This is a genomic window from Alteromonas hispanica (assembly GCF_010500915.1).
GTDB lineage: Bacteria > Pseudomonadota > Gammaproteobacteria > Enterobacterales > Alteromonadaceae > Alteromonas > Alteromonas hispanica.
Genome location: NZ_JAAAWP010000003.1, coordinates 1 through 57,671 on the forward strand (window position 1 = coordinate 1; position 57,671 = coordinate 57,671).

Consider the following 57,671-nt stretch of genomic DNA (forward strand, 5'->3'; position numbering starts at 1 on the left):
ATAGGGCATTCATGGCGTTTAACCTTCATTTGTTTTTGGCGAAAGATCTGATCACCAAACGTCATGAATGTTCCCTTTATTTTTTATCTTACTGAATTTTAGTCATTATTTGTGGGGATACCTCAGGTTCTGACCCCATTTATTTTACTGTGGTAGAAACCGTGCTAGTCTGGCAATAAGAACTATTCTCAATGATTGGCCGTAACAGCCATTCCTATAGAAAATATGTAGTTAGCAAGTTTACCCTTACCCATGTTCAAGGAGACGACAATGAAAAAAGCAATTATGCTACTTACCGCCGTTGGAGCCGCTACCCTATTAAGCGCTTGTAGTGCAGAGCACGGCACTACTATGTGTACCACAGCACCGCAGTCTGAATGGCAAAATCAAGAGGCATTTCAAGCACAGCTGGTTGCTCAAGGTTATAAAATTAATGAGTTTAAAGTTACCGAGGGCAACTGCTACGAAATTTATGGTTTCAACAAAGACGAAAGCAAAGTAGAAATTTACTTTAACCCCGTCGATGGCAGCATTGTGAAAGAAGAAAGTCACTAACGTAAATACGTTGTACGACACCTTCAAAAGCGCCACAATGATGCATTGCGGCGCTTTTTACGTTTTAAAGAACAGATCATGACAGACCAAAACGAACATCCCAACACCAAGAGCAACGATATTACCATCTGGGATCGTATTGTACGGCTATGCCACTGGATGTTAGTGGCCTGTTTCGTAACCAACTACTTTATTGTCGAGCCTGGTCGCCTTTATCACGAAATAGCGGGTTATACTGCTGTGTCGTTTATTTTACTCCGCCTTATTTGGGGCTTCACTCGCCCAATCACTAACTATGCGAGCTTTCGTACCGTTAACCTTCATATTCGTGAATTCAAACAACATATTCAGCATTTAAAGCAACGTAATGTGCCCGCGCAACACGGTCATAATCCCTTTGGGTGGTTAATGATTTTTGCGGTCATTATTTTGTTTTTAGGGTTGGGCGTGACAGGCTTTATTATGGAGGAAGTAGACGCGTTTTTCGGAAACAGTACGTTGGAGTGGATCCACGGCACATTTGCTGATGTGTTATACGCCTGTGTGCTAATTCATGTAGCAGCAGTATTTTTTGTGCAGTACAAAGGCCGCGTTCAATTACTTCGTCCCATGCTCGTTGGAAAACGCAGAATAACAAAAAAGAATAACTAAAAAGAATAGCTAATAAAGTAGTGAACAAGAGACACCAAAACCAACCTTGATACGAAAGAATCTTAAAACAATAAAGCTCTTTAACTGTCTGCCGGACGTTTCGCCGCTCTCACAGCTTTAGGATGCATCAATGTTTCCAATTCATCGAGGTACGCAGCAATTTTCTGATGCTGTGCTTTATCGTTAGTCACCGCATTGTGCAGCCAATGATAGGCCTCTTCATAGTCATACGGGCTACCGTATCCGGCCAAAAATAACTCAACCAGCTGAATTTGAGCTTTTAAACTTTTAAGGGCTGCCGCTTCGCGCAAATACACAACAGCGCGCTCTTTGTCTTCTTGCACAAGGGTGCCATTTTTATAGTATCGGCCAAGTTGCTCTAAAGCAGCAGGTAAGCCTTGATTGGCGGCATCTTCCATGTAGCCAATGCCACGTGCAGGCGCCTCGTCAACACACACTCCCCACGCCAGCATATCACCCCATAAAAACTGATAAGCAGGCACTTTTAGCACATCAGCACGAGCTTCGATATCTTGAACTAGCTGGCAGCGGTCGGCTACAACTTTATCTAGGTGCGTATTCGCATTTATCATGTCTATCAGCGCATCTTGACTGTAAAGCTGAACAGCGCGAATTTCATCAATTGTCTCGCCTTCTAAAGCGAAGGCGTGAGTAGATAACCCTAGAAAAGACAGGGTGAAAATAAGTGCAGTAAAAAGACGTTGTTTCATAGTGACAGATTCTAACAATGCAAAACCAAGCGTATTTACGTTATCGTCCGTGGGCCAAATATCTTAACAATATCTTGATAAGAACAATACGTCGTTCAATGAGCACACCCACAAGCAGTTGCATAGGTGCGCCTTAATTACGCGTTAAAGATAGAACTAATGACCGCCCTTCTGCGCACACAGGGCCGACTGAATATGACGAGCGTGATCGGCTACATCAATGCCTAAATCGGTAAGATAACCGCCGTCTGGCAATGTAATGAGACCTTTTGAATATAATCTGGAAGCGGCGTTAACCATAGATTGACTTGCGTCGTGGTGAATTTTTAGACCTTGTAGCAGGCTATTGTCTGGGAATTTAAGTAACAGATTTAACTCGTCGAGCATGTCCTGATCGAATGTTGTCATGAAGCCACCTTAGGCAAAGGATTGAAAGTTATAGCGCTTTATCGCTTTATCGCTTTAGTAGTTATAGCGCTATTTCCTATATCACACACAATTAATTGCGCTGTCCAGATCATTTTCTCGAAATTAAACCTTTAATCTTCGAATTCATGCCGTGAACTGATCGGACTTTATCTCGAAATAGTATACTCTTGCCATAACATAAGTTCGTGGATGCACCAGCCCTAATGAAGTATAAAGATTTACGCGACTTTATTCGCCAGCTAGAGAGTAAAGGTGAATTGGTTCGCATTAGTCAGCCAATTGATACCGACCTTGAAATGACCGAAATTGCCGATCGCACATTACGTGCTGGCGGCCCGGCGCTACTGTTCGAGAACCCTAAAAATCACTCCATGCCAGTGTTAGCAAATTTATTTGGCACGCCTCAGCGTGTGGCCATGGGTATGGGGCAAGACTCAGTAGAAGCATTAAGAGAAGTGGGTAAGCTTTTAGCCTATTTGAAAGAGCCAGAACCACCAAAGGGCTTAAAAGATTTATGGCAAAAGCTGCCGGTTTTTAAGCAAGTTTTGAACATGCCGGCCAAAGTTGTCAAAAAGGCTCCCTGTCAGGAAGTAGTGTTAACCGGCGATGACGTAGACTTGTCAAAAATTCCGGTACAGCGATGCTGGCCCGGTGATGCAGCACCACTAGTGACTTGGGGACTTAGCGTTACCCGTGGACCACACAAAAAGCGTCAAAACCTAGGTATTTACCGTCAGCAGGTTATTGCTAAAAACAAGCTGATTATGCGCTGGCTTTCACATCGCGGCGGAGCACTGGATTTTCGTGAATGGTGTCAGACACACCCCGGCGAACCTTATCCAGTGTCGGTGGCGCTAGGCGCAGATCCGGCTACGATATTAGGCGCAGTAACGCCTGTTCCCGATACATTGTCAGAATATGCCTTTGCAGGCTTGTTACGCGGCGACAAAACTGAGGTCGTTTCCTCAATAAGTAACGATTTGCAGGTGCCTGCCAGCGCCGAAATAGTGTTAGAAGGCTATATCGCGCAAGACGAAATGGCTCCGGAAGGCCCCTATGGCGATCATACTGGTTACTATAACGAAGTTGACGAATTTCCAGTATTTACCGTAACGCATATCACTCATAGAAAAGATCCTATTTACCATTCAACCTACACTGGTCGTCCACCCGACGAACCAGCCATATTAGGCGTAGCACTTAACGAAGTGTTTGTACCTATCTTGCAGAAGCAATTTCCGGAAATTGTCGATTTCTATCTGCCGCCTGAAGGGTGTTCCTACCGAATGGCAGTTGTTACTATGAAGAAGCAATACCCAGGTCACGCCAAGCGCGTTATGATGGGAGTGTGGTCATTTTTACGTCAGTTCATGTACACCAAGTTCGTTATTGTTTGCGACGACGATGTAAATGCTCGCGACTGGAATGATGTGATATGGGCTATTACCACGCGAATGGACCCTGCCCGCGATACCGTAATGATAGAAAACACGCCTATCGATTACTTGGATTTTGCCTCGCCGGTATCTGGTCTAGGTTCAAAAATGGGTATGGATGCGACCAATAAAATGCCCGGCGAGACCGACCGTGAATGGGGCGAACCCATTGTTATGGACGAAGCCGTTAAAAAGCGAATTGATGATATCTGGGATGAACTTGGTATTATGAAGTAACCAAATAGAGCGTTATTTAAGATAACGCTTCAGAGGCGACACGCTAAACCAAAAAGGGTAAGAAAAAATACATGCCACAAATTAAATGCAAGGTTGCAAGCATTACGCCTTTAACCGATGTAGTACAAAAAATTGAACTCACGTTGCCAGAAGCAGTAGCGTTTAAAGCAGGCCAGTACGCCATGGTTGTCATGGGCGAAAAAGACATGCGACCGTTTTCCATCGCCAATGCCGCTTACGACAATAACCGTATAGAACTGCACATCGGCGCCGAGCCAGGCAACAGCTATGCGGGTGACGTATTAGCCCGTATGCAAAGCGATGGTGAAATTACACTCAGCCTTGGCCATGGCGATGCGTACTTACAGAGCAATGGGCTTCCAATGGTACTTATTGCAGGCGGTACCGGTTTCTCGTACACCTACTCAATTTTAAAAGAGCACCTAAAAAGCGGCGACACCACGCCACTCACGCTTTACTGGGGTGGTAAACATGAAGAAGACCTTTACTTAGCCGACGAATTGAGTGAATTGGCCGCGGCTAACAACCATTTTACGTTTGTGCCCGTGGTAGAGTTTGCTAACGACGACTGGACCGGCAGAACGGGATGGGTTCACCATGCAGCCATGGCTGATCATGCCGACTTCTCTGGCGTTCAAGTTTACGTTGCTGGCCGATTCGAAATGGCAAAAGTAGTTCGTGACGATTTTACGCAGCGCGGTTTAAAGAAAGAGAATTTATTTGGCGATGCATTCGCGTTTATTTAGGCTGACCTGATAGGCGAATACCATGCCGTTGGATCTGAACTTTGCCGTTGTATCTGAGCTTTAGGGTTAATATCCGAAAATTCATTCTGCGTGTCGCTTCGTCACAGTCAGCAATAATCAGCTTGTAAATCTACACAACGCCAATAATTAGCGCCAATAATTACTTATTGGCGTTTTTTGTTTTCCCCACCCACCTTTTAAACCTGTTTTAGTTTTAACTGTTTTAGTTTTAACATTGCTCAGATGTGAACTTTTGCGATAAGCGACCGCATAGTAGGTTTACTCCAATTGTGACCCACCACCGTATTCGTTATGGTTAAGAAATAAACATTGGAGAAAATAATGATAAAAAACTACCCCAGTAAAATAAAAAACCTCACCGTATTTACCTCGGCACTAGCGATCAGCAGCCTCTTTCCCATCTCTGCCATAGCGCAAAGCGAACAAAAGCAGGCGCTTCACGATATTGCAAATAGCATTTCTGCCACCAATATTGAAAATGATATTACTACGCTGGTAAATTTTGGAACCCGCCATACCTTATCTGAAACAGAGTCTGATACTCGCGGTATCGGTGCGGCCCGCCGCTGGATAAAGTCAGAGTTTGAAAAAATTTCGGCAGAATGCGGCGGTTGTCTAGAGGTGTACTTTCAATCTAAAACCATTAGCGGTGAAAAGCGCATTCCTGAGCCGGTAGATGTAGTGAGTGTAATTGCTGTGCAGCGCGGTACTACCGACCCAGACCGTTACGTCATTATGTCTGGCGATATCGATTCTCGCGTATCTGACGTAATGGATTTCACCTCAGATTCTCCTGGTGCCAATGATAATGCATCTGGCGTAGCGGGCACACTAGAGGCGGCCCGTGTTCTATCTAAGTACAAGTTCAACGGCACCATTGTGTATGCGGCGTTAGCAGGCGAAGAGCAAGGGCTGTTCGGCGGACGCATCATGGCCAACCAAGCCAAAGAAGATGGCTGGCGCATTAAAGCGGTACTGAACAACGACATGATTGGCAATATTGAAGGCGTTAACGGTGTAATTAACAATACTACCGCCCGTATATTTGCCGAGGGCACAAGAGTGACCGAGACCGACGCTGAAGCAAGGCGCCGCCGCTTCACGGGCGGAGAGGTAGATTCACCAAGTAGAAATCTAGCTCGCTATATCGACAAAATAGCCGACCAATACATTGAAAACCTCGACACCATGGTAGTGTATAGATTAGACAGGTTCGGCCGTGGCGGTCATCATCGCCCGTTTAATGACTTGGGCTACCCAGGCATTCGAATTATGGAAACCAACGAAAATTATACCCGCCAGCATCAAGACTTACGTGAAGAAGATGGCATTAAATATGGCGACACGCTAGATGGGGTGAACTTTGATTATGCCGCTAAGCTTACGGGTTTAAACGCGGTTTCACTTGCCTCTATGGCATGGGCACCAAACCCACCGGCTAATGTTTCAATTAAGGGTGCGGTTCAACCTTCAACAACGTTAATGTGGGATGCCCTAGACGAAAAACAAAACCCGCAGTTGAAAGGCTATAAGGTATATTGGCGTCATACCGATGCTCCGCAGTGGGAGTACAGCAAGTTTGTTGGGAATGTGAACCAAGCCACACTAGATAACATTGTTATTGATAACTACTTCTTCGGTGTTGCCAGTGTCAACAATGATGGCGTGGAAAGCGTTGTGGTTTACCCTGGCCCTGCAGGTAGCTTCGGCGAATAATTGCCCTGCATCTATTACGCCGAGCATGAACTACGCCGAGCATGTGCTGTACTCGGCGTTTTTTCTGCTACTTATTAAAGCTCTATATGCTCTTCATAAGACAGTTCTGGCGCACACATTACCAGGGGTGTTAATTGTCATTAATATATCCTGTGTGGAATAAACCATATAACTACCCTAAAGTGTATAAAGAACTATAAATAATGCGTGAAGCATAAGCTTCACTAAATGTGTCACTGTGAGGAGAGAATTAACTTGCTTATAAAGCGTGTTAGTCGTTTTACGTTCACCGCCCTTGTTTGCTTTTTTAGCACCGCTCTATTTAGCGTGTCAGTAGTGTCTCAAACAAATTCGCTCACGCTTGCTGCAACTCCTTTTGAAACCTATGTTAACGACGATGGTGAGCCTGCCAGAATTAACGAGCTGGTTTTAGCTGCCTTTTCTCAAACCGAAACTGATGTAAAAGTAAAAGTCATGCGCCAAGCCTTTTTAGGCAGTTCTGTACGTTCAGGAAAAGTAGACGGTGAATACGCCTATGTCGATATGGGCCAAAGCTTGGGCAACGTATTAACATCAGAAGTGTTTTTACCTCTGTACCTCTATGCCGCAAGTAAGGATGCCGATGTTGAAAACATAAAGATTTTTCAGCATCTCAAGCGTAACCGTGTAGCGGTTGAAAATCGTTTTGCCAACACGCCTAACTTTAGACTGCTGAAAGATATAAAGTGGTCTAGAAATCCGTCGACATTTGATGCTTTTCGCCAACTCGCCGACGACAGAGCCCCATACCTGGTGACCTCAGAGTTATTAATACGAGAATTTAATACGCTACTTGCCAACGATAGCGAAGAAACACTGCACTTTTCTTCTCAACCGCTCATTAAAAGCGGGTTTCAACTGGCAATACGAGACGATGTTGCTAACGCAAAAGAGATTATTGCGAAATTTAATGCTGCTATCTCTGCTATGCAAAAAAGCGGAGAATACAACACACTGTTGGGCATTAGTTGGCTACGCAAAGACATCAATGACGATGGAATTGCAGACTATGTTGGTCACACCGACATTACCCGCGAAACCAGCTTACTTAAAACAGCCTATCGCCTTGATAACACACCCACGTCTGACAAAAGCCTGTTTGTCATTAACGGAGAGACCTTTTCTTCAAAAGCTCTAGCAGATGAAAAACTTTCTAGTGTAAGCGCTGAGGTAGAAGAGAGAATATCTCTACTCGACGCCACAACCTACGAAACCCTACTGCAGCGCTGGTAGTGCCAAAGAGGCTCTCGGCAAACAGGACCAACCTACATATACATTTCCAAAATGGTAAGCAACTCTTCGCCATCTACAGGCTTAGATACATAATTATTAAACCCGGCCTTAAGCGCTTTTACCCTATCCGACGTGTAGGCATATGCCGTTAACGCCACCGCATTAAGTGAAGATATCTGACTAAACTCGCTAGAGCGAATTTTGAGCATTAACCCTAAACCGTCCAACTCCGGCATGCCAATATCAGAAAGCAGTAAATCGAACGCCTCTGGCATTTCGTTTATTTCTTTCCATGCCAGCAGGCCGTTTTTGACAACATTCACCCTAGCCCCGTTTGATTCGAGGAAAAGCTTAATAAAATCGCGGGCATCTTTCTCATCTTCGGCCACTAAAATACGCAGGCCGTTTAAACGGTAAGACGGTGTTAATTCACTTATTTCGGTGTTTTTAGTTTCAATAATTTCATCAAACACATTTAACGGCGCAATAGGCAAAGATACAAAGAAAGTTGTGCCCGTATTAGGGCCATTGCTCTCTGCACGAATTTCTCCGCCGTGCATTTCTACCAAGCTCTTTACAATAGAAAGCCCAAGACCTAAGCCATTTTTGTTGTGCTCGTTCTTGCCTTGATAAAAGCGTTCAAAGACATGGGAGATCTGTTCTTGCGTCATGCCTTTGCCATTATCTTTTACCTTAAACAGGTAGTTAGAATGTTCACGCTTTCCTCGAATATGCACTGTTCCGCCCTTAGAGGTAAACTTAAGGGCATTACTCAATAGGTTGTTGATAACCTGCTTAATGCGTAAATTATCGCCTAAAATCTGCGTATGTTCGTCTTCGCAGTTGATCGATAGCTGAATATTCTTACTTGCGAACCCAGCTTCAAACGACTTGGCTACCTCGGAAATAGAATGAGTTATCTTTAAAGAATGAGTACTGAGCTTCATGGTGCCTGAAATTATGCGCGATAAATCAAGGATGTCGTTGATCAGTGCTGCCTGAGTAGACGCAGCCCGCTTAATAACCCCTAGCGCATCTTTCATTCTATCTACGTTGTCTAAATCCATTAGCGCTAAATCTGTCCAACCCACAATAGAATTGAGTGGTGAACGCAGTTCGTGAGAAATGCTGGCCAGAAACTGATCTTTAGCCTTATCAAGCTCTTCGAGCTTGTTGATTTGTTTATCAAGAGACGCTTTTAAACTCAAGGCATAAGGAATAAAGAGGTGATCGAACCCTTCAATAATTAACTTATCGTCTTCAGTCCAATCTACAGATTCATCTGCCACACTTTGTAAATACAGCTCGAAAGAATTTCGAGGCGTTAATGATTTAAGCTGATCCTGCTTAGCCGCGTCACGTCCGGCCCAGCGAATCGTTTTATCCCGCTGCTCTCTAAACCATACCGTGTAGTAACCTAACTTTGCCGACACGCAAGATATGTACATCCCGCGAATACCGTTGAGGTTGCAAGAATCTGTCACCTGTTCTGCTAAACGATTTAACGTAACCGACTGTTCTGAGTTTGGAATAGCAAACTTGTCTAGCAGCTTCATTAATGTGGATTCTGATGGCGTTTTTCCCACAAAGTAATTACTCGATGGTGTAACAACCGCCATGCCGCATGCATCAGCCACTTGCAGTAAGTCTTTTTCTTTTTGCTTTATTGCCTCAAGCGGGTTGGAGTAAGACGTTAGCTGATGAACAATGTTATTTAATGAACGCTGGCGATTTTGAAAATGCTCCTTTTTTTCGTGAAGCGTTTTAGTATGTAACTGCCATGCGTAAAGATGTCCTAATGATTCACACACTAAGCGCTTTTTCTGATCTACGTATATAGGCTTTTTACTATGACACGCTAACAAGCCCCACAGTTTGCCTTCAAACACTAGACTTACAGAAAAAGATGAGCGTACTCCCATATTTTTAAGATACGTAATGTGGGTAGGTGAAACTGAGCGCACCATTGACATTGAAAGGTCGAGGGGCGGCCGTTCAGAGTCTTCAATACGGGGCAAAAGTGGAATTACTGGCTCATCAACATCGAATACGCAGCGAACGCGATTCAGCAAATAAAGCTCTCTGGCCTGCTGTGGAATATCGGAGGCTGGAAATTTAAGCCCCTTAAAAGATTTACCCTCAGATTCCGTTGCCTCACCGATGACTTCACCGCAATGGTCTTCGTCGAATTGGTAAACCATAACGGCATCAAAACCAACATAGTCTTGAAAATATCGCGCTATGGCATCTGCCACATCGCCTATAGAGTCACTGTCATCCACATCGGGCAACAAAGCGCGTAAGTCCATATCCATGGGCACCCACTGCTGCGCAGCTTCGTAACTTAATTGCGGAGTGGGCTCTAATTCGATAACCAGTAAACCATTTGATTCGTACGCTACGCCACTTCCCTCTTTTTCCCAGTCCTCAAGCCACAGCGCATTTTCTGCGAACTGCCACTGGTAAGCATGACGCACCTTGCCGCCTTGTACCGATTCAAAGATGGTTTTAAAAGTGTGAGCTTCCGGATTGGGGATAGTAAAAAGCTCAGTAATAAGCGTTTCCCCGGGAACAATGTCTACTTTGAATAGTTCTCGAATATTACTGCTTACCACTTGAATGGTTTTATCTGCAGGATTGAGGGCAATCACATAACCGAAACTTTGAACACTTTCGATAAGATGGATGGGTTCGTCTTCACAATTCTTCGTTAATTGTGGTGAAGCTTGACTCATAGTGGAAACCTTTTTTCTGATACACCACTATCTAGCAAGAGATGAGGTGTCATTCAGGCGCAATGAGTAAGCCCCTGAAAGAATAACTAATCGGACATGTTAAAGGTTATGCCGCCAATAATCACTTTTTTGCGCCGCATTTAATATGGAATACCATGAAAGCACAAAATAATTGGATGAACTGACTGTTCAAACGGTGCGGTGCATTTATAAGAGCCTTTTACATAGTATCTACTATAGTTGACGGCTTTAGAAATAGGCAGGCAATAACGCTACCAAAACTTAATCCCAGTGTTATAAGAACAAATGCCTGAACAGCGTCCATCGATAGTATATCGCCCAAAAAGGTCACTAAATACGCGCCGGCAGCAGCACCAGACAAATGGAAAAAGCCTACTAATGCGGCTAAAAAGCCTGCTGAAGTGCCTGAAAAAACCAGCATAATGGTTACACTGCAAGGCATGGCTATACCAATAAAAGGCTCGCGGGGACATTTGCTTGGCGTTTTTTTGTGACATTGCCAATCTCATACCGAAGCTATCCAAAGTGCTGAAAACGTAATATATCCTACGCTACCGCTTTCATATTACAGTTTAAATGCGTTCCTCCAAAGCCAAGACCTAAGTGTCTTTATGAAATCATATTTAATGTTGAAAAAGATTGATCTGCATCAAATGGAGTATTAAACTTTCAGTAACTTCTGAAACTTCAATAGGCGCGAAAGAATGAAGATGACACCTCTTATTACATCAGCTGTTATGCACTTTGGTGAGATGGGAAGCCGCTGGGGCTTTAACAGAACAGTTGGTCAAATTTTGGCGCTTATTGTGCTAAACGATGAGCCCATTTCAGCACAGGAAATTGCTGATGCACTAAATATCTCTCGAGGAAACACCAGTATGGGGCTAAAAGAGCTTCAATCTTGGCGTTTGATTAAACAGCACCTTGTGCCAGGTGAGCGTAAAGAATTTTTCATTCCTGCTGGCGATATTTGGACGTTGGCAAATAGGGTGTTTGAAGAAAGGCGTAAGCGCGAAATAGACCCCACATTAAGCTTACTGCGCGATCTTTTACTCGATGAGCCTGCCAACGGCACAGAAGTTGGTGCGCAAGAAAAGCTAAGTGAAATACACGATTTATTGGAATCCATTACGGCATGGTCTGAGGAATTACAAAACCTTGGCCCTGAAAAATTAAACACGCTGATGAAACTCGGTTCAGGCGTTGGCCGTATGCTAGACCTTAAGGACAAGATTTTACCGGGTAAAAACAGTGTCAATTAGGGAGACCCTCCGTGGATGTATTCTTGCTGTCTCGTTTACAATTTGCTCTAAATATTAGTTTTCATATTTTATTTCCAACCATCACCATGGCTATGGGTTGGTTTCTTTTCTACTTTAAACTACGTTCAAACACCTCAGGCCATCCAGTGTGGATGCGTATGTACCGATTTTGGGTGCGGGTTTTTGCCCTGAGCTTTGCATTAGGCGTAGTCAGCGGCGTTACCATGTCTTTTCAGTTTGGGACTAACTGGCCCGGATTTATGGAAAAGGTGGGGAACGTGGCGGGCCCGTTACTGGGCTACGAAGTGCTTACGGCCTTTTTCTTAGAAGCCACGTTTTTGGGCATAATGCTATTTGGCATTCGCCGTGTGCCAAACTGGCTACATACTACTTCAACACTTATTGTGGCTCTTGGCACCACTACGTCTGCCTTTTGGATTTTAGCACTCAATAGCTGGATGCAAACACCGCAAGGTTTTGAGGTTGTCGATGGGGTGGTATACGCCACAAACTGGAAGGAGATTATCTTTAATCCATCTTTCCCCTACCGTTTTGTTCATATGATGCTAGCGTCTGGATTGACAGCCAGTTTTCTGATTGCAGGGCTCTCTGCTTACAGAATGCTAAAAGGCGATGACAAACTAGCGCCAAAACTAGCACTTAAAACCGCCACATACACTGCGGCAGTGCTTATCCCGCTGCAAATATTTGCAGGTGATATGCATGGATTGAACACACTTGAACATCAGCCGCAAAAAGTAGCTGCTATGGAAGGATTGTGGGAAACCACTGAAGGCGCTCCGCTACTGCTATTCGCCATTCCCGATGAGGAAAATAAGGAGAATCACTTTGAAATACCTATTCCGTATGCAGCAAGCCTTATTCTTACTCACGACTTGAAGGGTGAGCTGAAAGGCCTTAACGAGTTTGAGGGGGAACATCCACCTGTAGCACCTGTGTTTTACGGCTTTAGGGTAATGGTAGGCATGGGAATGCTCATGCTTGCAGTGTCTTGGCTAGGCAGTATTTATTTAATGCGAAACCGCGCGTTTCCGTTATGGCTAAAGCGCACGTTTGTGGGTATGGCGTTCAGCGGTTGGGTAGCCACCCTTGCGGGCTGGTATGTCACGGAAATTGGTCGCCAGCCTTATCTGGTAAGTGGTGTGCTAAAAACAGCGGATGCTGTCACTCAGCTACCACCAAGCAATGTGGCAATGTCGTTCACACTTTATGCGGTCATCTATACAGGGTTGCTTATTGCCTATATCAGTACGTTAATGCTGATGTGTCGTCGCGCCGTGGAGATTGAAGAAATCACCACAGAGGAACGAGAAGTCGCAAAGGCTAAAATCAAACCCAACAATACCAACCCGGTAGCGGTGTAAGGAGCTATGATGTTTGAAAATGTATCTCCACAAATGCTCGGCAACATATACGTGGGCCTGCTGGGGCTATCTATTCTGCTTTACGCCATATTAGATGGGTATGATTTAGGTGTAGGGGTATTAATTCCGCCGCGTACTGAAGCATTTAGAGACGATATGATCGCGTCTATTGGGCCCTACTGGGACGCAAACGAAACCTGGCTGGTATTGGCAGTAGGTTTGTTGCTGATTGCTTTTCCCGAGGCGCACAGCAAGGTGCTGCAAGCACTGTATCTTCCGGCAACATTTATGCTGCTTGGTCTAATTTTACGAGGTGTTGCCTTTGATTTTAGGGCGAAGGTAGTGCAGGTACAAAAGCGTAAGTGGGATTTAGTCTTTAAGTACGGTTCTTTACTTACCACTCTTGCACAAGGCTATATGCTGGGTATTTATGTTACTGGATTACGCACAGATATATGGGCACAGGCATTCGCGCTGCTGGCTGCACTAGGTGTAACTGCTGCTTACGCCTTTATTGGCTCTTGCTGGCTTATTCTTAAATCTGAAGGAGCGCTGCAAGAAAAAGCGTATTACTGGGCTAAACGTGGTTTGGGCATACTGGCGGCCGGCATAATTGCGGTAAGCATAGCCAATCTTACGCTTCATACAGAAATAAGAGAGCTATGGCTGTCGGCACCTTGGGGCATTATGCTATTTGCCATACCCGCTACCTGCTTTGCTCTGCTTGCGCTGTGCGGCGTGTTACTAAAAAAACTGCCTGAGGGCAACGGAAAAGGCGAGTGGCTACCGTTCTTTATCGCGCTATTAGTCTTTCTGCTGAGCTTTGCAGCTTTCGCTATAAGCTACTACCCGTTTATTATTCCAGGGCAAATGACCATATCGGATGCGTTAAGTGATGCAAGTTCGCTGCGGTTTTTACTGGTCGGCGTGGTAATTGTAGTGCCTGTAATTTTGGCCTACACCCTTATGGTGTATAAGATCTTTTCTGGGAAATCGCAGAAGTTATCGTATTACTAGGGCGTGTGAAAAGTGCAAAATGGGGAGCTATTAGCTCCCCATTTTTTTGCCGCTGTAGCACACTCTTTTTATATATGAGGGTGTTATAAATCGGGCTGTTACAAGTGAGTAAGCGGAACGGCAGTTGTATATTTAATCTGCTCCATTGCGAAACTCGATGTTACATCTGAAAAACCAATGCCGTTTACCAATCGCTTATAAAAATGATCAAAGCTCGCCATGTCGGTTACCAGCACTTTTAACAGGTAATCATACTCGCCCGACATTCGGTAACACTCAACGACTTCGTCGAAAGACGACGCATGGTTGGCAAAATTTGACAGCCATTTGCCATCGTGACTCCCTGCTTTTACCTGCACAAACACGGTCATGGTAAGGCCTAAAGTTTGCGCCTGTAACAATGCAACGCGACGAGAAATGATTCCGCTTGTTTCTAACTTTTGTATTCTGCGCCAGCACGGGGTTGAGGTTAGCCCAACTTGCTCCGCTATTTGCGCTACTGGCGTTTCTGCGTCTTGCTGTAAAATACTTAAAATAGTGCGGTCGACAGCGTCTATAGAGATATCTTTCATGGCTTTTACTTACAATCCTACTGCGTATTTACTGCTTATCGCCGCCCGCTTATAACCACCAAGGCTTGGAAAAATCGATATTTTCTTTGGCCAGTTCATACTGATAAGGCGGAGTAAAAGGCGACCAAAAGCCCTCTTGCAATGATTTATCAACTATTTCGAACTTTCCTGACTGCTCATATTCTTTGAGCACATTAAAGTATGCCTCTACCGGCATCTGCGGGTTCGATTGTCGAAAAACTACTTTGCCACCGAGTGCGTTATACATGTGCTTTTCTGTTAGGTAGATCATAACCTGGCGCTGTGCTATTTCATCGCTAGACGTCTTTCCACCCGAGGCACTGCCTGGGTTACTTGAGCTACTATTTGCGCTATCGCTATCATCAGCGGCCTGCTCTGGCTTGACTGTCGAGCTTGCGAATTTCTCTTTAAATTTTTCTACCAGAGCCTGGTCAACGGTAATAGTGTGCGTTGCAGCATAATCATCCAAAACACCTTCGATAATTTGCTCAGACAATTCAGTAAGACTGGCTAATGCCAGCATGCCGTTAAATTCACCGCGACTGCCAGCCTGCTTTTGCATAGTGGCCAGTACGTCCTCGCTTGGCGTAATGTCGTCCATAATTATTGGTTTACCGAAGAGCGTCGCCACCACTGTGGTGTCTTTATCTGCGCTTGATACGCTTTCAGCATTTTCTGTTGAAGTCGTCTGCGCAATACCTTGAACGCTAAATACAACTAATATTGATAAAGTAAGCGCACTTGCTACACGAATAAACATAGTGAATACCCTAATGACCGAGAGTAAAGAATAACTCTTTAAATGAGTGATTAGTAAAACACTTTACGCCACAACATAGCAACACATACTCGTTAATAGCGATATGTGCTAAGCATTAATTAGCGTTAATGGTCTTATAACTTTTATGGTTTTTGAGGTTCAGTTTAGCGATATTTTAAAAGTGCGATTTGGAAAGTGATTCTAATTTCCACGCTAACTGGTGGGGGGGCAAATAGACCGTGGTTTTATAAAGCAGGAAATTAAAAGGGATAGTGCGGGGGATGAAAGAAAAACGGCGGTCATTATGACCGCCGTTTTTGAATTTCTTAGATAGCTTGCACGTTAGCAGCTTGAAGACCTTTTTGACCTTCTTCAACTTCAAATTCTACGCGCTGACCTTCTGGAAGAGTTTTGTAACCTTCAGAGATAATTGCACGGAAATGAACGAAAACGTCCTTGCCGCCATTATCTTGAGTAAGAAAACCATAACCTTTATCAGCGTTAAACCACTTAACGGTGCCTGTAACTTTAGACATGTCGTATAGACCTCAAATATCGTAATAAATTGCGCAAAAAAGCGCGTGTAACTGTGTTTCTGTTGGTCTTTAAATTGGCGGAGCATTGAGGCTTACTTACGAATGGACTAACAACAAACACAAATTACAAGGTAACTCGAGCGTTATAACAGGTAGCAACATATAGCAAATAACACAAATCTCGTCTATTTAAAGACTTTGGCAAACAGCCAAAGCCACTATAACACTGTTGGGAACAATTAACATACTAATTAATTGCTTATTAACGACTTTCATAAAAACTTCATTATTGAAAAGCTGTTTTTCGCGTTTATTTACGGCTATTTCTCCATGAAAAAAACCAGAAAACAGTTCCGATCAATCCACTTATTGCAGGGAAATACCACGATATATCATAAATTGGTAATATTGCAGAGAGCAGTATAAAGGTACCACCAACCACCGAAAAGTGAGTGGTCTGAGTAGTTCGTTTTTGCTCTTCTAGCATTAAAGCACTGGCTTTTTGCTGCTGTAACGGCATGCGTTTTATATGCTGCAAGCTGTCGTACAACAAGTCTGGCATTTCAGGCAGTTTTTCCGACCAAAAAGGTAAGTTAGCTTTTACCTTACCCATCATGGCAGAAAACCCGATTTGTTCTTTCATCCAGTTTTCTAAAAATGGTTTCGCGGTTTTCCACAAATCAAGCTGAGGATATAGCTGCCTTCCTAGCCCTTCAACATAAAGCAACGTTTTTTGCAGCAGTACAAGCTGTGGCTGCACAACCATGTCGAAACGTCTTGCGGTGTTAAACAATTGCAGCAACACGTTGCCAAAAGAGATTTCCGCCAGTGGCTTTTGGAAAATAGGCTCGCATACCGTGCGGATAGCCATCTCAAACTCATCGATATTTGTGTCTTGCGGCACCCAACCCGAGTCTGCATGTAGTTGGGCTACCTTGCGATAGTCTCGATTAAAGAAAGCGATAAAGTTTTCGGCAAGATAGCGCTTATCTTCTTTATTGAGTGTGCCGACAATGCCAAAGTCGATAGCAATATACTTGGGGTTATCTGGATGTGAGGGAGAAACAAAAATGTTCCCCGGATGCATGTCTGCATGGAAAAAGCTATCGCGAAAAACCTGCGTAAAAAAGACCTCTACCCCTCGCTCGGCAAGCTTTTTAAGGTTGGTATTTTGCGATATCAAAGCATCTAAATTTGAAATAGGAATACCGTAAATACGTTCCATAACAAGCACATTGTGCCGGCAGTAATCGCTGTAAATGGTTGGAACGTAGAGCGCTTCCGAGCCCTCAAAATTTCTGCCTAATTGAATGCCGTTGGCAGACTCTCGCAACAGATCAAGCTCATCAACAATGGTCTTACGATATTCTACGACCACCTCAACAGGACGTAAGCGACGCCCGTCAGGAAGCCAACGCTGAATAATATTTGCAAAACTAAACAGCAGTTCCATATCCGCTACAATGGTGTCGCGAATATCCGGGCGCAGCACTTTAACCACTACATCTTCATTATTCGCCTTTAATTTTGCAGCATGTACTTGAGCAATGGATGCGGACGCAAGTGGCTCCTCTTCAAATTCACTGAACAGTTCACTTAGCGAAGTGAGCCCTAACGATGACTTAATAATGGCTTGTGCATCTTCAGACGGGAACGGCGGCACTTTATCTTGCAAACGTGCTAGTTCGTTCGCAATGGCCGGCGAAAGGAGATCTCGACGGGTAGACAGCATTTGGCCGAATTTTATAAATACTGGGCCTAAGCTTTGCAGCGCAAGCGTAATGCGCTCTCCCTGCGACTTACCTTTATGTTTATTGCGCACCCAAAAAATACTGTGGCGTAATAGTCTGGCATACCAAGGCAGCCACTTTGCCGGAATAAGCTCATCGAGACCATGCTCAAGCAGCACCCGGTTAATCTTGTATAGCCTTACAATTCGCATGCGAGTCTCTTATTTAAATCGTTCTTCTAAATCGCGTAACCTAGCGTCTAAGCGCTCGGTGCTGTCTCGCAGCGCACTGACTTCATCGCTGAAATGCATAACCGCCAATTTATGAGCGGCGATTTTTTTCTCTTCCACCATGGCATTGCCAACTACGCTGCGAGCATCCGTTAGCATAGACATCACTTTTTGATGCAGCGCCTTAATGCTTTCTACACTTTGGTGAGCGAATACATCGCTGGTTCTAACGGCAAGCAATTCTTCCACATCGATATCGAGGTTTTGAAACACGCCGCTTACCTGTTGCGCCACGCCAAGCTCACCCTCTAAATAAAGTGCCTTTTGTTGAATAAGACGAGTTAGCTGACTGGTTTCTCGCAGTTCAGGTAAGGTGTCTAGAGAAGTTTTGATACAGCAGTCTTTTGGGCCAAGTTGCGCCTTCACAGATTCAAAATCGTCGTGCTCAATTAGCACATCAACTCGGTCTGAAAATACCAACGTAATGCCAAAGGGCATGGGAGATAAGAACGCGATTAACCGCGAACCGTTGAGCTCTGCCAACCTTGACTCACTTTCACTATCTAGAGCCAATACCTTGTTGATAGATTGTTCTAGCGTGGCCGCAAAAAGTGCTGATGCTGGCATTAAAATTTATACCCACGATGCAGTGCAACAATGCCACCTGTTAAATTTTGATAATCACACTGTTCAAACCCTGCTTCTTCAAACATGCCTTTAAGGGTTTCTTGGTCTGGGTGCATACGAATACTCTCGGCTAAGTATTGATAGCTTTCTGCATCATTTGCTACGAGTTGCCCCATTTTTGGCAGCAAATGAAAAGAGTACATGTCGTATAACTTGCTAAGCTGCTCAGACGTGGGCTTGGAAAACTCTAAAACAAGCAGCCGTCCACCAGGCTTTAACACGCGAAAAATTGAGTTAAGCGCATTTTGCTTTTCAGTAACATTTCTAAGGCCAAATGCCATAGTCACTACATCGAAGTGATTATCTGGAAAAGGCAGCGCTTCGGCATCAGCCTGCACGTAATCGATGTTGCCAACGAGGCCGCGGTCGCGCAGCTTATCTCGCCCAACCTGCAGCATAGATAAATTAATATCGGCCAAGGTAACTCTGCCAGTGGGACCTACTAAGCGACTGAACTTCGCGGTAAGGTCACCAGTGCCGCCTGCAATATCAAGCACCTTATTTCCAGCGCGTACGCCTGAACAATCAATCGTGAACCTTTTCCACAAACGATGCACGCCCATAGACATTAAATCGTTCATCACATCGTATTTCGCGGCTACAGAATCGAATACGTTGGCAACTAAAGACGCCTTTTGCTCTTTCTCTACCTGCTTAAAACCGAAATGGGTGGTTTGTTCGTTTGATGACTCCACAGATGATGGTTCTACGGGCGTAGATGAAGCCTGATTGTCGCTCATGACATTCCTATTGCTAACTGTATTTCTTAAACCTGAAGTGTATAGGATTGTGGTGGCAAGCAAAAGCCTTAAACCACTCGTGAATTCGTGCCCCAACTAAATGCCACAACAGCACTTATCTCTTGTAGTGAACGACCGCTCTCTTCGTGCCAACGAGCGAATGCGGCATTCGCCGCTGTTAAACTTTTTTTAGATGTAATACCGCCATCTATAATATCGTTTTTACGTAAGTAGTCTTCTACATCGCGCGAAAATAAGAAGGTATCAATGCCCAAAGAACGAAGCATATATGGCCCAGTATTTCCGCCTAGTCTAGCACCGCGCTTTTTTAAAAAAGCCCATAACTCAGTAATATTCTCAGGCTTAAAGGAAGCGACAAATTGCCCAAAACTACCGTGTTCAAGGGCCACGTCTTTTATCATTATGGCGTTGTCTCGCACTGTCATGACTTTTTTATAGTTTCTGACAATGCGCTTATCTGACGCTTTTTGCTCCAGCATTTCGTCTGGCATCAACAGTACTTTATCGATATCGAAGTCAAAGAATACCGTTTCAAAGTCGGCCCATTTGCTCTCTATCACGCGCCAAACGAAACCCGATTGGAACACTTTTTTCGTCATTGCGGCTAGAAAACGGTCGTCGGGAATTTTTGCCACTTTTGAATATGGCAACGGTGCCTGAAGCATTGCTTCAAGCACCGTTTTCCCGCCTTTTCTTTCGCACGCTCGTCGATATATTGAATCAAACGACTCAGCCATTACTCGTTTTTTCCTTTTTTACTCTTTAGCTTACTTAGCCTTTTATACCGCTGTGTCGCAGCAATGCATCAACCTTAGGCTCACGACCTCTAAAGGCAACAAATAATTCCATGGGTGCCTTACTCCCTCCCATTTCCAGAATATTCGATAGGAAAGCTTTACCCGTCTCGCGATTGAAAATACCGTCTTCCTCGAATTTGCTGTAAGCATCGGCAGAGAGTACTTCCGCCCATTTGTAGCTGTAATACCCCGCAGCGTAGCCGCCTGCGAAAATATGCCCAAAGCCATTTTGGAAACGATTGAAAGAAGGCGGTATAGAAACAGCAACTTCATCTCTTACCGAGTCGAGAACACCTTGGACATCTACCGTGCTGCCTTTTTCACTGTGCAGCAAGAAATCGAACAAGCTAAATTCTAATTGCCTTACCATTTGCATAGCTGCCTGATAGTCTCGCGCTGCAAGCATACGCTCTAGCAGGTCTGCTGGTAGTGGTTCACCGGTTTCGTAATGCCCAGAGATAAAGTTCAGTGCATCTTCTTCCCAACACCAGTTTTCTAAAAACTGACTGGGTAATTCAACCGCATCCCACGGCACGCCATTGATACCAGACACACCAGCCACTTTCATTTTGGTCAGCATATGGTGAATACCATGTCCAAACTCGTGGAACAGCGTGACGACCTCATCGTGAGTAAACAATGCCGGCTTATCACCCACTGGCGCGTTAAAGTTACATGTTAAATAAGCGACCGGTAGCTGTAGTTCACCGCTTACCGTTTCACGACGTACACGGCATTCATCCATCCATGCACCGCCGCGTTTTTTTGCACGGGCATAAAGGTCAAGATAAAAACTGCCGCGAAGCACGTCAGCTTCGTCTGTAATGGTGAAATAACGTACGTCTTCATGCCATGTATCAATGCCTGGCTGCTCAATAATAGATAAGCCATATAGTCTATGCACGACTTCAAACAGGCCAGACAGCACCTTATCTTCTGGGAAATAAGGGCGAAGCATTTCATCAGAAATGGTGTACTTTTCCTGTTTGAGCTTTTCGCTGTAATACGGCAAGTCCCAAGACGCAAGCTCGGTAACATTGTGCGTATTGCGAGCGTACGCTTTTACTTCGTCTAGCTCGCGCTCTGCTTGAGGTTTAGATTTCGCTGCCAGGTCGCGTAGAAAGCCGATAACCTGCTCTGTGGAATCTGCCATTTTTGTCGCAAGCGAACGCTCAGCATAACTTGAGAACTCAAGAAGTTCTGCAAGCTCAGTACGTAAAGACAAGATTTCTTTTATGATGTCAGTGTTATCCCACTTCCCTGCATTAGGTCCCTGATCAGAGGCTTTAGTCGAGTAGGCGCGATACATTTCTTCCCGTAACTCACGATTATCGGCATACAGCATGATAGGAAGGTAAGAAGGAATATCTAAAGTAAACAAGTAACCTTGAAGGTCTTTTTGATGAGCGGCTTGCGCAGCAGCTTCTAGTGCAGACTCAGGCATACCGGCAAGCTCAGACTTGTCAGTGATGTGTTTAGTCCACCCCATGGTGGCATCCATAACATTGTTAGAAAATGTTGAAGACAATTCGCTCAATTTAGCTTGGATCTCGGCAAAGCGCTTTTTCTGCTCGTCAGGTAATGCAACACCTGAGAGGGTAAAATCTCTCACTGCGTTATCGACCACCTTTTTTTGCTCGTCATTTAATTCGCCAAATTCCGCTGAATTCTGTAGCGTCACATAAGCATTGTACAACCCCTCATGCTGCCCTACCCAAGTGCCATACTCAGATAACAATGGCAGACACGCATCGTGAGCTTCTCGCAACTCGTCACTGCTAACTACGCTATTCATATGAGAAACCGGAGAGAATATTTTACTCAATCGATCATCTATTTCTTCTAGTCGAAGCACCACGTTTTTGTAGCTATAGTCTTTTGAGGCGACTACTTCATCGATTTCTGTTTTACACGCCTTAATAGCGCGCTCAACGGCTGGTTTGATTGATGAGGCTTCAATGGCAGAAAATAACGGTAGACCATCGACTAGTTCAATTGCTGGGGTCGTCATAATATAATTACTCTTTACTTTATTTGCTTATTGAAGTGGGGATTTATCATTAAAACACAATACATAAGCGAGGCAATGACGCTCATACATTTTACGCTGTAGCATCGGCACTCATACATTTAATACGCAGGCCCGCGGTCCTGTAGCGCAATTTGACTAATGGCTTAAGTACTTCTATTTTTGAGGTGAAGATCAGATTCGACAGCGATAACATGTTAGCTCAAGAAATGGATGGCGCTCTCCTAGCACAATACAAACAGCAGTTCAGCTCAACAGAGTGAATTCTTGAATCTCTTTTATTGACGAGATGCAAGATAAATTGGTGAGGACTGGTGTTAATCTAACCACTCTTGTTAAACGCAGAACCTTTACTGACGGCTAAGAAACCCGTTGATTGAAGAACATTTGTGGCTGAAGAACATATCCTGACCAACGAGCATTTGTCGCAAATGTCACAACTAATCCTTTTGTCTACTTTGTCTTCTATTACATATAAAGCTATACTGCATAGGGAAATGAAGGGAGCCGAATTATGAAGACACTCACGTCAGGCGAAATAGCATCATACTGTGACGTAAATCTACGCACAGTTATCCGATGGATAGAAAACGGTAAACTGAAAGGGTTTAAACTTCCTGGCCGCGGAAATAATCGTGTGCTCGTTGAAGACTTTATCGAGTTCTTAGAGCGCCATGACATGCCTATTCCAGACGCTCTAAAAGGCGACGCAACCCCGTCGATCTTAATTGTTGACGATGAAATGCCCGTAGCGAAATCGATTCAGCGCGTCGCGCGTCGCGCAGGCTTCGAGAGCTATATCGCCACCGGAGGCTTCCAAGCCGGTATAATGCTTAGCCAGCATGAGCCAAAAGTAATGACGCTAGATTTAAGTATGCCTGGCATGGATGGCTACAGCGTTATCGACTTTACCCGAGAACAAAGTAAGTACAAAGACCTCAAAATTGTGGTTATATCGGCTCTTGACGATATTAGCCTTGAGCGAGCGTTAGAAATTGGCGCCGACGCCTCTCTTCAAAAGCCATTTTCTAATCACGATCTCACCATGGTTCTTGAGCAATTCATGTCTATGTAAGGACAACGAGAAATAAGGAGAGTCTCTATGCTTCGCGTGTTTTGTTTACTGTTTGTGTTTTTAAGCTTGCTAGTAACACCTACTTTGCACGCACAGTCTCTTATTTTCGGCGTTGTTCCTCAGCAATCAGCGAAAAAAATGGTTAAGTCGTGGCAACCGCTTGTTGATTACATTAATAGCTATACGGGACTGCGTATCGAGTTCCAAACGGCTAAGGATATCCCCACTTTCGAAGCAAACCTTTCCGAGGGCAAATACGACATTGCCTACATGAACCCATTTCACTTTGTTGTATTCAATAGCACCGCTGGATATAAAGCGTTAGCAAAACAAAAAAACAAATTTTTGAAAGGCATCATAGTGGTGCATAAAGACAGTGAGATAACGTCGCTTGATGCGTTAAATGGTGCTGAGATTGCCTTTCCTGCACCGGCAGCTTTTGCCGCTACTATCGTAACAAGTGCCAAATTGCGTAAAGAAAACATTGCGTTTATTCCTCGCTATGTCAACTCACATGACTCTGTGTATTTAAACGTAGAAAAGCAGTTTTTTAAGGCTGGGGGCGGTATCTATCGTACTTTGGGATCTTCTTCTGCAAACACATCATTGCGAGTTCTTTGGGAAAGCCCAGACTACACGCCCCATGCAATCGCCACGCACCCAACATTAGGTGAGGACACTCGACAAGCTATTATCAATGCACTGCTATCTATATCCAGCGATGCTAGCAAAGCCCACATACTTAAAAATTTAGGACTAAATGGTTTTATTAGCGCTGACGACTCCCATTGGGACGACGTTAGAGAGTTGGGCATTTCTTCACTATCAAGGCCGCATTCGTAAAGGAGCTAGTATGCGCTTATCGTTAAGGACAAAAACAATAACGGGTGTAGCGTCTATTACCGCCGCACTGCTTTTTGTGTTGATAGTCACTATATTTCAATTCCTTAATGAACTAGTAGACAGCAGCGTTAAAAAATCAGCTAACACTTCTGCCGCCCTTTTTGTTTCAACGACAAAAAATGCGTTTTTAAGCTACGACTTGTCATCTCTTGATGCAGATGTGTCAGAAATACTGACCAACCCTAATATTGCCTATGTAAGAGTGAAGGACAAAAACGACCGCGTATTCGTGGAAAAAGGCGATGCTGCAGCGCTTAATGCCACCTTTAAACAAGATACATCAGCATCACACACCGACGATGGTATTTACGATACCCAAGCGCCAATTCAGGTAAACGGCACTTTATACGGCTATGTTGAAATGGGTTTAAATATTGCGTCTGTTACTCAGTCTGTATCACGGGTTAAAAACTGGACGCTAACACTCGCTATGTTAGAGTTCGTCTTAGTGGGGCTATTATCCTATCTACTTGGTTCTTACCTAATGGGACAGCTTCAATCACTACTGAAAGGCGCAAAGCATTTAGGCGAAGCGGTTAAAGATAATAACTATCGAGATATCTTTGTTGAGGTAAGGGGCAAAGACGAGTTAAGCGAATTGGCAGGCGCTTTTAACCACTTAGTTGAGCGATTGAAAGAAGAAAGCGGTCAGCGGCAGCGGGTAGAAGATGAGTTAAAAGAGCTTAACGCATTACTCGAAGAAAAAGTAAAAGACAGAACCGCTAAGCTCAATCAAAAGAATTTCCAGCTTGAAGAAGCTAATAAGGATTTAAAAGAAGCACAGGTGCAGCTATTACAAGCTGAAAAGATGGCCTCAGTGGGTCAGCTAGCGGCAGGTGTTGCTCACGAAATAAATAACCCCGTTGGCTTTGTGAGCAGTAATATTTCTACGTTGAACGACTATGTAGCAACCTACCAAATGCTTTTCGCGCAAATGAACAGTGTGATTAACGCCGAAGACGACGCCGCTAGAGTTAAAGCCATTGCTGAGGTGGAGCAAAGCATAAAAGCCAAAGATTTAGCCTTCATTAATGAGGATATTGGCGACCTTTTAAACGATTCTTCTGAAGGTCTCTACCGCGTTGCCGATATCGTAAAAGGATTAAAACTCTTCTCAAGAGTTGATAGCGATGACGTGCAGCTTCATAACATCAATGACTGTATTCGCACCACACTGGCCATGGTGAATAACCAGCTTAAATATATCTGTACTGTGGAGACCAACTTGGGCAACGTCCCTGCTGTGGCTATGAATGTTGGTAAAATATCACAGGTAATTACTAATTTACTGATAAATGCAGGCCAGGCCGTCGAAAGTACGGGCAAGCATGGCAAAGTCACTATCTCATCTATTCGAGTAGGTGAGTTTGTTGAACTGCGAGTAGAAGACACTGGATGCGGTGTTCCCCAAAGTCATCTCGATAAGCTCTTCAACCCGTTTTTTACAACTAAGCCAGAAGGAGAAGGCACTGGCTTAGGACTTTCTATCTCGTTTGGTATAGCGCAAGAACACGGCGGCTCTCTTAGCGTTTCGAGTAAAGAAGGTGAAGGCAGTTGCTTTACGCTAGCCCTGCCCATTCCCAAGGACGATGACAACGACTCATGCACCATTGATTCAAAGGGCAGTTAGCCTAAAGGCGATTAACAGGATTACGTTTTATGACAGCATCTAACACAGAAACGGCAGTAACATACACTGTCTTATTCGTCGATGACGAACCTAATATTCTGCGAGCCATAAAGCGCGCGCTCTTCACTATGGATATTAATTTACTATTAGCGGATAGCGGCGCGAAGGCGCTGGAGTTAATGCAAAAACAGACTGTTCATGTGGTTATTTCGGATATGAAAATGCCGCAAATGTCTGGCGCTGAGTTGTTAGAGCAAGTAGCAAAAACCTATCCTGATACCTTTAGAGTAGTGCTAACTGGATATGCTGACATTGAATCGACCATAAAAGCCGTAAATCAGGGCAAAATTCATCGCTACCTGCAAAAACCTTGGGATAATCAAGAATTAATCTCTGTCATCAATGAAGGGTTAGAGCGAGTTAAACTGAAAGAGGAAAACACTCGCCTGCAGAGATTGACTCGCTTACAAAATAAAAAGCTGAAAGACGTTAACGCCTCGCTTGAAAGTGTTGTTCAAAAAAGAACTCGGCAAATTAAGTTCGCGCTCAATAAGATTGAAAAACACAACCAAGCCATGGAGCAGGTGCTTTTCAACGTGATCAGTATTAATCCAAATATAAACGGTAAGTTTGCCATAGAGGTGAGCGAACTAGCTGCGAGAATAGCCAGTATTGCGCAGCTCGAAAAAAACGACATAAAGCAGGTAAAGTATGCTGGGCTAATATGTGAACTTGGCCAACTGGGTCTTCAGGTGGAAGATTTTGTCGCGCCATTTTCCAAATTAAAATACCAACAGCAGCAAAACTATTTGTCGCAAACTAAGCAGGCTGCTCTTATTCTTGCTCCAGCAGAAGAGCTGCAACCCATCTCAGATATCATTGAATTTCAGTTCGAACACTTCAATGGATCGGGTCTGAACAATAAAGTTGCTAAAGAAATTCCAGTAGGTGCGAGAATTTTGGCAATTGCAAGAGACTATTGGCGCTTAGTAACGGGCCGTATGACGGGTGTAGAAATGGCACCTTGGGATGCAAAAGCAGAAATGAAAAAGCACCGTAATACGCGCTACGACGGTGAGTTTCTCGACCTACTATTAAGTGCAGATGATATTGGTGCATCAACGTTACTTGATACCACAATGAAAGCATCTCAATTAAAAGAAGGAATGCAGCTGGCGCAAAACTTGTACAACGACAGCCACATCTTAATTCTGCCTGAAGGACATATATTCAGCCGAGCAACAATACAAAAGCTTCAGCAGTTTGAGGCGGAGCGAGGCAAACCATTTAGCATTCAAATAGAACCAGAAAGCCAACCTAATACTAAAAGTAACTAGTTGTTGCATGTTTAGGCGTGTCAGAAAGCACGCCTTACATACTGCAACACCACATTTGCCCAACACAGTTTAAAACGTAAGGGCTCTCCCATTATCGTGGTTTATCGCATACTTCTGGCACATGATGTGTTTTCGTGTGTTGTTGGAGTAAAATTCATGTGAGAATGGAAGAAACCTGCTCTACATATTAAAAAGGCTTTTGTATGAAACATTTTGATTATATTTCTATTGGTGGCGGAAGTGGTGGTATAGCCTCAGCTAACCGCGCAGCGAAGCACGGTAAAAAAGCGGCGATCATTGAAGCGAAAGATATAGGTGGCACCTGCGTAAACGTGGGCTGTGTTCCTAAAAAAGCGATGTGGTATGGCGCACAAATCGCTGAAGCCGTGCACCGTTATGCCCCAGAGTATGGATTTGATGTTTCGGTAAATCATTTTAGTTGGGATGGGCTTATTGCTAGTCGCCAAGCTTACATTGAGCGTATCCACGCGTCTTACGATAGGGTACTAACGGCCAACGATGTTGAATTGATTCACGGCTTTGCAAAATTTGTAGACAACAATACCATTGAGGTCAATGGCGAAACCTACACCGCCGATCACATTACTATTGCAGTAGGCGGTCGCCCATCTATTCCGGATATTGAAGGTGCGCAGTATGGCATCGACTCAGACGGATTTTTTGCCCTTAAAGAACAGCCAAAACGCGCTGTAGTAGTAGGTGCGGGCTACATTGGCGTTGAGCTTGCGGGTGTACTTCATGCCTTAGGCACAGAATCTCATTTAGTTGTGAGAAAGCACGCCCCACTTCGCAATTTCGACCCTATTATTCACGAAACGCTTGTTGACATGATCAACACTGAAGGCTGCAAACTTCATACCTTTGCCAGCGTAGACAAAGTTGAAAAAGCAGACGACGGAGAACTGACGGTATTCTTATCTAACGGCGAAGAATTAAAAGCCGACTGCCTTATTTGGGCAATTGGTCGCGAGCCATCTACAGATAAAATTGGCCTTGAAAACACTGATGTTGAGTTAAACGACAACGGAACTGTTAAGGTAGATAAATACCAGAATACAACGGCAAAGAATGTTTATGCCGTGGGTGACATCACCGGCGAGGCAGAACTGACGCCTGTAGCCATTAAAGCTGGCAGATTGCTTTGCGAGCGTTTGTTTAATGGTCAAGACGACGCACATATGGATTACTCGCTTATTCCCACGGTTGTGTTTAGCCACCCGCCAATTGGCACCATTGGATTAACCGAGCCGGAGGCCATTGAAGCGCATGGCGAAGACAATGTGAAAACTTACACTTCAAGTTTTGCATCTATGTACACCGCAGTTACTCGTCATCGCCAAATGACAAAGATGAAGCTCATTTGTGCAGGCAAAGATGAAAAAGTAGTTGGCTTGCACGGTATAGGCCATGGCATGGACGAGATACTACAAGGCTTTGCGGTAGCGATAAAAATGGGCGCCACTAAAGCTGACTTCGATGCCTGTGTGGCTATTCACCCCACCAGTGGCGAAGAATTCGTGACAATGTAGTTATACTGAGGACGGTAACCGCTACAGCTTAAGCCAAAAATACGCAAGTCTTGAAACCGATGGCTTTACACCAAAAGAGCCATCGATTTCAACTTAGAAAAACTCTACATCCAAGTACTCTTCTTCTTCAGCTTCTTCAACAACCAACTCAGCCACTTTAGCTTTCAGCTTCATCGAAATCTGGGTCAGCATAGTGTCGACCTCGATTAACTCTTGATCGTCATCTCGAGACTGCAACTCTTTTTCTATCAAATTAACAAAAAACGATTCTTGGTCTTCGGTCATAGCCACTTCGCGTTACCGAATGCTAAACATACCACGGGCGACAACAGCGACCCGCGCTATGCTGAAGACTGCTTCACACTATTCGCCCAAAATGCGAAAAAATATCATCTTTCACTGTCTGAGTTTCACACGCACATTGTTGGTGGCGGAAACATGTTAGACAACCGGGTTAACATTAATATTGATGATGCAGATAAAGACACTATTGGCGAACGCAATGCGCGCGTTGCCTTAACTTTAGCAGCTCAGCACGCAATGAATATTGTTAGTGTAGATGTGGGCGAGTTTGGCTACAGGCAGCTGCAATTTAACATAATTAAAGTCCAAACCGACATTCATCACTCAACGAAAGCGACTAGTCGCGTTAAGTTTAAGTTACGACTATGTTGTAACGTATGATAGAAATACCAAGTAATGTTTAGATATGCGGTTTATAACATAAGCTTGCAGAGCACAAACACCACGCAAACAAGAATAACTAACGACATAAAAAGTTGGGAATAATCAGAATGAAGAAATTATCACTAAGCCTTATCGCCACCGCGCTGATGGCTGCCAACATCAGCCCTACCCTAGCACAGGATGCCGACGTTGAAGGTAAAAATAAAGAAACAGCTGTTGAAGGCTATGACGTAGAAAATTGGGATGTAAGCAACCCTCCTTACAAGCTTAACGAAGTGGCAATAAAAACTACTGAAACCACTTGGTCTAGTTTAGATGTAGCACCTAGCGGCAAGTTTATGATCTTCGATATGCTGGGGGATCTGTATAAAGTTGATATTAACGGCGGTGACGCCACTCCTCTCACTCAAGACTTTGCATGGAATATTCAGCCTTCTATCTCGCCTGATGGAAAACATGTGGCGTTTATATCCGATCGCGATGGGTTGAGTAACGTATGGTTGATGGACATAGACGGTGGGAACCTTCGTCAAGTAACAAGCGAGAAAAACAACCTCATTCACTCACCTAAATGGAGTCCCGACGGCGAATACCTGGTAGTAACAAAAGGCATAATGTCGAGCCGCAGTATACCCGCCGGTGAAATTTGGATGTATCACAAATCAGGTGGTGATGGACTGCAAATAAAGGCGAGAAACAGCGGAAAACGAGACCAACAAAATATTGCCGACCCGGTATTTTCTCATGATGGTAAATATATTTACTTTACTGAAAACACGGTGCCGGGCAGCCGCTTCGAGTATAACCGCGATCCGCTAGAGGGCATTTTTGCTATTACCCGTTTCGACCGCGAAACCGGTGAAGAAAGTCGTTACATTAGCGGCACCGGTGGTGCAGTGGTTCCCACGCCTTCTCCAGACGGTAAATACGTTGCCTTCATTCGTCGCGTGAAAGACAGAACGGCTCTATTCTTAAAAGATATCAAAACCGGGGTAGAAACACCGCTTACTCTTGAGCTAGAACGCGATATGCAGGAAGGCTTCGGTTCAGAAGGCTATTTTGCTTATTTCGACTGGATGCCAGACAGTTCAAAAATTGTGTACTGGACAGGTGGTAAGTTCCACACTATCGACATTGATGACAAAACTACTTCCACTATTGATATTAGCGTAGACGCAACATTGCATTATGCCGATGCGCTACGCTTTGATGTAGACGTGGCGCCAGACGAGTTTGATGTGAACATGATACGCTGGTCGCAGCTGTCGCCAGATGGCGAGACAGTATTATTTCAAGCCCTCGGGAAACTGTATGTCCGCGATGTTGAGTCGGGAAAAATTAAACGCCTCACCAGACAAGATGATCACGACGAATTTTATCCACGCTTTTCTAACGACGGCAAAAAAGTGGTCTACACCACATGGAACGACCAAGAGCTTGGCACTGTTCGCGTGGTATCTGCGCGCGGCGGCAAAGGCAAAGTCATTAGTGAAATGCCTGGTCACTATATTGAACCAGCGTTCTCTGCAGACGGTGAAAAGGTATTGTTCCGTAAGTTTACCGGTGGATACCTACTGGACCCTAAGTATTCGGTTGAGCCAGGTATTTACCTTGCGGACCTAGATGAAGACACAGTTACAAAAGTAACCGACGGCGGTTATAACGCGCACTTTGCTGGTGGCGACGACCGCGTCTACTTTACCGAATCTGCAGGCGGTGAAGCATACTACGAAACCCAACTTTCAAGTGTAAATCTTCAGGGTAACGATAAGCGCACTCACCTATACGGGGGCACAAAAGTAAGTGAGTACAAACTCTCGCATGATAAGAAATGGATTGCGTTTGTTTATCAATTTAAAACCTATGTAGCGCCTTTCGTTGAAAATGGTAAGAAAATCACCATCGGCCCAGATATGACTTCGTTGCCTGTTACCCAGCTTTCTTCTCGCGCAGGTGAATACTTAACCTGGTCGCCAGATAATAAAACGTTGAGCTGGTTTAACGGCCCTACTCTATTTAAACGTAGTCTTGACGAGGCCTTCGCGTTCGTTGATGGCGCAGCAGAAACACTACCAGAACCAGTAGCACAGGGTATCGACCTGTCTTTTACCACCAAAGCAGATAAACCCACTGGTTACAAAGCGCTAGTTGGCGGAAAAGTGGTGACCATGCGCGATGCCGATAATACGCAGGAAATTATTGAAGACGGTATTGTACTTATTAAAGACAATCGCATAGAAGCTGTTGGAAAACGGGGCGACATTGATATTCCTGCCGATGCCATGCAGATTGATACCAGTGGAAAAACCATTATTCCTGGCCTTATTGATGCTCATGCCCATGGATCGCAAGGTAGAAACGAGATCATTCCGCAGCAGAACTGGAGTCAATACTCTAACGTGTCCTTTGGTGTGACAACCATTCACGATCCATCGAACGACACTACAGAGATTTTTGCGGCGTCTGAATTACAGCGCAAAGGTAAAATTGTTGCTCCGCGTATTTATTCAACCGGAACCATCTTATATGGCGCGGAAGGATTGGGTTACAAAGCCATCATTAACGATTACGACGATGCCTACTTCCATGTTGAGCGCTTGAAAGAAGCCGGCGCGATATCGGTGAAAAGCTATAACCAGCCTCGTCGAGATCAGCGCCAGCAAGTGCTATGGGCGTCTAAGAATCAAAACATGATGGTAGTGCCAGAAGGCGGAGGTAAGTTTCAGCAAAACCTCACTATGCTGGTAGACGGGCACACGGGGTTAGAACACAGCCTGCCAATAGAAAAAGGCTACAGTGATGTCACTCAACTTTGGAAAGCCACAGAGTTTGGTTATACCCCTACATTTGTCGTGTCTTATGGTGGCATGATGGGTGAAGAGTACTGGTATGACAAAACAGAGGTATGGAAAAACCCACGCCTATTGCGCTACACGCCATCAACCATACTTGATAGACGGGCTATTCGCAGACCGACTGCGCCTGAAAATCAGTACAACCATCAAAACGTTGCGAGCTATGCTAAAGAGCTTCGAGACGAGGGCGTAAGCGTGCATATTGGTGCTCACGGTCAACGTGAAGGTTTAGCTGCTCATTGGGAGTTATGGATAATGCAACAAGGTGGGTTTACGCCGTGGGAAGCATTACGCGGTGGCACTATCGATGGTGCCAAACACCTAGGTATGTCGAAAGATATTGGCAGCATCGAAAAGGGCAAATTAGCTGATTTAGTGGTTATAGAAGGTGATGTACTTAGCGATATCAGAAAAAGCGAATACGTTGAATATACCGTGCTAAATGGCCGTGTTTATGAATCAGCTACCATGAATGAAGTGGGCAGTAAGAAGAAACGCAAACCGTTTTTCTTTGAACAAGACAATGCCACCTTTATGCCACAGGAAACTGCTGATGCTATTGAAGCAAAAGCCCATCATTTCCATTGGGAGCATTAATTCCACTGGAAAATAGTGGGTATTAACAGACGGGCTAAATAGTCCGTCGTAATTTGTAACACATAAAAAGCCAGTGAATGATAGTTGATAAACTACTTCGCTGGTTTTTTGTTTGTCTTTTACACTAACAGCATTGCTCCTAAACTTTTAACTGAAATTTTTATTCTTCTGATATAGCCTGACTAATCAAAACATCTAGAAAGTTAAAACATGGAAGTCATTTTATTAGTCGTTCTCCTTGGCATCGCTTTTGTCGGATACTTAGATGCCTTAGTTAATGCAATCAAGACCGAGAGATACGCCTGGTTTGTGCTTATGCTTCTCATCTGGCCGTTATTCTTGGTTTATTTACTATTTTGCTATAAGAAGCAAACCAAGGTATTTTCTCGAGGTTAGGAAATAGAGAGATATCTGCTTTTCTAATGAAAATTGCTTATGCCACATTAATACCTTACTTTTAAACAACTCGTTTGCCATTTAAAGGTAATGTATGCGCGACCTTAAATACCCCCTATTACTTCTACTTTTGTTGTTTGCTTTGCCGTCAATGGCTGAAGATGCTCAGTTGAAGGCTCATAGCCCGTTGAAGGCTCACAGCCAGTTGGAGACTCTGAGTGAGATCAAAAACTACACCCAAGCAAATCAGCGGCAAATCCTACAAGATTTCACATCGCTTTTAGCCCTACCCAATGTAAGTGCTAATTCGCAGGATATGTTAGTAAACGCCAAATGGATAACAAACTATATTGCGCATCGAGGGTTTACTTCGGAGGTGATATCGGCAGGCCGCGCACCTTATATTCTGGCCGAAAAGAAAGTACCTCGCGCCTCAAAAACTATTCTGATTTACGCTCATTTTGATGGGCAGCCCGTTGAACCCGCTAACTGGGCAACACCTCCTTTTACTCCTACACTCATAGACAAGCCTATTGAGCGCGGTGGAAAACCTGTTAAATGGGATGGCACATCGCCACTAAATCCGGAGTGGCGACTGGCGGCTCGCTCAGCCGGCGATGACAAAGCACCTGTCATTGCTCTAATGGCAGCGCTAGATGCTATGGATTCAGCAGGTATTACGCCTACCGTTAATATTAAACTTATCTTAGACGGCGAAGAAGAGGTAGGTAGCCCAACATTAGAAACTATCTTGCAAAAGCACGGTGAAAAGCTGGCTGCAGATCTCATGCTATTTTGCGATGGTCCAATGCACCCTAGTCGAAACAAGCAGCTGGTATTTGGTATGCGCGGAAGTATGACCGTAGACGTGACCACTTATGGCGCCTTAAGCCCGCTACACAGCGGTCATTACGGAAACTTTGCGCCAAACCCCACAAACAAATTAATGCGCTTACTCACGTCGATGACTGACGAGCAAGGCAACATTTTAATAGATGGTTACAATGATCAAGTACGCCCCATAAGTAGTGCCGAGCGAGAGGCCTTAGCCAGTATTCCAAAAGTAGACGAACAGCTTAAGCATGACTTAGCCATCGCTGAAAGCTTGGGCAAAAATGTTCGCGTAGAGGAAGGCGTTCTTAGTCCGGCAATTATCATAAAAGGTTTTCAGGCCGGCGGCGTAGGCAGTCAAGCACGTAATATTATTCAGCCCTCGGCAACCGCCTCTATTAACATGAGACTAGCGGCTGACCAGACACCCGCATTTTTGCGGGACAAGATGGAGGCACATATAAAAAGGCAGGGCTATACCATAGTTTACGATAAACCCAGCATAGAGTTACGTAGAAAACATAATAAGCTCGTGATGTTAGACTGGCGCGCAGGCGCTTATCCTGCATTTCGCTCAAAAATAGACAGCCCTCAAGCGAAAAAGCTGACGGCAATTATGAACAGTATTGATGACAAGCCCACTATTTTAACGCCAACGCTTGGAGGCAGTTTACCAATATACTTATTCGAACAAGCTTTGGATATGCCCATTATAATTTTGCCAATAGCTAATCATGATAATAACCAACACGGCCGAAATGAGAACCTGCGCCTGCAAAACTTATGGGATGCTGTAGAAATTTATGCGGCTATTTTATCTTCTTATGATAAATAGCGCCGAGATTAAAAAATAAGAGTGCCGCAGTAACAACATTTCCTAGCCGCTCTTTTGCCGAAATGAAAGAGCGGCTAGCGAAAATATGTATGCTTAGCGATTGCGCCCGTACTGTTCGTGAGACGACACCCAATCTGAAGAGCTAATGGCTGAGGCCAAGGATATTTCACCTGCCAGTACCACTGACGCTACGATTTCTGCAAACTTATATACGCGGTCTCGGCCGTAGCAATCGAGCAATTCTAAACATTCTCTTTGAGTACCAATGCCTGTACCACCGCCATAGGTTGCCACAATCAACGACGGTATGGTGATAGAAACATACAGGTCGCCCTCTTCTGTTAGTTCTGAGTACATAATAGCGGCTGATGATTCAGAGACATTTGCCACATCTTGACCTGTGGCGATAAACATAGCGGTAATACCGTTAGGTGAATGCAAGCCAGTGTTGTTCACACCAGACAAGAACGAGCCCACACCAGCCACTCGGCCGTGGTAATCAATTTGTTTAGGGTCAACGCGCATTACCTCTAACAAATGCTCACGCTTTATCGTCGCCTCAGCGGTTACTCGCTTGCCTCGTGTGCGCATAATATTAATTTGTGACGCTTTTTTATCCGTCGCGAAGTTAGATTCGAGGTAGAAGTTCTCTATGCCTTCATAGTGATCTAAGATCCACCCGCAAGCGGCAAAGGTTGCTCTACCAACCATATTCTGACCCGCCGCATCACCTGTTTTATAATTAAAACGCAGGAATGCGAATTTATTTGATAGGAAATGATCGATATAGGTGAGCTTGGCGATACTAGACGTGGCCTCAGCCTCTTCGCGTATTTTGTCAATATTCTCTTGTACCCACTTTACGAAGTCACGTGCGCCTCGTGCGTTTTCGAATATAAATACTGGCGCTCGCTGCATAGCATCATCTACTACTGTAGCTGTTACACCACCACTCATATTAAGCAGCTTCATACCGCGGTTGTACGATGCCACTAAAGTGCCTTCTGTTGTAGCTAGCGGAACAACAAACTCCCCTTTAGCATGCTCACCGTTGATTTTTACCGGTCCTGCGATACCAATAGGCACTTGGGCTACGCCAATAAAATGCTCAATATTTCCCTTTAAATCATTAGGATTTATGGAGTATTGGCCTACGTGATTGACTTTTTTGCCGGTGGCGCTTTCAAAATATTCTTGGCGAGTTTTTATAATAGACTCACCATAATCATCTAAATCATCGCGAGGAATATGTGCGCTTCGCTCGCCGGCCAGAGTAATATTATCCTCTACTTCAAATTTTAACTTCCCAAATGGCGACGCAGAAAAGCATATTCCTAGCTTTCTTTTTTCAGGGCAGGCGTCTTTATCAATATCTAAATGCAACGTGATGGTTTGTCTAAGAGCAAAAGGCTTGCCGTCTGATTCGTTAAGTTCTGTAGCGGACAACGATGAGTCATGAGTAAGCTGCAGAGTAATCTTATCTTCTGGAATTTTTTCACCATCTAAAGATATCCAATGAAGCTTTTCAATTGTGGCGTCTTTCAAACGGTTTTTTAACGAGAACGACAAACCCTTATTGGTCTTAGAAAGGCTAGCGCGGGTGTAGAGTTGTTTTAATAATATGCTGGGCACAAACATGAGACTTCCTTAATAGCGTATGCATCTTTTATTTCTTTTTAGGAGATAAGCCAAACGGCTTATTGTTTTTTATAGCACATTCTTTATACAGATCTATGACTACTTGTTATTTAATGTAGGTCAATCTTTATCGCTTTGTGAATATTTCATCTTCTATTTTTGAGCCATTGTTTTTAATTTTGAGCCATCCCCCCATTTTTACTGACCTGCAGAGCCTCGGGCTTGAGTTCATGACCATTTTTCCCATCGCTAACCTATTGTGAATATGTCGTCGAAAACAGGACGACATTGAGGTATCTGGCAGCAATAAGGGAGGCGTTAAGGATTGTGATGCCACGGAGAATATGTCTGCAGGGAAGAGACAGCCAGATACCTTTAATTAGCAATATCATTATAGATAAACAGCTATGAATAAACCGCGATGCTAAAAAACGCAGAGTAAGCAACGAAAGGTATACAAGGAAAAGTAATGAGAAAGGGATTATTCCGACAGGAAGCCATCAATCAGCAATCTACCTCTATTGGTGGGCGCTTATTAATGACTCCAAAACCTGCCTACATGATGATTACTGCCATATTAGTATGCTGGTTAGTCGCGGCTAGTCTATTTTTAATGCACGGAAGCTATGCCAGAAAAGCCTCGGTCCATGGATGGATAGAGCCACAGGGTGGCGTATTTAAGCTTTACGCAGGTGCAAGAAACGGCAGAGTATCTCAGGTGCTTGTTGCTGAAGGACAATATGTAAAGCGCGGCGATGCGTTAATTAAAGTGAATTACAGCGGTAAAAATGCATCTGGAAACCAGGTGAGTGAAATCTTACTGCGCGAGCTCAAGGAAAAACAACACCGCACTCAGGGTATTGTGGGGAGGCTGGGGGCACTGCATAAAGCTGGACTAGCAGACCTCAATACCTCAATTGAACAGCTATCGGAAGAACTGCGTGAATTAGAAGCACTGGTCGACATAGCCACTCATCAACATGAGGTAACGCAAGCCCAGTTTGAAAAAGCTCATGCGCTTTATCGCAAGGGATACGTTAGCCAAGTTACTATTCAAGAGCAGCAAATAAAGGTACTTGGTAGCGAGCAAAACCTAAAACTCTCCGAACAAAATCTCAGCGCAGCTGAAAATAAAATTTCGTCGCTAATTCGCGAACGCACTTCATTGCCAAACCGGCAGGAAAACGAGCTGGCTAAGTATCAGAACACCCTAAGCGATTTGAACCAACAAATTTTGGCTCATACCAGCGAAAGCGAACAGGTTATTTACGCCCCAAAAGCAGGAATAATATCTGGTTTACATATCAAGCCAGGTTACGATATTAACAGTAACCATCTACTTGCCACCCTTGTGCCTCAGTCTTCAGCTATGCAAGCTCATATGCTTGTGCCCGTGCATTCAGCTGGATTTATTGATGAGGGTCAATTGCTGCACATTCGATACGATGCCTTTCCTTATCAGAAATTTGGCGTTCAGCCAGGCCAGATACGCAATATTTCGAAGACGTTGATTTTACCTGGGGAACTGCACAGCGCACCTGTAGGCAGCTCGGAACCGGCATACCTCGTTACCGCGGACGTAATAAACAATACGCTAATGGCATATGGCAAGCAGATTGAGTTGAAATCTGGCATGACGTTTTCTGCTGACATCCAGCTTAGCCAACGCACCTTGTTAGAGTGGTTCTTAGAACCCTTGTATAGCCTGTCAGGGAGGCTATAACTGTGTTTGACCAAACTACAACACCATTAAACTTATCTTTTCTACCAAAACGCAGAGTGCCCCTGATATTGCAGAGCGAAGCGGCGGAATGTGGTCTGGCATGTGTGAATATGATTGCGCAGTTTTACGGTGACAAGCGAGACTTAAACGCAATGAGACAAAGCTTTTCAGTCTCACTTCGCGGCTGCACGCTGCAGGATATTATGAACATTGGCAAGCGTGTAGGCCTACACTGTAGAGCATTAAAAATTGAACTTGCTCATTTACGCCAGCTAACGTGCCCAGCCATTTTACATTGGGACATGAAGCATTTTGTGGTGTTAACTCAAGTAACCCATAAAAAGGTAACCATAAACGATCCTGCGCTGGGCGAACGTATCCTTACTCTTGATGAGGCATCGCGTTGCATAACAGGTATTGCACTTGAGGTACTGCCTGCAAATGAATTTACGCCTAAAAAGAGCACGCCAACTATTTCACTTAACGATTTTTTCGCCAATGCCGTTGGCTTTAAACGAAATCTTCTGGTGCTCATTGCGTTATCAATAGTGTTGCAACTTTTTGTATTAGTAAGCCCCTACTACATGCAAACTGTGGTAGATGATGTACTAATTTACAACAACAATGCCCTTTTAGATGTATTGGCGCTTGGCTTTGCACTCTTATTGGTTATTGAGATATTTACAGCTGTTTTGCGTAAACTGCTAGTGCTTTCGGTCTCTACGCGGCTACAGCTGCAACTTTCTGCTTCGGTATTTAAGCACTTACTTTCGCTGCCCCTAGACTATTTCGCCAAACGCCATGTAGGCGATATTGTCTCTCGCTTTAATTCACTCAGCCATATTCGCGAGTTTTTAACGACGGGAGTGGTGACCGCACTGCTCGATGGTTTATTCGCCATTATCACGCTTTTTGTAATGGCCGTGTACTCTCTAAAACTTACCTTGATTGTTGTCGCCGTAATGACGCTCTATGTGGCGCTGCGCTTAGGCGTACTGTCTTTTATGAAACGCTTAACAACCGAGAAAATTGGTTTAGCTGCTTCTGAGCAGAGCCACTTTATTGAGAGCATGCGCGGTATGTTGCCCATTCGGGTTTACCATCAAGAAGTACAGCGTCAGAGCCATTGGCAAAATAAGCTGGTTGCCGTTTTGAATAAAGACATTAGCTTAGGCAAAGTCAATATAGGTAACGACGCCGTTAATAAAGCTATGTTTGGTTTAGAAAATTTAGCTGTTATTTATGTGGGCGCTAACTTAGTCATGGACAGCACCATGACAATAGGCATGTTATTAGCGTTTATTGCATACAAAAACCGCTTTTCCAGCGCCATTGACGGAGTAGTCAATAACGTCATTGAATACAAAATGCTGAGCGTTCATTTTACTCGGCTAAGCGATATTGTGCTGGCTCCGCCTGCCTTCGACACTGAAAGCCCTCAAGCCTATCCAGCTCTAAATTCACAAGCTGGGTTAGCAAATACGCTATCTTCGGACACAAACGCTGGCTCACAAAAACCTGAAAGCGGGCTTTGTGAAGCAAACGAACTCGGTGGTGTGAAGTCTCCTCAAGCAGTTGCCATAGCGCTGTGTGCAAACAACATAAGCTATCGATATAGCGAGGCCAGTGAACCTGTATTTAGCGGTATTGATTTACAGGTAAACCATGGCGACATTATTGCTATTACAGGTGCAAGCGGCAGCGGAAAAAGCACGCTTTTGAAATGCCTTATGGGGCTGTACATGACTCAAGAGGGGAAGGTTCAACGTCATAACTCATCAAGCCGTCGTAATGCTTGTAAAGTGGCCTCTGTTTTACAAGAAGACACCTGCTTGAACGGCACCATTGCCGACAATATTAGTTGTTTTTCAGAGACTCCCAACTTAGAGAAAGTCGTTCGCGCCGCTCATTTAGCCTGTCTTCATGACGAAATTGTCGCTATGCCAATGCAATACCATTCTCTGGTTGGCGATATGGGCAGTAGTTTAAGTGGCGGTCAAAAACAGCGGCTATTGCTCGCCCGAGCGCTGTACCAAAGCCCCGATATTTTATTTTTAGATGAAGCCAGTAGTCATCTCGATATGGCTAACGAAGAAAAGATAAACCAGCATCTTAAGACACTCAATATCACTCGAATTATGGTGGCACATCGACCGCAAACTATTGCCATTGCGGATACGGTTTACCACCTATCAAATCAATCCTTAAAGGTTTTCTCTCCCTCAATTATGGAAAAGGAAGCCACCCCAAAAACCTATGGAGAAGACCAATGAAAACACACGAAGTGAGAGAAAATAACGCACTTATGACAGAGTCGGAGCGCATGCAAGTGGAAGCTCAGGGAATTACATCAAGTGGAACTTTGATACCTATAAATTGCTTATCTAAAAGAGAGATGCAGGTGGTACATAAAATAATGGGTGGATGCTCCAACAAATCCATCGCAGATGAACTGTTTATTAGCGAGCGTACGGTGAAATTTCACTGTGCCAATATTTACAGAAAACTCAATATCACCAGTCGGACTGCATTGATAGCCGGCTGCTTTAGAACACTTTACCGAGAGGATGTATCGCATTAGCGCTATAACCTCATTTTAACCCACGCTAATACAAGGAGCGTAATCAATGAAAGACCAACAACAAGCAGTAACGTTAGCCGAAAGTCAGCTATTTGCAGTCTCGGGCGGCAATAGCTTACAAGCCATTCAAGAAAGCCTGTCTTCTAGGTCCATACCAGGAACACCTATTACAGGAAGTCCTGCACCAAAAGAGCCGATTTATATCACTATGGCAATAGGCGAAGGTGGCGGTAACTTGCCAGATATTTTGGCTTAGGCGGAAGCGCTAGCACTAGGGGCATAATGCCCCTAGTGCTCAATTATTTCGATCTTGTCGTAGCTTGCAATAAGCGTGTTAAACAAAGCGACTTGTGCGAAACCTTAGACACTAATCATATTACCCACTCATGTAAAAGGGATACCGCATGTATGTAGGACTGATAGGCGATGAATACGATCCACAAATGGTTCACATGGTCAGCGCATTGGAAAGTACCAATGTTACCGCTTTTGTTGCCAACACCGCTCATTTTGGCAGTGGATGGACTATAAGTTTCGATCCAGACTCTAATGAAGGTTTTTTGCATTTTCCGCCGTCTCAACAAAGACTCCCCACAAGGGTAATGTTTGCAGATATAAGGTCTGTGTACTGGCATCAATATATTCCCACTAATACGGCTGATCCTAGGCAATTAAATCCATCTTCAAAAGCAGAGTCGGTAACAAGCAGTCAAACGTCCGTCTCTCAGCGCATGTGGATAGAGCAAGAGTTATCGAGCACACTGCTATGCTGGTTCACCTATGGCGCCACTAAATGGGTCAATTCTATTGATGCTGTGCGCTCCCATCAGTGCAAGCCCATGCAACTAAGCGTTGCGTCTCAACAGGGAGCGAATATTCCCTACTCTTTCGTTGGAAATGCACCTGAAGCAGCGGCGCAATTTTGTAGCAACATGCCTGAAGTGGTGTATAAACCGGTTAGAGGTGGAAAAGTAGCGCAATATGTTAATAAAACCGAGCATTTACGCCCCCTGCTCACCACGTTACTCTCACAGCGCCCTGTGACATTTCAAAAGTATATAAGTGGCACAAATATTCGCAGTTACGTACTTGGAAAGGAAGTCGTGAGCGTACTTATTGACAGCGTAGAACTTGATTATAGAAATGATATAGATGCTACGCCGGTAATTACCATTATCCCTCAAGACGTTAAACGCCTGGCAATTCGAATCTGCGCCGCATTAGGTATGCATTGGTGCGCTATAGATTGGCGAAAAACGGATAAAAACACATATTATTTCTTGGAAGCCAACCCCAGCCCTTTTTTCCTAAAGGTTGAACGGGATACGGGGTTAGATATTACCGGCAGGCTTATTAGTCTACTGCAAAATTAAGAGGTAGTTTTCCTTACTTTAAAGCCCTTCTTACTTGAAAGGCCTCTGGTTTTAACAGTGCTGAGAACAAAAAGCCCAGCGGTTTGCTGGGCTTTTTATGGCTGATGGCGTGAACTCGACTATAGAATAAAACGCGATAGATCTTCGTTATCTACCAGTGCTTCTAAGTGACTATTTACATAATCAGCGTCGATGACAAATGATTCACCGCTTTTTTCAGAGGCATCAAATGAAATATCTTCCATTAAACGCTCGAGCACAGTATGAAGCCTACGGGCGCCGATGTTTTCTGTGGTCTCATTCACCTGCCATGCCGCTTCAGCTATGCGCTGAATACCAGAGTCGTCGAAGGTCACGTTCACTCCTTCAGTCTGCATTAGCGCAATGTATTGTTGCGTTAAAGAGGCATTAGGCTCGGTAAGGATGCGTTTAAAGTCGCCGACTTTAAGCGCCGATAGCTCAACGCGAATAGGCAAACGGCCCTGCAACTCAGGAATGAGATCCGATGGCTTGCTCATTTGAAAAGCGCCTGAGGCAATAAACAAAATATGGTCTGTTTTAACCATACCGTGTTTCGTCGATACCGTAGAGCCCTCAACCAAAGGAAGTAAATCTCGCTGAACGCCCTCGCGGGAAACATCGCCAGAGTTGTTGCCTTCGCGCTTACAAATTTTGTCAATCTCATCTACAAACACAATGCCGTGCTGCTCAACTGACTCAATGGCTTTTTCTTTTAAGTCTTCTTGATTAACAAGGCGGGCCGCTTCTTCCTCAATCAGCATTTTGAAAGCATCTTTAATTTTCAGCTTCTTCTTTTTCTTTTGCGAACCAGACAGATTTTGAAACATTCCCTGCAGCTGGTTTGTCATCTCTTCCATACCCGGAGGAGCCATAATCTCAACACCCACTTGGGGGAGCGCAACGTCAATCTCAATCTCTTTATCGTCTAATTCGCCCTGACGAAGCTTTTTGCGAAACGCCTGACGGGTTCCTCTATCCTCTACTTCTTCCTTGTTTCCCCACGCATCTTCAGGCGGAGGAAGTAAAGCGTCAAGAATGCGATCTTCCGCTGCTTCTTCGGCACGGAACTTCACTTTCTTCATTTCATTTTCTTTTGTCATCTTAACGGCGATGTCCGCTAGATCACGAATAATTGTTTCCACTTCTTTGCCAACATAACCAACTTCGGTAAACTTTGTCGCCTCTACCTTGATAAAAGGCGCATTAGCAAGTTTGGCTAGACGTCGAGCGATTTCAGTTTTACCTACGCCTGTTGGACCAATCATAAGAATGTTTTTTGGCGTTACTTCTTGACGCAATTCAGGCTCTAACTGCATTCTGCGCCAGCGATTTCTGAGCGCGATAGACACAGCCCGTTTTGCGTCTTGCTGGCCAATAATATGGCGGTCTAACTCGTGAACAATTTCTCTTGGTGTCATTTCAGACATGAATAAACCCTTATTTCTTTGATACTCGGACTGCGCGTAAAGAATACACCGAACTGCCGGTCTGCGCAGTACAAGGGCGTAAGTAACCTTTTGCTACCGCCCCGTCGCTTCATTCATTAGTAATCTAATACATCTACCGTTTGGCTATGGTTCGTAAATACACAAATATCGCCAGCAATAGTGAGTGATTTCTCAGCAATTTCTTTTGCCGTTAGCTCAGTATTTTCCAGCATAGCAGTGGCCGCAGCTTGTGCGTAATTGCCACCAGAACCTATCGCGATAAGGTCGTTTTCTGGCTGTACTACGTCTCCATTACCCGTGATGATAAAAGAAGCGGTCTCGTCAGCCACCGCTAAAAGGGCTTCGAGTTTTCTCAGCGCTCTGTCGGTACGCCAGTCTTTAGCAAGCTCAACAGCAGCTTTGGTTAAGTGGCCTTGGTGGGCTTCAAGCTTGGACTCAAAGCGTTCAAATAGCGTAAACGCATCGGCTGTGCCACCTGCGAAGCCTGCGAGTATTTTATCGTGGTAAAGACGACGCACCTTGCGCGCATTGCCTTTCATTACCGTATTTCCCAGCGATACTTGACCGTCACCAGCCATCACCACCTGATTTCCACGTCGTACAGATACAATCGTTGTCACGTTTTTTCCCCGTTTAGCTGGGTGTATCCGCCGCGAGCATATGAATTCACGGCGGTCACTTATCTAGTCTATAAACCATAAGTGGGGGAGCGGTTTATATTTTCAAGGGGGATTGGGGATAGAAAGAGAAAGGGTACACTATTTTGTGTACCCTTCGCATTTTTCAATTTTCAATCACTACACCGCCATTGGGCGAAGGCTTAGGTTTAGTTGGTAATGGAATTATGATCCCTCCGGCTGCAGAAGCTTCCACCGTTGTTTTTGGTTCAGCACGGCTTTCAGAATCAAAGTAATCTAGCATTGATGGCCTGACTACTGACCCAACATTCATTGTGCTAAGTTCCCCCTCGATAACAGCAGCATAAGAAACTTTACTAGTTACCTTTACTATTTTCACTTTTCCAACGTAGCGCTCTTCTTTTCCAAGCGACTCTTTAGTGTATGGATCAATGAGTTTTTCGCCTAGCTCAAAGATATCAAACACTTCACCGATTTGAACACTGGTTCCCCCCTGGTTAAGAACGACGTTATCATTTTGATTGGACACAATCTTTATCGGGTAGATGGCACTGGTAATATCACGCGCAATAACACGCGCAGATGCTGGATCTTGGATATTGCTTGGAATAACTACGTTATCTTGCCACTTAACTTGTCGTGTTGCTAAATTAATCACTTTGTAATTAATTTCAGACACGATATCTTCAACATAAGAGCGTTCACCCGTAAAACTGGACTCCGTTTCATAAGAGTCGTCTCTGAAAGATACGCTCCCAACCACAAGATAATCCATGCCCAGTACTTGACCTAGACGCATCTTCTCCTTCAGTGCGGTATCTTCGCTGAGTAATAAGCGCTTTTCTGCCGCATACTCGCTATCATGCTGGCGGTCTAATATTGCGAAACGTCTCGTTTGAACAAAAGCGCTTTGCAGATTGTTGGAAAACAACTCGCCATTCTCTCCTTCGAAAGGAGCGACAACAAGCTTTCGACGTTTATCTAATGATAAGCCGGGGCTTTTATACACTGGCACAGAAACTCGCAACAGAACCTCACAGGTTTCACTACAACTCTCTTCCAAAACCTCATAACTAGATATTTGGCCTTTGGTTTTCATAGCAGTGATATTTGACAGAGCTATGTTGGTAGTGGTTTTTCCATCTTTTCTTACTTGGTTCGCAACCCGCATTGCTTTGCTGTTTATTTCAGTACCCTTTACTTGTGCAATAGCTCTGATTAGGCCAGCTTCAATTGCGAGAGATTTAGAGGCCCCAGAAGCAGTTATTTCAATAACACGCTCTTCTGCACTAGCTGAAAACGTAAAACCAAGTACTACTAAGAAGACTAGCTTAAAAGTCTTCATCATCAGCCTCTATACTTTCTCCAGATTTGGGGTCAAATGAAACCTTCCCACCTGGCACTTTTTTCTTTACATTTTTATTGGCTTTAAATGCTCTTGTGGCTTGCTCAGCAAGAGGGTGCCAGACAAGCACTACACCGTTTACTTCTCGGTCTGTGACGGGGTGTTTAGCGCTCCACCTCGTGGCTTCTTGAACACCTGTTAACCCTTTAACACTTGAGGCCATGCGTGATGTTAAAGATGTTTCTTTTATTATTTTTGCTACAGTTTGCTCTTGAGTCTCAGTGGTATTGTCATCTGTTAGTGTGACTGTTGCAGTTCTCGACTTATCGCTAGTAGTTGTACTAGCTGAATCTACACTTCCAACTAAGTTGTATGCTTCTGAAATATGGGCCCAGGCATTTAACTCTGCATCTAGGTAACTAAATTCTCTATTATCAACACATTCTTCGTAGTCAGAGATATTGCAATCGTTGCCAGACATTCCAAAAGATAAAATCACTGGATAGCCTTTCTCATCCCAATGCATCTTTGTACCAATCTGATACATCAAGTTAGAGCGGTGTTTTTCAAGATAATCTTCAATTGATAGTTTTGCTTTTTCTGGGCTAGGCTCAATATTTCCTTTACTCTTCCTAAGGGAAGCTAGGAAGTTTTTCTTTTTATTCGAAGTCGCAATGACTACCGTCACTGCAGTATTACCATTAACATCTGTTTTCTCAAATGACTTCATGATTTGAGAACCAGTTATGTCGCCCCTCGAAGACGTAGATACAGATTGAGTAATAGCTTTTTGCATCATGTTTTTACGCTTACTTGGAGGCGCCGCGTTATATTCACTTGGATTAACGCCCAACTCTTCTAATTGAGAATCTATTGTAGCATCGGCTAACGCCACAACTTTACTCAATAGAGCTTCAAGTTTGCTTTGATTTTCTATTTCACTGGGCGTGAATTGCGGTAATTTATTTGTTTTAAAAGACTTTCTAATGGTTTCCGAAGCGACACTTGTGTATAGCTGCTTAAGTAATTTCTCTCTCGCTTTTTGTTGCGCTTCTGTATAAGCAAGAACACGGGCATCAGCCCAGCCTGCTTCAGTAGGCTTCAATCTGATGACTGCAGTACCTGAATGTATAAACACTTGTTTATTTTGCGAGGAAAACTTTCGGCGTTTTTCAGAAATATAGTTACGCGCTTTTTCTTCAACATAGGCATATGCATCCTCAGGCTGTTCTTTATTTGCTTTTACTGTTTCCTGATTGCTGGATGCCGGTTGTTCTGAATCTTTATCTTCGACTATCAAGTCCACTTTTTCTGTTGCTTGCTCTTGAGCTAAAATTCCTGCACTCGCAAAACAGAAAGAAAGTACGACTGAACGAATAATTGAACTTTTCATATAATTTCCTTATTTCTTCGCACACATTGAACTATAACTCTCTAGAACAAATACTAAGCGAGAATAAAATTAACCATAGACAATTGCCCATACCACCATGGTGTTATGGGCAATTTTACAGGCCAAGGAGAGGCTATCTACCATGTAACTGAGTCGTTACTTCCGGTCTTTGCAATAGGGTATTCACCTTCCCAATATGCAAGGCCAGTCTCAAGCTGTGTAAGCGTGAGTTGAAAATAATATTCAACTAATTGTTTAGACCTATTAACCCTGTTAGTTCTTTGAATAATTTTTCCGCTCAAACTAAAGTCCGGAGAAATAACCGTTCCGTTTTTCTTCACTGTACCTTTGTTCATAAGTGGCGAGTTATTTAATTCTCGAACTTTAACACTGCTTGTATCTTCAGGGCCTGAGCCCGTAAAGTTTACAGCCGTTGTTGTCAAAAATTTGCCGCTCTGCAGCAATCCAACTCGGATTTTTTTGACTAACTGATCGGTGTCTATTCGCTGTGAAGTATCATTAAGAATGTTATAGATTGATAGAACGTATCTTCCGCCTTTATCCGCTTCAGGATGAACAAGTAGAGGACTTGCAATAATATCATCTAGAGCTTGGTTCGCTGCTTGGTCAAAATCTCTTTGTGACAGACCTAACACTGCAATATTGTCATCATTTTTATCTACATATTTCGTTGTAGATTGACATCCCGCCATCAATGTAATGATAGGTAGGACACACAATAATATGGCTTTTTTCACTTTGTTACTTCCTCTCAAGTGTTAAATAGATATAACGTCTACAGACGGCGTAAGACTCTGATTAATAGCTTTTATGTAAACAATATTTTTCTTAGATGGGTCGACATCTACTTTAAGAGATTGACTGAGTCCAGGTGAATTTATTACTAATTGACCCGAGCCGTCGTTCTCTAACATAAGAGCTTGGAAGTTTTTCGGAAGAACACGCCATGTTCTTGTATCTGCCTGCGTTGTTACACCCTGCAACACACCTGCTGCTATTCCAAGCCACATGTTTTTATCATTTATTTGTTTTTGCACTACAGTTTTAATTACTGAGCGTGTGATCTCTCGAGTTAAGATAAGTGGCCATTCTTCTTTAAATTCAGCCTTTATTATCTTATCCATATCTGCAACGACTTCAGAACTTTTGCCATTAACCGATATGTGATTAAAATAATCCTGTCTTTCTTCGATTTTTGGTAGTGCTATTCCAGCATAGTTGACGTTTTCTGATGCAATAAATACAGGTAGATCAATTCTAAACTCTTCTTTTCGTGCCATTTCGCCATTTTCAAAAACAACCCAAATGTTATTAACTGAGTTACGAGATGCCTGACCACTTTGCATTTTTTGCGCTAAAGAAAGAGTGTCTTTTGCAACTTGGGTACCCGTTATAGATGAAACGCGCTTCAAGCTGTCAACAGCTTTATTAACATCTGATGCATCCTGCGCGTTTAACATGAAAAATAGGCCATGCATAAACGTAGAAAAAGGATTTATATATCCGTCATATGCTGTCCAATCAGACATATCAATATTTTGATCTGCAAGTAACTCATTAGCTTTAGACATACTTTCATCAATTTTTACGTCACCAGCACCTTCATTCTCTTGCAGTTCTTCTTCTGCTTCTTTTTCTTGTTGCTCTCGCTTTTCGTTAATACGTTCTGCGAAAAATTCAGCGGCTCTTCGCTGTCTATCATCAGAGCGATTCCACTCAACACGAGCATTCTCTAGATCACCCATTGCAGTAAAATTGAGCGCCTTGTAAGTATTTACCATTATCGAATCGTAAACACTTTGCTCATAGTCAAGGAAGGTATCATTTGTAAGGGAACTCGTTATTGTTTCAGAAACATTTGTTAGGGTTCCCTCAGTATCCTCTTGATACATAACGTCTTCGATTAGATCAAAATACCTATTGCTTTCCTCAAAATCCTTATTGAACCGATACAAAGATGCTGTTTGCATTCCCCAAAATTGGTCATCAAGTGAATTATCATCTTCATCATAATCAGCTTCGTCAAAAGATAGCTGCTGTGCCTCAGCCACATTACCGCCTGAGAGCATGACATCAAATTTACTGATTGAAGAATCTGGCGTAAGCGTATTCGTTAAGCTTGCCATTGGACTTTCACCGCCAGTTGCAGAGCAACCAGCAATTAATATTGTAGCGAGAGATAATAGAGCGACTTTTTTCATGACTGTTCCATTTAAAATCATGTCTTCAAAAAACATGAACAAGGAGCAATCAATTTAGAAATTCACCGATCCTTGGCCATTTTTGCGTATTTTTATTTTTTTGCGCTTTCCTAAGCGCAAAATAAGGATAATCTAAAGGCTGTCAATGTCAACTATCCTCTCTCCACTCAATAGTATCGACTTGGAGACGAGGCTATATCTCTGCATACCAAACTTATTAAACCCTTACTGCTATGAGTCCATTTAAAAAATTACTGTTGTGGAATAAATTAAATCACAAATTCCAATACCAAATCTGACATGTAGCAATGTTGACTTTGCGCAGGCTATGCTTTGCTTTTTCCGCGTCGCGCTTAGACTCAAAAGGCCCAAGAATAACGCGAAACCATTCGCCGTTACTTCCCGAACTCTGGCGAATTAACGCTTCTAACCCTTGAAAGGCTATTTTCGCTTTCATTTCTTCCGCTTGGGCACGGGTTCTAAAAGACGCACATTGCATAAGATAACGCTTGTCAGATTTTTCTTGGGCTTGAACGTCAACTTCTACCTCGTAACCCGGTAGCGTTTTAATGTATTCCCACTCTTCCTCTGGTAACTCTGGCAATGCTTCTTCTGTCGGTGCTACTGCCCTTGAAGACTGCACATCTACATCCCCCTCAACATTGTCTTTGATCGACCACAAAAACACCCCGAAGCCTGCCACTAGCGCAACAATAATTGCTATTTTGAATATAGGGAGCTTGTGCATGGTTGGCGAACTCACTTGTCTGCTACTCGCTCGCTTATTAGCATTGTTTGGGGCTTTTTTCTTTTTTTGAGAGCGTCCGCGGGACACATAATCACGTTGAGCCATAGTCGGCGATATTCCTGCTTGTTATCGGTGTTTGTTAGGAAATAATTTCGTAAGGCAATAGTAGAGGCAGCAGAACTGTTTGTGCACTACTTTGTTATTAAACTTTGACCGCTAGAATTTTAACGTATTGCTTAGCAACAAGCTAACTGAAATCTGTGGGGTCGATATCCACCGACCATCTTACTTTCGGGGCCTGATGAAGTGATTGTAGAAAAGGAAGTGATTGACGCAGGGCCTCGTGTAATGGGGCGCGCTTTTGATGACTGCATATCAACATAAAACGGAAGCGTCCCTGTCGTTTTTCTATTAATGAAGGGAAAGGACCATTCATTTCAAGCTCGTTACTGTACGAAGTAAATACGCCACGACACCCCTGCAAAAACGAGAAAGCCTGCGCGCTGTCTATCGACTCGCAACGCACTACAAACTGACTGATGTAAGGAGGAAGACCCGCTGCCTTTCTCTCTGTTAATGCATGTCGGGCAAAATGTCCGTACCCATTATTCACTAAATCCTGCAATAAGGGATGGTGGGGATTGTGAGTTTGTAACCACATTTCACCTGGTTTAGCCGCACGCCCTGCCCGCCCTGCCAGCTGTGTAACAAGTTGTGCGAGTTTTTCTGGGGCTCTAAAGTCGGCACTAAATAATGCGCCGTCGCAATCGAGTACGGCTACTAAGGTGACGTGAGGAAAATGGTGTCCTTTGGATAATATTTGAGTGCCGACAAGCAGCTGGTACTCTTGACGATTAATTGCATCTAGCGTGCTGTGCAGCTTATCTTTACCGCGCACCGTGTCACTGTCTATACGCACTTGTTTAGCGTCGGGAAATAAAGACATTAACCCGTCTTCTACTTGTTCAGTACCCGTACCTGCTGTAACAAGGGTTGAGCTGTGGCATGCTTCACACTGCCGCGGCATAACTCGGGTGCCTGCGCAGTGATGACACTGCAGGCGATTTTGCGACTTGTGCACTGTGTAAGGTCTATCGCACCGCTTACACATTACTGTCTCTCCGCAGTGATGACACAGTAAGGCAGGCGCGTACCCCCTTCTATTTACAAATACCAGCACTTGATTTCCAGCATTAATATGCTGTCGCATTATGGTGAGTAACGCTTGCGATATACCGTAGTGTAGTGGCTGCTCTCTAGCATCAAGTACATGAAGCTGCGTATGCTGGGCTCCCCCCGCTCTGCGCGTTAAATGCAAATGCGCATAGCGTCCATTAAGGGCATTATTCAAGCTTTCTAATGCTGGAGTAGCGCTGCCTAACAGCAAAGGAATACTGTGCTGTTTTGCCCGCATCGCCGCTAGATCTCGCGCGTGATAACGAAGACCATCTTGTTGTTTGAACGATTCATCATGCTCTTCATCAACAATTATCATACCGGGCGTTTTGAGCGGCGTAAAAATAGCAGAGCGCGTGCCAATAATTATGCCCAGCTCTCCGGCTCTGGCGCGTTGCCATACTCGCAGGCGCGCCTTATCGGAAAGCTGGGAATGTAGAACGCCTACATCAATATTAAAGCGCTTTTCAAATCGAGATACAGTTTGCGGAGTGAGCCCAATTTCTGGTACCAAAATTAGAATTTGCTTACCCGCGGCCAACAGTGGCTCTATCGCTTGTAAATAGACTTCTGTTTTTCCACTGCCCGTTACGCCTTCTAGCAGACTTATTGCAAAGTTATCTTGCTGGCGATTAAGCGCCGCTATGGCGACAGATTGCTCTGTATCTGGCGTGGGCTTTTGCGCTACCTTCATTGTTGATAGCCAGATCTTTGGTTTTAGTTCAGGTACAACTTCAACTATTTCCGCCAGCGATTTATCGATAACGGCCTTAACTGCCGGTGCGCCATATAACTTTCTGCTTTGCTGGGCCGACAAACTCGATGTTTGCAATGCCTCAAAAAAGGCTTTTTGCTTGGGAGCTCTGGATAATGTATTTGATTGTGATTGCTCGCCAACAGACGTTAGCCTTACTCTTTCTTCTGGAACTAGCTGAGCTTTTTCTCCCTTCCTTAATAGCACCGGCAACATAGCGTGCAGCACTTCGCCCGGCGCATGATGGTAGTATTGCCACAACCATTGTGCCATTTTGAGTAGAACTCCATCGACGATGGGATACTCGTCAATGACCGCTTCTACTGATTTTAACTTTTTGACGTTTTCTATCTCGTGGCTATCTTCATCTATTACATCAATAACCACGCCCACCAGTTTTCGCGGACCAAATGGCACCTGCACCCTTACTCCTGCTTCTAGTGGAGTAGAATGGGTATAGGTAAATAATTGTCGCAGCGGTACTGGTACTGCAACAGATAGGTAAGCCATTTTAGAGCAGGTCTCCGTCGTCAAATGTGAAAAGCTGAATATTAGCAAAAAAGGAAAAGTGCCATGTGTTGATATTTAAACACAATAATCACGTTGATAATAAAGCCATTGTGCTTTTGCTCACTTATCCAGCACAAAGACCTTGATCCAAGCCTCGGCTTCCTTTATTATCCGGCGCTCTTTTGCGATGGGCTGTAAATTTACTGCCTGTCATTTGAATATTAAGTTACGTATGGTGTTTAGCTTCGGGCTGAATAGCGATACGGCCTTATGATGAGGTAATCCCATGAAACAAGGTATCCACCCAGAATACGCTGAAATTAAAGCAACATGTTCTTGCGGTAACGTAATGAATGTTCGTTCTACAATGGGTAAAGATATTAACCTAGACGTATGTTCTTCTTGTCACCCTTTCTACACTGGTAAGCAACGTAACGTTGATACTGGTGGCCGTGTTGATCGCTTCAAGAAGCGTTTTGGTGCACTTAGCAAGAAGTAAGTTCAACACGTTTGAACGTGACGAACAAGAAAAGCGCCTTTGGGCGCTTTTTTATTGTCTTTTGTTTATCTCAAAGCGCTTAGTACTTTCTTCTCAACGACTTACACCTGAACTCACCCCAAACGTTTCTAGTATTTCAGGCAAAGCACAAGGACTATTTGCGCACATCAATCAAACAAAAATAGAAATACTGAGTCGTGTTGTCCTAATGGTACAAGGGTTTTGATAAGTGCTTTTCCCAATCTCCTTGGCTTTGTTTATCGCATGCTTCCTCACTATCAAATCGTATTGAATTGGGTGTAGATTTTATGCTTTCTAAGGCTATGGTTACTTGCGTAATAAACGCCTCATCCCAGCCATCCGACAATGCATTATTGCGCTGACGCTCAGTGGTGAAAACAGCTACAACATCAGGCGAACGCCAATGTCCTTGGTGAGTGAGCCACATAAACCCATTGCCCTGGGTTTTCAAGGCTTCGCAAACATTAGTGAGTTCGTTGATTAATTTGCGCTCAGTCACTCTACTTCTCCTCTTATTGCGCAATTGGTGCTTAGTGCTTAGCTTATACCAATCCGCATATATACTTGTATTAACTGTTTGTTGACGAGATTTCTGTTATTTAGATTTCTGCGTAGTGGCAAAATAAAAATAGTAAAAGCATATGAAAATCATGTCGGGCATAAAAATTATGAATGATAAATATTGTGTTTACTTACTGGTCTAACAAGTTGTAGTCATCTACATTTACAATGTAGAAACACATAAAGTCACCGGTAGAAATTCTGATCAGATATGTACACTGTTATTGCCTGTGTTAGTGTAAATGATACTTGCTCCGTTTACACCAACACGGGCAGTTGTTATCCAGGGCATGCCCTAATTCCGGCGAACAAATAATACTAAAAACATAAAGCTGTTCGGCGATGACATTGGCTAACGTAAATTAAAAATATGGTTACATTGTCGCTAACCTCAAACTAGGCTGCGACACCAAAAACCCTACACTCAAGGAAACCATTTCACATGTCAGATTTTAGACAACGCGCGCTCGATTATCACGCTAAACCAACTCCAGGGAAAATACGGGTAGAACTATCAACGCCAGCAGATAGTGTTGATGACTTAGCCCTTGCCTACAGTCCTGGTGTCGCAGAGCCGGTAAGAGAGATAGCGGAAGACCCAGATAACGCCTATAAATATACGGCAAAAGGTAACATGGTAGCAGTAATTAGTAACGGTACTGCCATATTGGGTTTAGGTAATCTTGGCCCATTAGCATCAAAGCCAGTGATGGAAGGTAAAGCTTTGCTGTTCAAGCGCTTTGCCGGTATTGACGCTATTGATATAGAGGTAAAGCACCGCACTACTGAAGAGTTCATTAATACTGTCGCCAATATTGCAGATACATTCGGCGGTATAAACTTAGAAGATATAAAAGCCCCTGAATGCTTTGAAATAGAGCAAGAGCTTATTAAGCGATGCAAAATTCCCGTGTTTCACGACGACCAACACGGCACAGCAATAGTGACGGCTGCGGGTATGCTAAACGCATTAGAGATTCAGGGAAAAAATATCGAAAATGCAAAAATTGTGTGCCTCGGCGCTGGCGCCGCAGCAGTAGCATGTATGGAACTATTGATAAAGTGCGGTGCTCAGCGTGAGCGTATTTACATGCTTGATAGAAAGGGGGTAATTCATACCCGCCGCGATGACTTAACCGAACACAAATCATTATTTGCCAACAATACAGACAAACGTACCTTAGAAGATGTAATGCGCGGAGCAGATATTTTTGTAGGTGTGTCTGGCCCTGATCTTTTGCCTCCGGAAACTCTAGCGCTAATGGCTGATAACCCTATTGTGTTCGCTTGCTCGAACCCGGATCCAGAAATCAGACCCGACCTTGCTCATGAAGTACGTGATGATTTAATCATGGCAACTGGCCGTTCCGATTACCCAAATCAAGTTAACAACGTACTGTGCTTTCCGTTTATTTTTCGCGGAGCATTAGATGTGAGAGCAAGCGCAATAAACGACGAAATGAAAGTGGCTGCTGTAGAAGCAATTCGCGCCATTACAAAAGAAGAAGTTCCGCCTGAAGTACTAGCAGCAAGCAACAGCAAAAGCCTTAGCTTTGGCAAAGATTACATCATTCCTAAGCCTATGGACCCTCGACTTTGCGAGCGTATAGCCAGTGCAGTATCAAAAGCAGCCATTGAATCTGGTGTTGCGGGAATTTCGAAACCATCAGAAGAATAACCGAGAGTAAATATATTAAATACTCTCGATGAGAACGTCGCCCCGTTGTAAAGTTATACCGTTTGATGTGTCCCTGGGTATTACTTTACAGGTATTACTTTAAAACAGGGCGACGTTTTTTATTAGGTGTGAAAAGTGTTAAAAATTACTCTTCGGTGGGCTCATTTTCAAAGCTAGGATCAATGCCCATTTCTTCCATAATTCTTCTAGCTTCGGCAGGTACTCTATTAGCGTTATCTTTTCGAAGGTCATCATCGTTGGGGAGCGGTTGACCTGTAAACGCGTGTAAAAACGCTTCGCAGAGTAATTCTGAGTTAGTGGCGTGCCGCAAATTATTAATTTGACGACGGGTACGTTCATCCGTTAACGCTTTCAACACATTAATGGGTATAGAAACAGTGACTTTTTTTACCTGTTCGCTTTTTTTACCGTGCTCTGCGTAGGGGTGTATATACTTACCATTCCATTCTGCCATTGTACTAACTCGGTTTTATTTTAGTTGTGTTATAACGTGAAATTCTAAACAAGTTCACGAAAAGGTCAATTGAGCAGTGTAAACCTCTTGACGTCTAGACATATATTCTTTAATTTAGCCGTCTAAACGTCTATAAAAAGCTTATCAGAGAGAATTATACATGGTTTCTTACGCACAAGGCATTGATGCACTCAACCAGTCCTTATCGGAGCTGCGTGACATTGACGTCTCTTTTGAGTTTTTTCCTCCTAAAACGGAAGCCATGGAGCAAACATTATGGAAATCGGTAGAGCGGTTAGCGCCTCTCAAACCGAGTTACATGTCGGTTACCTATGGTGCAAACAGCGGCGAGCGCGATAGAACCCACGATGTAGTAAAGCGAATTCAGCAACAAACCGGGGTTTCTGCGGTTCCTCATTTAACTTGCGTTGATGCAAGCAGAGAAGAGCTTAAACAAATTGCGCAAGACTATTGGGATTCAGGTATTCGTCGCATTGTAGCGTTACGTGGGGACCTTCCTGCAGGTGTTGACACAACAGAGATGTATGCCTCTGACCTAGTGGCATTATTAAAAGATGTAGCCGACTTCGATATTTCTGTTGCTGCCTATCCCGAAAAACACCCAGAAGCTCCAAATGCGCAATTTGACCTTCTCAATTTGAAGCGTAAAGCAGAAGCAGGAGCTACAGAGGCTATTTCTCAGTTCTTCTTCGACACCAGTGTATTTTTGCGTTTTAGAGATCGCGCTGCCGCAGCAGGTGTTGATTTAGATTTAGTACCGGGTATTTTACCTGTGACAAATTATCAAACCCTGGTTAAATTTGCAGGCTTTACGAATGTTCACGTGCCTGGATGGCTTCACAAAATGTTCGACGGGCTAGACGCCGACGACCAGGCCACCCGCAACCTCATTGGAGCCAATATCGCTATGGATCAAGTTAAGGTATTAGCCAAAGAAGGCGTAAAGCATTTCCATTTTTATACCCTTAACCGAAGCGAACTGAGCTACGCTATTTGTCACATGTTAGGTGTGCGAGGCGACAATAAATAACCTTTGCTCATAACTGCGCTGGCAGTTACCATTTACTTCAGCAATAAAAATGAAGCGGTGACGTTAATGTCAGGAGAGCACGAGTGTATTTAGAGCGGGTTAAAGCCACTTATGAGAATATAAAGCCTCAAGCGAAAGATCTCTTCACCATATTTATCAATCGCTGCAAAGAAGACAATGTCACTATTTCTGCTGGGCACTTGGCCTATGTAACGCTGTTATCGCTAGTGCCCTTCATAATGGTTACCTTCACTATTATGTCGGCCTTTCCTGCTTTTGCATCAGTACGAAGCAAAATTGAATACTTTATTTTTAGCAACTTTGTTCCCACCGCCAGTGATGTAGTGCATCAGTACATGACTGATTTTGTCGGTAATGCCTCTGAAATGAGCGCTATAGGTATTTTGTCTCTGCTGGTTGTGGCACTAATGCTTATCTCAAATGTGGATAAGACACTCAACCGAATTTGGCGAACGAAAAGCGAAAGGCCGATAGTGTTTACCTTTGCTATTTACTGGATGGTAATCACATTAGGTCCTATTTTAATTGGCTCCAGCGTGATTGTAAGCACTTACCTTACTGGACTTGCAGCGTTTACTGAAGAATACACGCCAGGATTAGGTACGTTCGTATTAAGCTTAGTACCTAGCGGCGCAGCCATGCTTGCATTCACTATTTTATACACTATGGTGCCCAATAAGCAGGTTTATGCCCGCCACGCAGCTTGTGGGGCGTTGGTAGCTACTATTGCCTTTGAAATTA

50 protein-coding genes (1 of these 50 running past the window's edge) are annotated in these 57,671 nt (G+C 44.0%); 26 read left to right on the forward strand and 24 right to left on the reverse strand.

Going from position 1 to position 57,671, the window contains the following annotated elements; genetic code table 11:
* Positions 1 to 270 precede the first annotated feature (270 nt).
* Positions 271 to 555: a PepSY domain-containing protein gene (locus tag GTW09_RS05540; protein WP_163110741.1), complete on the forward strand. Its 285-nt coding sequence runs from the start codon at positions 271 to 273 to the stop codon at positions 553 to 555.
* Positions 556 to 633: 78 nt separating this feature from the next.
* Complete coding sequence (locus tag GTW09_RS05545) at positions 634 to 1,206, forward strand: cytochrome b/b6 domain-containing protein (protein ID WP_163110744.1); 573 nt, start codon at positions 634 to 636, stop codon at positions 1,204 to 1,206.
* Between the two features lie 80 nt (positions 1,207 to 1,286).
* Here the strand turns inward: GTW09_RS05545 and GTW09_RS05550 are convergent, their stop codons facing one another.
* Positions 1,287 to 1,937: a tetratricopeptide repeat protein gene (locus tag GTW09_RS05550; RefSeq protein ID WP_163110746.1), complete on the reverse strand. Its 651-nt coding sequence runs from the start codon at positions 1,935 to 1,937 to the stop codon at positions 1,287 to 1,289.
* A 156-nt stretch (positions 1,938 to 2,093) separates the two neighbouring features.
* A complete protein-coding gene (locus GTW09_RS05555) occupies positions 2,094 to 2,345 on the reverse strand; it encodes a TIGR02647 family protein (protein ID WP_071980735.1) in 252 nt (83 codons plus the stop codon).
* A 224-nt stretch (positions 2,346 to 2,569) separates the two neighbouring features.
* Between GTW09_RS05555 and ubiD the strand changes: the two genes are divergently transcribed.
* The 4 genes from ubiD to GTW09_RS05575 all read left to right on the forward strand — a co-directional run bounded on the left by ubiD (position 2,570) and on the right by GTW09_RS05575 (position 7,815).
* The gene (ubiD, locus tag GTW09_RS05560) at positions 2,570 to 4,039 is read left to right on the forward strand and encodes a 4-hydroxy-3-polyprenylbenzoate decarboxylase (protein WP_163110748.1); all 1,470 of its coding nucleotides are present in this window, start codon (positions 2,570 to 2,572) and stop codon (positions 4,037 to 4,039) included.
* Positions 4,040 to 4,110: 71 nt separating this feature from the next.
* On the forward strand, positions 4,111 to 4,806 hold the full coding sequence (gene fre / locus GTW09_RS05565) for an NAD(P)H-flavin reductase (RefSeq protein WP_163110750.1): 696 nt from the start codon (positions 4,111 to 4,113) through the stop codon (positions 4,804 to 4,806).
* 342 nt (positions 4,807 to 5,148) lie between these two features.
* On the forward strand, positions 5,149 to 6,543 hold the full coding sequence (locus tag GTW09_RS05570; RefSeq protein ID WP_163110752.1) for a M28 family metallopeptidase: 1,395 nt from the start codon (positions 5,149 to 5,151) through the stop codon (positions 6,541 to 6,543).
* A 336-nt stretch (positions 6,544 to 6,879) separates the two neighbouring features.
* Positions 6,880 to 7,815, forward strand: coding sequence for a substrate-binding periplasmic protein (locus GTW09_RS05575; protein ID WP_203565650.1), 936 nt, complete (start codon positions 6,880 to 6,882; stop codon positions 7,813 to 7,815).
* Between the two features lie 32 nt (positions 7,816 to 7,847).
* Here the strand turns inward: GTW09_RS05575 and GTW09_RS05580 are convergent, their stop codons facing one another.
* Both GTW09_RS05580 and GTW09_RS05585 read right to left on the reverse strand, forming a co-directional pair.
* A complete protein-coding gene (locus GTW09_RS05580; protein ID WP_163110754.1) occupies positions 7,848 to 10,550 on the reverse strand; it encodes an ATP-binding protein in 2,703 nt (900 codons plus the stop codon).
* A gap of 220 nt (positions 10,551 to 10,770) precedes the next feature.
* Complete coding sequence (locus GTW09_RS05585; RefSeq protein WP_163110756.1) at positions 10,771 to 11,013, reverse strand: hypothetical protein; 243 nt, start codon at positions 11,011 to 11,013, stop codon at positions 10,771 to 10,773.
* 262 nt (positions 11,014 to 11,275) lie between these two features.
* On the opposite strand from GTW09_RS05585, the gene GTW09_RS05590 reads away from it, so the two are divergent.
* Genes GTW09_RS05590 through GTW09_RS05600 form a run of 3 tightly spaced genes read left to right on the forward strand, consistent with a single transcriptional unit; the run spans position 11,276 to position 14,235 of the window.
* Positions 11,276 to 11,833: a GbsR/MarR family transcriptional regulator gene (locus GTW09_RS05590; RefSeq protein ID WP_163110758.1), complete on the forward strand. Its 558-nt coding sequence runs from the start codon at positions 11,276 to 11,278 to the stop codon at positions 11,831 to 11,833.
* A gap of 11 nt (positions 11,834 to 11,844) precedes the next feature.
* On the forward strand, positions 11,845 to 13,218 hold the full coding sequence (locus GTW09_RS05595) for a cytochrome ubiquinol oxidase subunit I (protein ID WP_163110760.1): 1,374 nt from the start codon (positions 11,845 to 11,847) through the stop codon (positions 13,216 to 13,218).
* 9 nt (positions 13,219 to 13,227) lie between these two features.
* A complete protein-coding gene (locus GTW09_RS05600) occupies positions 13,228 to 14,235 on the forward strand; it encodes a cytochrome d ubiquinol oxidase subunit II (protein WP_071980742.1) in 1,008 nt (335 codons plus the stop codon).
* A gap of 98 nt (positions 14,236 to 14,333) precedes the next feature.
* On the opposite strand, the gene GTW09_RS05605 is transcribed toward GTW09_RS05600, so the two are convergent.
* From GTW09_RS05605 to prlC, 8 genes are all read right to left on the reverse strand, one after another.
* Positions 14,334 to 14,807 carry an Lrp/AsnC family transcriptional regulator gene (locus GTW09_RS05605; protein ID WP_198520983.1) on the reverse strand — a complete coding sequence of 158 codons (474 nt, stop codon included), beginning with the start codon at positions 14,805 to 14,807 and terminating at the stop codon, positions 14,334 to 14,336.
* A gap of 49 nt (positions 14,808 to 14,856) precedes the next feature.
* Positions 14,857 to 15,588 (reverse strand): hypothetical protein, encoded by a 732-nt coding sequence (locus GTW09_RS05610; RefSeq protein ID WP_163110762.1) that lies wholly within the window; start codon positions 15,586 to 15,588, stop codon positions 14,857 to 14,859.
* A 326-nt stretch (positions 15,589 to 15,914) separates the two neighbouring features.
* A complete protein-coding gene (gene cspE / locus GTW09_RS05615) occupies positions 15,915 to 16,124 on the reverse strand; it encodes a transcription antiterminator/RNA stability regulator CspE (RefSeq protein WP_032094913.1) in 210 nt (69 codons plus the stop codon).
* 310 nt (positions 16,125 to 16,434) lie between these two features.
* Complete coding sequence (gene ubiB / locus GTW09_RS05620) at positions 16,435 to 18,066, reverse strand: ubiquinone biosynthesis regulatory protein kinase UbiB (RefSeq protein WP_163110764.1); 1,632 nt, start codon at positions 18,064 to 18,066, stop codon at positions 16,435 to 16,437.
* Between the two features lie 9 nt (positions 18,067 to 18,075).
* Positions 18,076 to 18,711: a ubiquinone biosynthesis accessory factor UbiJ gene (locus GTW09_RS05625; RefSeq protein ID WP_163110766.1), complete on the reverse strand. Its 636-nt coding sequence runs from the start codon at positions 18,709 to 18,711 to the stop codon at positions 18,076 to 18,078.
* Complete coding sequence (gene ubiE, locus GTW09_RS05630) at positions 18,711 to 19,511, reverse strand: bifunctional demethylmenaquinone methyltransferase/2-methoxy-6-polyprenyl-1,4-benzoquinol methylase UbiE (protein WP_071980746.1); 801 nt, start codon at positions 19,509 to 19,511, stop codon at positions 18,711 to 18,713. Before ubiE ends, GTW09_RS05625 begins: the two co-directional genes overlap by 1 nt.
* 68 nt (positions 19,512 to 19,579) lie before the next feature.
* Entirely contained in the window at positions 19,580 to 20,269 is a 690-nt protein-coding gene (locus tag GTW09_RS05635) for a DNA-3-methyladenine glycosylase I (protein ID WP_163110768.1), read from the reverse strand.
* Between the two features lie 34 nt (positions 20,270 to 20,303).
* Positions 20,304 to 22,340, reverse strand: a complete 2,037-nt coding sequence (gene prlC / locus GTW09_RS05640; RefSeq protein ID WP_071980748.1) for an oligopeptidase A — start codon at positions 22,338 to 22,340, stop codon at positions 20,304 to 20,306.
* A 532-nt stretch (positions 22,341 to 22,872) separates the two neighbouring features.
* Between prlC and GTW09_RS05645 the strand changes: the two genes are divergently transcribed.
* From GTW09_RS05645 to gorA, 5 genes are all read left to right on the forward strand, one after another.
* Complete coding sequence (locus GTW09_RS05645) at positions 22,873 to 23,433, forward strand: response regulator (RefSeq protein WP_071980749.1); 561 nt, start codon at positions 22,873 to 22,875, stop codon at positions 23,431 to 23,433.
* Positions 23,434 to 23,460: 27 nt separating this feature from the next.
* Positions 23,461 to 24,276, forward strand: coding sequence for a phosphate/phosphite/phosphonate ABC transporter substrate-binding protein (locus tag GTW09_RS05650; RefSeq protein ID WP_163110770.1), 816 nt, complete (start codon positions 23,461 to 23,463; stop codon positions 24,274 to 24,276).
* Between the two features lie 10 nt (positions 24,277 to 24,286).
* Positions 24,287 to 25,966 carry a sensor histidine kinase gene (locus GTW09_RS05655; protein WP_163110772.1) on the forward strand — a complete coding sequence of 560 codons (1,680 nt, stop codon included), beginning with the start codon at positions 24,287 to 24,289 and terminating at the stop codon, positions 25,964 to 25,966.
* A 29-nt stretch (positions 25,967 to 25,995) separates the two neighbouring features.
* Positions 25,996 to 27,303 (forward strand): response regulator c-di-GMP phosphodiesterase, NosR family, encoded by a 1,308-nt coding sequence (gene nosR, locus GTW09_RS05660; protein ID WP_163110774.1) that lies wholly within the window; start codon positions 25,996 to 25,998, stop codon positions 27,301 to 27,303.
* A 203-nt stretch (positions 27,304 to 27,506) separates the two neighbouring features.
* Positions 27,507 to 28,853, forward strand: a complete 1,347-nt coding sequence (gorA, locus tag GTW09_RS05665; protein ID WP_071980753.1) for a glutathione-disulfide reductase — start codon at positions 27,507 to 27,509, stop codon at positions 28,851 to 28,853.
* A gap of 93 nt (positions 28,854 to 28,946) precedes the next feature.
* Here gorA and GTW09_RS05670 read toward each other — a convergent pair whose 3' ends face one another.
* The gene (locus GTW09_RS05670) at positions 28,947 to 29,138 is read right to left on the reverse strand and encodes a hypothetical protein (protein ID WP_163110776.1); all 192 of its coding nucleotides are present in this window, start codon (positions 29,136 to 29,138) and stop codon (positions 28,947 to 28,949) included.
* Here GTW09_RS05670 and GTW09_RS05675 point away from each other — a divergent pair.
* The 3 genes from GTW09_RS05675 to GTW09_RS05685 all read left to right on the forward strand — a co-directional run bounded on the left by GTW09_RS05675 (position 29,124) and on the right by GTW09_RS05685 (position 35,054).
* Positions 29,124 to 29,537: a hypothetical protein gene (locus GTW09_RS05675; protein ID WP_163110778.1), complete on the forward strand. Its 414-nt coding sequence runs from the start codon at positions 29,124 to 29,126 to the stop codon at positions 29,535 to 29,537. The genes GTW09_RS05670 and GTW09_RS05675 overlap by 15 nt on opposite strands.
* Positions 29,538 to 29,686: 149 nt before the next feature.
* On the forward strand, positions 29,687 to 32,992 hold the full coding sequence (locus GTW09_RS05680) for an amidohydrolase family protein (RefSeq protein WP_420809544.1): 3,306 nt from the start codon (positions 29,687 to 29,689) through the stop codon (positions 32,990 to 32,992).
* Positions 32,993 to 33,482: 490 nt separating this feature from the next.
* On the forward strand, positions 33,483 to 35,054 hold the full coding sequence (locus GTW09_RS05685) for a M20/M25/M40 family metallo-hydrolase (protein WP_203565651.1): 1,572 nt from the start codon (positions 33,483 to 33,485) through the stop codon (positions 35,052 to 35,054).
* Positions 35,055 to 35,147: 93 nt separating this feature from the next.
* On the opposite strand, the gene GTW09_RS05690 is transcribed toward GTW09_RS05685, so the two are convergent.
* Complete coding sequence (locus tag GTW09_RS05690; protein ID WP_163110782.1) at positions 35,148 to 36,692, reverse strand: hydroxymethylglutaryl-CoA reductase; 1,545 nt, start codon at positions 36,690 to 36,692, stop codon at positions 35,148 to 35,150.
* A gap of 469 nt (positions 36,693 to 37,161) precedes the next feature.
* On the opposite strand from GTW09_RS05690, the gene GTW09_RS05695 reads away from it, so the two are divergent.
* The 5 genes from GTW09_RS05695 to GTW09_RS05715 all read left to right on the forward strand — a co-directional run bounded on the left by GTW09_RS05695 (position 37,162) and on the right by GTW09_RS05715 (position 42,369).
* A complete protein-coding gene (locus GTW09_RS05695) occupies positions 37,162 to 38,415 on the forward strand; it encodes an HlyD family secretion protein (RefSeq protein WP_163110784.1) in 1,254 nt (417 codons plus the stop codon).
* Between the two features lie 2 nt (positions 38,416 to 38,417).
* A complete protein-coding gene (locus GTW09_RS05700; RefSeq protein ID WP_338024928.1) occupies positions 38,418 to 40,688 on the forward strand; it encodes a peptidase domain-containing ABC transporter in 2,271 nt (756 codons plus the stop codon).
* Positions 40,685 to 40,996, forward strand: a complete 312-nt coding sequence (locus tag GTW09_RS05705) for a helix-turn-helix domain-containing protein (protein ID WP_163110786.1) — start codon at positions 40,685 to 40,687, stop codon at positions 40,994 to 40,996. The genes GTW09_RS05700 and GTW09_RS05705 overlap by 4 nt, the downstream gene beginning before the upstream one ends.
* Before the next feature lie 46 nt (positions 40,997 to 41,042).
* On the forward strand, positions 41,043 to 41,252 hold the full coding sequence (locus GTW09_RS05710) for a hypothetical protein (RefSeq protein ID WP_163110788.1): 210 nt from the start codon (positions 41,043 to 41,045) through the stop codon (positions 41,250 to 41,252).
* A gap of 148 nt (positions 41,253 to 41,400) precedes the next feature.
* A complete protein-coding gene (locus GTW09_RS05715) occupies positions 41,401 to 42,369 on the forward strand; it encodes an ATP-grasp domain-containing protein (RefSeq protein ID WP_163110790.1) in 969 nt (322 codons plus the stop codon).
* 119 nt (positions 42,370 to 42,488) lie between these two features.
* Here the strand turns inward: GTW09_RS05715 and hslU are convergent, their stop codons facing one another.
* From hslU to priA, 8 genes are all read right to left on the reverse strand, one after another.
* On the reverse strand, positions 42,489 to 43,817 hold the full coding sequence (gene hslU, locus GTW09_RS05720; RefSeq protein ID WP_163110792.1) for an HslU--HslV peptidase ATPase subunit: 1,329 nt from the start codon (positions 43,815 to 43,817) through the stop codon (positions 42,489 to 42,491).
* Between the two features lie 116 nt (positions 43,818 to 43,933).
* On the reverse strand, positions 43,934 to 44,458 hold the full coding sequence (hslV, locus tag GTW09_RS05725) for an ATP-dependent protease subunit HslV (protein WP_071980768.1): 525 nt from the start codon (positions 44,456 to 44,458) through the stop codon (positions 43,934 to 43,936).
* A gap of 163 nt (positions 44,459 to 44,621) precedes the next feature.
* Positions 44,622 to 45,824 carry a CsgG/HfaB family protein gene (locus GTW09_RS05730; protein WP_163110794.1) on the reverse strand — a complete coding sequence of 401 codons (1,203 nt, stop codon included), beginning with the start codon at positions 45,822 to 45,824 and terminating at the stop codon, positions 44,622 to 44,624.
* The gene (locus tag GTW09_RS05735) at positions 45,808 to 47,214 is read right to left on the reverse strand and encodes a DUF6844 domain-containing protein (protein WP_163110796.1); all 1,407 of its coding nucleotides are present in this window, start codon (positions 47,212 to 47,214) and stop codon (positions 45,808 to 45,810) included. Before GTW09_RS05735 ends, GTW09_RS05730 begins: the two co-directional genes overlap by 17 nt.
* A 137-nt stretch (positions 47,215 to 47,351) precedes the next feature.
* Positions 47,352 to 47,972, reverse strand: coding sequence for a penicillin-binding protein activator LpoB (gene lpoB / locus GTW09_RS05740; protein WP_163110798.1), 621 nt, complete (start codon positions 47,970 to 47,972; stop codon positions 47,352 to 47,354).
* A gap of 21 nt (positions 47,973 to 47,993) precedes the next feature.
* Complete coding sequence (locus GTW09_RS05745) at positions 47,994 to 49,436, reverse strand: COG3014 family protein (protein WP_163110800.1); 1,443 nt, start codon at positions 49,434 to 49,436, stop codon at positions 47,994 to 47,996.
* A 274-nt stretch (positions 49,437 to 49,710) separates the two neighbouring features.
* Positions 49,711 to 50,289: an SPOR domain-containing protein gene (locus GTW09_RS05750; RefSeq protein WP_100973031.1), complete on the reverse strand. Its 579-nt coding sequence runs from the start codon at positions 50,287 to 50,289 to the stop codon at positions 49,711 to 49,713.
* A 142-nt stretch (positions 50,290 to 50,431) separates the two neighbouring features.
* Positions 50,432 to 52,624 carry a primosomal protein N' gene (priA, locus tag GTW09_RS05755; protein ID WP_163110801.1) on the reverse strand — a complete coding sequence of 731 codons (2,193 nt, stop codon included), beginning with the start codon at positions 52,622 to 52,624 and terminating at the stop codon, positions 50,432 to 50,434.
* Between the two features lie 286 nt (positions 52,625 to 52,910).
* Here priA and rpmE point away from each other — a divergent pair, with 286 nt between their 5' ends.
* On the forward strand, positions 52,911 to 53,123 hold the full coding sequence (gene rpmE, locus GTW09_RS05760) for a 50S ribosomal protein L31 (RefSeq protein ID WP_071980771.1): 213 nt from the start codon (positions 52,911 to 52,913) through the stop codon (positions 53,121 to 53,123).
* A 205-nt stretch (positions 53,124 to 53,328) separates the two neighbouring features.
* On the opposite strand, the gene GTW09_RS05765 is transcribed toward rpmE, so the two are convergent.
* Positions 53,329 to 53,643, reverse strand: coding sequence for a hypothetical protein (locus GTW09_RS05765; protein ID WP_163110803.1), 315 nt, complete (start codon positions 53,641 to 53,643; stop codon positions 53,329 to 53,331).
* Between the two features lie 504 nt (positions 53,644 to 54,147).
* On the opposite strand from GTW09_RS05765, the gene GTW09_RS05770 reads away from it, so the two are divergent.
* The gene (locus tag GTW09_RS05770) at positions 54,148 to 55,383 is read left to right on the forward strand and encodes a malic enzyme-like NAD(P)-binding protein (protein ID WP_163110805.1); all 1,236 of its coding nucleotides are present in this window, start codon (positions 54,148 to 54,150) and stop codon (positions 55,381 to 55,383) included.
* 145 nt (positions 55,384 to 55,528) lie between these two features.
* Here GTW09_RS05770 and metJ read toward each other — a convergent pair whose 3' ends face one another.
* A complete protein-coding gene (gene metJ / locus GTW09_RS05775) occupies positions 55,529 to 55,858 on the reverse strand; it encodes a met regulon transcriptional regulator MetJ (protein WP_071980774.1) in 330 nt (109 codons plus the stop codon).
* 160 nt (positions 55,859 to 56,018) lie between these two features.
* On the opposite strand from metJ, the gene metF reads away from it, so the two are divergent.
* Positions 56,019 to 56,909 carry a methylenetetrahydrofolate reductase gene (metF, locus tag GTW09_RS05780; protein ID WP_071980775.1) on the forward strand — a complete coding sequence of 297 codons (891 nt, stop codon included), beginning with the start codon at positions 56,019 to 56,021 and terminating at the stop codon, positions 56,907 to 56,909.
* Positions 56,910 to 56,992: 83 nt separating this feature from the next.
* Positions 56,993 to 57,671, forward strand: partial view of a virulence factor BrkB family protein gene (locus GTW09_RS05785; RefSeq protein ID WP_163110807.1) — the 5' portion only. The gene runs 263 nt beyond the window's last position; 679 of the gene's 942 nt are visible here — the first part of the coding sequence; it begins with the start codon at positions 56,993 to 56,995; its stop codon lies off the right edge, out of view.

What these genes read in the sequence shown, in the direction of transcription:
- GTW09_RS05540 (WP_163110741.1), top strand. Translation starts at nt 271, where the DNA reads ATGAAAAAAGCAATTATGCTACTTACCGCCGTTGGAGCCGCTACCCTA.
- GTW09_RS05545 (WP_163110744.1), top strand. Translation starts at nt 634, where the DNA reads ATGACAGACCAAAACGAACATCCCAACACCAAGAGCAACGATATTACC.
- GTW09_RS05550 (WP_163110746.1), bottom strand. Translation starts at nt 1,937, where the DNA reads ATGAAACAACGTCTTTTTACTGCACTTATTTTCACCCTGTCTTTTCTA.
- GTW09_RS05555 (WP_071980735.1), bottom strand. Translation starts at nt 2,345, where the DNA reads ATGACAACATTCGATCAGGACATGCTCGACGAGTTAAATCTGTTACTT.
- ubiD (WP_163110748.1), top strand. Translation starts at nt 2,570, where the DNA reads ATGAAGTATAAAGATTTACGCGACTTTATTCGCCAGCTAGAGAGTAAA.
- fre (WP_163110750.1), top strand. Translation starts at nt 4,111, where the DNA reads ATGCCACAAATTAAATGCAAGGTTGCAAGCATTACGCCTTTAACCGAT.
- GTW09_RS05570 (WP_163110752.1), top strand. Translation starts at nt 5,149, where the DNA reads ATGATAAAAAACTACCCCAGTAAAATAAAAAACCTCACCGTATTTACC.
- GTW09_RS05580 (WP_163110754.1), bottom strand. Translation starts at nt 10,550, where the DNA reads ATGAGTCAAGCTTCACCACAATTAACGAAGAATTGTGAAGACGAACCC.
- GTW09_RS05585 (WP_163110756.1), bottom strand. Translation starts at nt 11,013, where the DNA reads ATGCCTTGCAGTGTAACCATTATGCTGGTTTTTTCAGGCACTTCAGCA.
- GTW09_RS05590 (WP_163110758.1), top strand. Translation starts at nt 11,276, where the DNA reads ATGAAGATGACACCTCTTATTACATCAGCTGTTATGCACTTTGGTGAG.
- GTW09_RS05600 (WP_071980742.1), top strand. Translation starts at nt 13,228, where the DNA reads ATGTTTGAAAATGTATCTCCACAAATGCTCGGCAACATATACGTGGGC.
- GTW09_RS05605 (WP_198520983.1), bottom strand. Translation starts at nt 14,807, where the DNA reads ATGAAAGATATCTCTATAGACGCTGTCGACCGCACTATTTTAAGTATT.
- GTW09_RS05610 (WP_163110762.1), bottom strand. Translation starts at nt 15,588, where the DNA reads ATGTTTATTCGTGTAGCAAGTGCGCTTACTTTATCAATATTAGTTGTA.
- cspE (WP_032094913.1), bottom strand. Translation starts at nt 16,124, where the DNA reads ATGTCTAAAGTTACAGGCACCGTTAAGTGGTTTAACGCTGATAAAGGT.
- ubiB (WP_163110764.1), bottom strand. Translation starts at nt 18,066, where the DNA reads ATGCGAATTGTAAGGCTATACAAGATTAACCGGGTGCTGCTTGAGCAT.
- GTW09_RS05625 (WP_163110766.1), bottom strand. Translation starts at nt 18,711, where the DNA reads ATGCCAGCATCAGCACTTTTTGCGGCCACGCTAGAACAATCTATCAAC.
- ubiE (WP_071980746.1), bottom strand. Translation starts at nt 19,511, where the DNA reads ATGAGCGACAATCAGGCTTCATCTACGCCCGTAGAACCATCATCTGTG.
- GTW09_RS05635 (WP_163110768.1), bottom strand. Translation starts at nt 20,269, where the DNA reads ATGGCTGAGTCGTTTGATTCAATATATCGACGAGCGTGCGAAAGAAAA.
- prlC (WP_071980748.1), bottom strand. Translation starts at nt 22,340, where the DNA reads ATGACGACCCCAGCAATTGAACTAGTCGATGGTCTACCGTTATTTTCT.
- GTW09_RS05645 (WP_071980749.1), top strand. Translation starts at nt 22,873, where the DNA reads ATGAAGACACTCACGTCAGGCGAAATAGCATCATACTGTGACGTAAAT.
- GTW09_RS05650 (WP_163110770.1), top strand. Translation starts at nt 23,461, where the DNA reads ATGCTTCGCGTGTTTTGTTTACTGTTTGTGTTTTTAAGCTTGCTAGTA.
- GTW09_RS05655 (WP_163110772.1), top strand. Translation starts at nt 24,287, where the DNA reads ATGCGCTTATCGTTAAGGACAAAAACAATAACGGGTGTAGCGTCTATT.
- nosR (WP_163110774.1), top strand. Translation starts at nt 25,996, where the DNA reads ATGACAGCATCTAACACAGAAACGGCAGTAACATACACTGTCTTATTC.
- gorA (WP_071980753.1), top strand. Translation starts at nt 27,507, where the DNA reads ATGAAACATTTTGATTATATTTCTATTGGTGGCGGAAGTGGTGGTATA.
- GTW09_RS05670 (WP_163110776.1), bottom strand. Translation starts at nt 29,138, where the DNA reads ATGACCGAAGACCAAGAATCGTTTTTTGTTAATTTGATAGAAAAAGAG.
- GTW09_RS05680 (WP_420809544.1), top strand. Translation starts at nt 29,687, where the DNA reads ATGGCTGCCAACATCAGCCCTACCCTAGCACAGGATGCCGACGTTGAA.
- GTW09_RS05685 (WP_203565651.1), top strand. Translation starts at nt 33,483, where the DNA reads ATGCGCGACCTTAAATACCCCCTATTACTTCTACTTTTGTTGTTTGCT.
- GTW09_RS05690 (WP_163110782.1), bottom strand. Translation starts at nt 36,692, where the DNA reads ATGTTTGTGCCCAGCATATTATTAAAACAACTCTACACCCGCGCTAGC.
- GTW09_RS05695 (WP_163110784.1), top strand. Translation starts at nt 37,162, where the DNA reads ATGAGAAAGGGATTATTCCGACAGGAAGCCATCAATCAGCAATCTACC.
- GTW09_RS05705 (WP_163110786.1), top strand. Translation starts at nt 40,685, where the DNA reads ATGAAAACACACGAAGTGAGAGAAAATAACGCACTTATGACAGAGTCG.
- GTW09_RS05710 (WP_163110788.1), top strand. Translation starts at nt 41,043, where the DNA reads ATGAAAGACCAACAACAAGCAGTAACGTTAGCCGAAAGTCAGCTATTT.
- GTW09_RS05715 (WP_163110790.1), top strand. Translation starts at nt 41,401, where the DNA reads ATGTATGTAGGACTGATAGGCGATGAATACGATCCACAAATGGTTCAC.
- hslU (WP_163110792.1), bottom strand. Translation starts at nt 43,817, where the DNA reads ATGTCTGAAATGACACCAAGAGAAATTGTTCACGAGTTAGACCGCCAT.
- GTW09_RS05730 (WP_163110794.1), bottom strand. Translation starts at nt 45,824, where the DNA reads ATGATGAAGACTTTTAAGCTAGTCTTCTTAGTAGTACTTGGTTTTACG.
- GTW09_RS05735 (WP_163110796.1), bottom strand. Translation starts at nt 47,214, where the DNA reads ATGAAAAGTTCAATTATTCGTTCAGTCGTACTTTCTTTCTGTTTTGCG.
- GTW09_RS05745 (WP_163110800.1), bottom strand. Translation starts at nt 49,436, where the DNA reads ATGAAAAAAGTCGCTCTATTATCTCTCGCTACAATATTAATTGCTGGT.
- GTW09_RS05750 (WP_100973031.1), bottom strand. Translation starts at nt 50,289, where the DNA reads ATGGCTCAACGTGATTATGTGTCCCGCGGACGCTCTCAAAAAAAGAAA.
- priA (WP_163110801.1), bottom strand. Translation starts at nt 52,624, where the DNA reads ATGGCTTACCTATCTGTTGCAGTACCAGTACCGCTGCGACAATTATTT.
- rpmE (WP_071980771.1), top strand. Translation starts at nt 52,911, where the DNA reads ATGAAACAAGGTATCCACCCAGAATACGCTGAAATTAAAGCAACATGT.
- GTW09_RS05770 (WP_163110805.1), top strand. Translation starts at nt 54,148, where the DNA reads ATGTCAGATTTTAGACAACGCGCGCTCGATTATCACGCTAAACCAACT.
- metJ (WP_071980774.1), bottom strand. Translation starts at nt 55,858, where the DNA reads ATGGCAGAATGGAATGGTAAGTATATACACCCCTACGCAGAGCACGGT.
- metF (WP_071980775.1), top strand. Translation starts at nt 56,019, where the DNA reads ATGGTTTCTTACGCACAAGGCATTGATGCACTCAACCAGTCCTTATCG.